Below are 55,405 nucleotides of genomic sequence, written 5' to 3'. Positions count from 1 at the left end.
AGCACCGCGTCCCGCGCCGCGCCATCCGCCGGGCTGCCGGTCAGGTAGGCGGCGACCAGCACGGGCGGCGCACCGCCCGGCGGGCAGAGCAGCCCCGCGTCGTTGCGCGTGCCGTTGGCGCCGGAGCCGGTCTTGTCCTCCACCACCCAGCCCTGCGGCAGCCGGGCGCGCAGGGTGGCGTTCCCGGTCCGGCAGCCGCGCAGCCAGGCCCGGAGCTGCGCCCGCGCGGCGCCGGAAAGCGCCTCGCCCAGCGTCAGCGCCCGGATGTCCGCCAGCATGGCGGCGGGCGTGGTGGTGTCGCGCGGGTCGCCCGGGCGCGCCTCGTTCAGCTCGGTTTCCCGCCGGTCCAGCCGGCTCACGCCGTCGCCCAGCCCGCGCAGCCAGCGCGTCAGCCCCGCCGGGCCGCCCAGGCTGTCCAGCATCAGGTTGCCGGCGCCGTTGTCGCTGAGGGTGATCGCCGCCTCGCACAGTTCCGCCATCGTCATGCCCTCGCTCCCGGCGTGCTTCTCGGTCACCGGGGAATAGGTCACCAGCTCCTCCTTGCCGTAGCGGACGCGCCGGTCCAGCCGCTCCTGCCCGGCATCCGCCCGCGCCAGCACGGCGCCCGCCGCCAGCAGCTTGAAGGTGCTGCACATCGGGAAGCGCTCGTCCTGCCGGTGCCCGGCCTGCCGCCCGCTGCCGGTGTCGAGCACCGCGACGCCCAGCCGCCCGCCATGCGCCGCCTCGATCCGCGCGAAGGTCCTCGCCAGTTCCGCGAAGCCCTCGGCCGCGCCGGCGCGCATCGCCCGGCCGCCCAGCGCCACCGCCGCGGCCCCGCCCATCCATCCCCGCCTGCCGATCATGCCCTGCCTCCGTTCCGTTGCTGGCCGGCGGAACCTGCGCGGTGGACGGCGCCGGGACAAACGATCATCCTTCGCAAGAGTCCCCAGAAAAACTAATGCTGCGCGGCATGAGCCTCAGCCATCTCCCGCTCAACGCCCTGCGCGCCTTCGAGGCGGCGGCCCGCCAGCTCAGCTTCACCCGCGCCGGGCTGGAGCTGCGCGTCACCCAGGCGGCGGTCAGCCACCAGGTGAAGGCGCTTGAGGAAATCTTGGGCGTGCCGCTGTTCCGCCGCCTGCCGCGCGGCCTCGCCCTGACCGAGGAGGGCGAGGCCCTGCTGCCGGTGCTGACCGAGGCCTTCCGCCAGATCGCCGGCACGCTGGAGCGCTTCGAGGGCGGCCGCCTGCGCGAGGTGCTGACGCTCGGCGCGGTCGGCACCTTCGTCACCGGCTGGCTGCTGCCGCGCCTGCCCGCCTTCCGCGCCGCGCATCCCTTCGTGGACCTGCGCCTGATGACCAACAACAACCGCGTGGACCTCGCCGGCGAGGGGCTGGACGCGGCCATCCGCTTCGGCGACGGCGCCTGGCACGGCACCGAGGCGACGCGCCTCCTGGCCGCGCCGCTTTCCCCGCTCTGCGCCCCCGCCCTGGCCGGGCGCCTGCGCCAGCCGGCCGACCTGCTGCGCGAAACGCTGCTGCGCACCTACCGGCTCGACGAATGGGAGCGCTGGTTCGCCGCCGTGGACCTGCCCGCCCCCGCCATCCGCGGCTTCGTCTTCGATTCCTCGCTCACCATGGCCGAGGCGGCGGCGCAGGGCACCGGCGTCGCGCTGCTGCCGGCGCGGATGTTCGAGCACGACCTGCGCCAGGGCCGCCTGGTCCGCCCCTTCGCCGCCGAGGTCACGCTGGGCGCCTACTGGCTCACCCGCCTGAAGTCCCGCCGGGAGACCGCCGCCCTGGCCGCCTTCCGCGCCTGGCTGCTGGCCGGGGCCGGGGCCGCCGCGCCCACGGCTTGACACCGCCCCGCGCCGGCGCAACGAAACGGCAAACCGCAGGAAACGCCCCGCCCATGCTTCGCCGCCCGCTGCTCGCCTCCGCCCTCGCCGCCCCCCTGGCCCTGCCCTGGCTCGGCCGCGCCGCCCGCGCGGACAATGCCCCGCTGCGCATCATCGTTCCCGCCCCGCCCGGCGGCCCGACCGACATGCTGGCCCGCGTGCTCGGCGAGAAGGCGCAAACCGCGCTCGACCGTGCCGTGGTGGTGGACAACCGCGCCGGCGGCGGCGGCGTCATCGGCACCGAGGCCGCCGCCCTCGCCGCGCCGGACGGCAACACGCTGGTGCTCGGCCACAACCAGACCCATGCCAGCAACCAGGCGCTGATGCCCCGCCTGCCCTACGACGTGGTGAAAAGCTTCACCCCCGTCGCCAAGCTGGCCACCGTGCACCATGCCCTGGTGGTGCCCGCCAACTCCCCCTCCAGGACCCTGCGCGACCTGATCGAGCGCGGCCGGCGCGAGCACCTGAACTACGCCTCCTCGCAGGCCGGCTCCGCCAGCCACGTCATCTCCGAGACGCTGGTGCGGCGCGAGAAGCTGGACGCCACCCACATCCCCTATCGCGGCGCCGCCCCGGCGGCGACCGACACGGTGGCGGGGGTGGTGGACTTCTACACCGCCACCTTCCCCTCGGTGGCCAGCCTGATCCGCGACGGCCGCCTGCGCGCCCTGGAGGTCGGCGCCCCCGCCCGCCTCTCCGACTTCCCGGACATCCCCACCGCCGCCGAGGCCGGCGCCCCCTATCTCGCGGTGGACGCCTGGTTCGGCCTCTTCGCCCCCGCCGGCACCGCGCCCGAGGCGGTGGAGCGCATCGCCAAGGCCATGCTGGCCGGGCTGAACGACCCCAGCGTGGAGGAGCGCCTGACCGCCGCCGGCTTCACCGCCGACCCCATGCTGCCCGGCCCCTTCGCCGCCTTCCAGCAGCAGGAGGTGGGCCGCTGGGCCGAGATGGTCCGCCTCACCGGCGTGCAGATCGAGGGCTGAGGCCCTCGGCTTCCTCCCGCCGCCCGGGCCTCGCGCATGCGTAGAATGCGGGCCTCGGGCGGTGGCGCCTCCCGTTCCGCTTTGCTATAGCGCCCCCGGCACCGCCGGCCCCCGCTTTCGGCGGCGAGAGGGATTCGTGAACCATGGCGCGACGCCGGCAGCTCTATGAAGGTAAGGCAAAGGTCCTGTTCGAGGGACCGGAGCCCGGCACCCTGGTTCAGTACTTCAAGGATGACGCCACCGCCGGCAACGGCGCCAAGAAGGGCGTCATCACCGGCAAGGGCGTGCTCAACAACCGCATCAGCGAATACCTGATGACGCGGCTGAACGAGATCGGCATCCCGACCCACTTCATCCGCCGCCTCAACATGCGCGAGCAGCTGATCCGCGAGGTCGAGATCGTCCCGCTCGAGGTGGTGGTCCGCAACGTCGCCGCCGGCTCCCTCGCCACCCGCCTGGGCCTCAAGGAAGGCACCCGCCTGCCGCGCTCGATCATCGAGTACTACTACAAGAACGACGCCCTGCAGGACCCGATGGTCTCCGAGGAGCACATCACCTGCTTCGGCTGGGCCTCCACCCAGGACCTGGACGACATCGTCTCCCTCACGCTGCGGGTGAACGACTTCCTCTCCGGCCTGTTCCTCGGCGTCGGCATCATCCTCGTGGACTTCAAGCTGGAATTCGGCCGCCTCTACGAGAACGACGAGATGCGCATCGTCCTCGCCGACGAGATCTCGCCCGACAACTGCCGCCTCTGGGACGCCCATACCGGCGAGAAGATGGACAAGGACCGCTTCCGCCGCGACCTCGGCAAGGTCGAGGAAGGCTACCAGGAAGTGGCCCGCCGCCTCGGCATCCTGCCCGAGGCCGGCGCGCGCGACATGAAGGGCCCGGAGGCCATGCAGTGATGTCCCCCTCCGCGGAGCCGAAAATGACCAAGGCGATCGTGACCGTCATGCCCAAGGCCGGCGTGCTGGACCCCCAGGGCAAGGCCATCGGCCATGCCCTCGGCACCCTCGGCTTCGGGGGCGTCGGCGAGGTCCGCACCGGCAAGATCATCGAGCTGGAGCTGGCCGAGACCGACCCCGCCAAGGCCCGCGCCCTGGCCGAGGAGATGGCCCGCAAGCTGCTCGCCAACACCGTCATCGAGAGCTTCCGCGTCGAGCTGGCCTGACCGCCCGCCTCGCGCGGCCCGCCGCTCAGAGGTTCGCCACTCAGAGTTTCGCCACTTAGAGTTTCGCCACTTAGAGTTTCGCCATTCAGGGGTTCGCCACCCAGGGAGCCACGCCGCATGATCAAGCTCTCGCTCCTCATCATGCTGCTGCTCACCGTGGTGATCGGCATGGGCCTCCGCTGGCGGCAGGACCGCCTGCCCCAGGTCGCCGCCGCGCGCCGCCGCCAGGGCCTCGTCGCCCGCGGCAAGGCCCGCATCGACCTCTGGGTCACCGCCGCCGCCATCGCCACCGTCAGCACCATCCTGGTCATCGGTGGCCTGCACTGGCTCCGCGTCTGGTTCGAATGAACCGCCCCGCATCCCTCCACCCCGTCGCCCACCGCACGCCCCCCTGCCCGCCGAGGACGCACCAGCCATGAACGCCGTCATCCTCCTCTTCCCCGGCACCAACCGCGAGCGCGACATGGCCATCGCGCTGGAAAAGGCGACCGGCCGCAAGCCCGCCATCCTCTTCCACCAGGAAACCGCCCTCCCCCCCGGCACCGACCTCGTCGTGCTCCCCGGCGGCTTCTCCCACGGCGACTACCTCCGCTGCGGCGCCATGGCCGCCCGCTCGCCCATCATGCCCGCGGTGCAGGACTTCGCCGCCCGCGGCGGCCACATCCTGGGCGTCTGCAACGGCTTCCAGATCCTGGCCGAGGCCGGCCTCCTCCCCGGCGCCCTGCTGCGCAACGCCTCGCTGCGCTTCCTTTCCATGGACTGCCACCTGCGCGTCGAGCGCACCGACACCCCCTTCACCAGCCGCTGGCAGCAGGGCGAGGTGTTCCGCGCCCCCATGGCCCATGGCGACGGCAACTACTTCGCCGATGACGCCACGCTGGAGCGCCTGGAAAAGGACGGCCGCGTCGCCTTCCGCTACGTCACCCCCGGGGGCGAGGTCACCGAGGCCGCCAACCGCAACGGCGCCCGCAACAACATCGCCGGCATCGTCTCGGAGAACCGCCGCATCCTCGGCATGATGCCCCACCCGGAGGACTTGGTGGACCCGCTGATGGGCGGCACCGATGGCCTGCCCCTCTTCGAGAGCATCGCGGACACTTTCGCCGCCGCCTGAACGCGCCGGAGGGGCGGCGCGCACCGCGCCCCACCTCTTCCGCATTCCCGGCCCGCCGGTGCCCGCATGGCGGGCGGCCTCACCGGAGCGCCGGGCACTCCATCCGCACCAGCGCGAAGCCGTAGTCACCCTTTTCCGGCTCCCCCAAGCCGGAATGGATGAACCGGGCATTCTTTGAATAGACCGGCCGGCAACTCGCCGGACCACCGCTCCTGTCGCCCACGTCCCGTGCCGTGTCCGCCTTGCCCTGGGGCATGTCCCCCAGCGCCCAGGGCGGCGTCTCGGGCCAGATGGCTGGCTTGACCGACGACTGCCCCCACGCCATCCCGGCCACGACCAGCGAGCCGGCGAGCAAGGCAAGCGGGGCTTCCGCGCGATGGAACCTCATGGTGAACCCTCCTGCGCGGGACACAACGCCGGCGGGGCATTCCTTCAGCGAGGGCGCGCTCCGTCGGCGGCCGCGCGGCCGTTATTGGCGCACGATCGCTCCCGCGGTGCCACCCGATGCGGCCAGCTCACGCTACACGTCCACGGGCGCGGCCCGGCGGCGCGGCCCGGCGGCGCGCCCCGCAGAGGGCTCCGAAAGGGGGCTCCGAAAGGGGGCTCCGAAAGGGGGCTCCGAAAGGGGGCTCCGAAAGGGGCTCCGAAGGGGGCTCCGAAAGGGGCTCCGAAGGGGGCTCCGAAAGGGGCTTCGAAGGGGGCTCCGCCCCACGCTCCCGCCGGTCAGGACCCGGCGGCGGGTGGAACGCAGGCAACTGCCCGGGGGGGGGGAACCCTTCCGGCCGGGCAGGGCATGCCCCCCCGCCCCTGCGGCGGCGCGTCGGAACAGGGGCGCGGCCCGGAGCCACCGCGAGGCGCGCCCTCAGAAGCCCGCCTCGTCCTCCAGCTCCACCGGCGCGTCCGCCACCTCGTAGGCGGCGATCACATGCGCCAGGTTCACCGTGGCCCGCGCCCGCCCCGTGGGCGCCACCAGCACCCCGCCCGGCGCCGCGAACCCTTCGGCCTCCTGCTGCATGTCCACGTCCAGCAGCACCAGCCCATGAGGGGAAAGATGCACCGCATCGACGCGCCGGATCAGCATCACCTGCCCCGTCGAAAGCAGCAGCGCGAACCGCCACTCGTCCGCCATCATCCGCCCGGCGAACCACGCGGGCATCACCTCGCCCAGACGAAGGTCGTCCGGGCTGTCCAGGGTTGTCCAGCTCTCGTCCATAAGCAACTTTAGCGCGGGGTTCACCGGGGGTTCAATCACGCAGGCAGCCGTTCCGCCGACCCCGCTTGGCTGTATCTCCTGCGCAACACACGCCTCTCCGCGCCACCGCCCGCCCCTTGCCCACACGATTTCGCGAGGGACATGCCTTGCTCCACCCGACGGGCGCCGCCCGGCGCATATTCATACCGGAGCCAGAACATTTAGCCTCAGCCCTGCCCGCCGGAGGAGCCGCCCCATGCACGCCGAGACCGAGACGGCCCGCGCCTTCTTCACCGCCTGCGAGACCGGCCAGGGCTGGGAGGCCTGCCGCCCCCACTGCACGCCCGACGCCACCTTCGCCGCCCAGTCGGACGCGCTGGCCGAGGTCCGCACCCTGGAGCAGTACACGGAATGGATGCGCGGCATCCTGGCGGTCCTGACCGACGGCACCTACGACCTGCATTTCTTCGCCGCCGACCCCGAGCGCAACGCCGTCTGCGCCTACGCCACCTTCATCGGCACACACCTGGCCAGCGGCCCCTGCCCGCCGACCGGCCGCACCACCCGGACGGACTACGTCTACGTCATGCGGTTCCAGGACGGGCGGATTGCGCATATGACCAAGATCTGGAACTCGGGGTGGGCGCTGAAGGAACTGGGATGGGGGTGAGGGGGCGGGCGCTTTGCTAGTGGGCTGCCATCACTTCCCCGCCGGGAGCAGAACCTGAACTTTCGGTCGTCCATTATCTTCCACCCAGCGAACTGCGCGACCACCGCCTCGCCAGACAGAAATCGTCCGGGCTATCCAATTTGCGCCTTATAAAAGCTGACGCAGGAAGCCGACAGGAATTGGATGGTTGAGAAAGCCACTTTCTGCCTGAGACATCACCTCACGCGCTGGAATATTTAGTCTAGCTTCTCGAATTTTGGTTTTGCAGTAATAATTCTTGGAGCCATTTCCCTAACATGCAGCCAATCAGGCGCGTTAACACCGACCAGCTGGCTATTAACTGCGACCAGCTTCTGCTGAGCGGCCTCGTTGAGAGCTCCTTCAATCTCTAGAACAGTGGCATCTGGGTACTTCTGAAGCTGAAGCTGAACTTTTTCAGCCTTTGCACTAGGTTTTGTGTAGTAAGGTGGGGGCTGTTGTTTTCCCAGATAGCAAATAGCTCGACCTACCGCCATATAAGCATCATTGAAGAGTCCCATGAACCCATTGGGATCCGCCAAACTCACAACCCACAACTTATGGCTGTTGCTATATCGAATACCAGAAAGATTTCCTGAAGAGGACTCCGGAACAATTCCAATTCTGAGACCGCGCCCACCCTCAAGTTGGGCAAAATTCGACTTTACCGTTGCAGCCAAGTACCGTGGATTTCCTGCTCCAGAAAGAAAAAGATCTGTCTTCCAGATTGCTTTAATTCTATCCGGCAGAGTTTTCTCTGCCTCTTTACCCTGCGCTGCTGTCTGGACCCACGGACCAAAGCGGAACGGCCTACCGCTGCCTTCAGGGAGGAGGTAGGCATCAGTACCAGCTTCATCCACAACCGCGTCAAGAAATCCTAGATATCTAGCTCTTTCCTGCCCGAACATGAGCGAGCTAGGTTCAGCATCTCGAAGAAATTGTGAAGATTTTGAGAGGGCAATTGAGAGAGGCTCCATGACCCTTGGCTCTTTCCCAAGCACTGCCTCATGAACAGCCCACTCGAAGCCGTCACCTCGCATTCCAAGATCGCGATCAATGCGGGCAACCTTAGCTAATTGCCTCATCCTTACTTCACGTAAGGGAGTATTGAGGTCGGTAAGATCTTCGTGGGAAAGCGCATCCAGATGAGCTCGAAGGACTGACCGAGCTACAGCGTAAAGTGCGCGGCCATATTCCTCGATCGGCGCATTCTGCTCCAGAAAGGTGACCTTCGGTTTGCCACGCGGAACTGTGCCGCTCATTTTTGCCCTCAAAGCGTCAACGCTCTCACCCGCGTGATAACATCATTTAGCCAAGCTCGCCTACCGAGTTGAAGATCACCGCAGGGTATAAAATAGGAAAACTTGCCTAATCCCTCCAACCCTGCTACACTCCCCCCATGCCCCACCTCCCCCATTCCCCCCGTCTGACGCCGCCCCGCCCCTGGACCCGGCTCTCCGACTCGGAATGGGCCGCCCTCCTGCCTTATCTGTTGCACCGTTCCCCCCAGGGCCGCCCCATCCCCGAGCTGCGCGCGCGGATGGATGCCATCTTCCACATCGCCTGCACCCAGGCCCCCTGGCGGGAGGTCCCGGGCGCCTATGGCAAGCCCGACACCATCGCGCGGTATTTCCGCCGCCTCACCCATGCCGGCCTCTGGCCGCGCCTGCTGGAGGCCCTGGCCGAGGCTGGCCCCGCCCATCCCCTGCGCGCCATCGAGTATTTCATCCTCCGCGCCGCCCGCCGCGCCCACCGCATCCTCGGCCACCGCTTCCTGCTGCTCATCCGCCGCATCGGCCTGCGCACGGCCCTGCCCGGCCCGCCCTGGCTGCTGCCCGATCCCCTTTTGTCCGAAACCCTCGCCCGCCTGCCCTTCCCGGTGCGCCTGCTCGCCGGCCGCGCCCCGAAGTCCCGCTGCAAGGCCTGGTTTTCCAGCCTCTCCCGCCTCTTGCGGGATGCCGGCGGCCGCGCCCGCATCCCCCGTTCCGTGCGCCTGGCCTGGGCATGACCAATCCACCACTGGACAAGCGCGCGCCGGGTGCCGAAAAGCCCGGCATGTCCGCCCCCGCACGCCCCGCCCCCGCCCCGCTGGCCCCGGAACGCGCCGCCCAGCTCGCCGCCGAGTTCGGCCTGAAGCCGGATGAGTTCGAGCGCGTGCTCGCCATCCTCGGCCGCGCGCCCTCCCTCACCGAGCTCGGCATCTTCTCGGTGATGTGGTCCGAGCACTGCTCCTACAAGTCGAGCCGCGTCTGGCTCCGCCAGCTCCCCACCAAGGCCCCCTGGGTCATCCACGGCCCGGGCGAGAATGCCGGCGTGATCGACATCGGCGACGGCCTGGCCGCCATCTTCAAGATGGAGAGCCACAACCACCCGAGCTTCATCGAGCCCTACCAGGGCGCCGCCACCGGGGTGGGGGGCATCCTGCGCGACGTCTTCACCATGGGCGCCCGCCCCATCGCCAACCTGAACGCGCTCCGCTTCGGCGCCCCCGACCATCCGCGCACGAAGCACATCCTGGATGGCGTGGTGCGCGGCATCGGCGGCTACGGCAACTGCGTGGGCGTCCCCACCGTGGGCGGCGAGGTCAACTTCCACCCGAGCTACAACGGCAACCCGCTGGTCAACGCCATGACCGTCGGCATCGCGCCGCGGGACCGCATCTTCCTCAGCGCGGCCGCCGGCATCGGCAACCCCGTGGTCTATGTCGGCTCGAAAACCGGGCGGGACGGCATTCACGGCGCCACCATGGCCTCCACCGAGTTCACCGCGGATTCGGAGGAGAAGCGCCCCACCGTCCAGGTCGGCGACCCCTACGCCGAGAAGCTCCTCATCGAGGCCTGCCTGGAGCTGATGGCGACGGACGCCATCGTCGCCATCCAGGACATGGGCGCCGCCGGCCTGACCTCCTCCAGCGTCGAGATGGCCGGCAAGGGCGGCGTCGGCATCGAGCTGGACCTGGACGCCGTCCCCCAGCGCGAAACCGGCATGACCGCCTATGAGATGATGCTCTCCGAGAGCCAGGAGCGCATGCTGCTCATCCTGAAGCCCGGCCGGGAGGGCGTGGCCGAGGCCATTTTCCGCAAGTGGGAGCTGGATTTCGCCGTCATCGGCCACCTGACCGACACCGGCCACATCGTCATCCGCCACCAGGGCGCCGTCGAGGCCGACATCCCCCTCGCCCCGCTGGAATCCGAGGCCCCGCTCTACCACCGCCCCACCGCCGAGACCCCGAAGCAGCCCCTCCTCCCGCCGGACTCCGTCCCGAGCCCGATGGGTCTCGCCGAGGCCCTCCAGGTCCTGATCGGCTCCCCCGACCTGTGTTCCCGCCGCTGGATCTGGGACCAGTACGACAGCACGGTCGGCGGCCAGACCGTGCAGCGCCCCGGCGCGGCGGACGCCGCCATCGTCAAGCTGGAGGACAGCCCCCGCGCGCTCGCCATGACCACCGACGTCACCCCCCGCTATTGCGCGGCGGACCCGGAGGAAGGCGGCCGCCAGGCGGTGGCCGAGGCCTGGCGCAACATCACCGCCACCGGCGCGCGCCCGCTCGCAATCACCGACAACATGAACTTCGGCAACCCGGAGAAGCCCGAGATCATGGGCCAGTTCGCCAGCGCGGTGCGCGGCATGGCGAGCGCCTGCACGGCGCTGGACTTCCCCGTCGTTTCCGGCAACGTCTCGCTCTACAACGAGACCGAGGGCAAGGGCATCCTCCCCACCCCCGCGATCGGCGGCGTCGGCGTCATCGAGGATGCGGCCAAGGCGGTCGGCTACGGCCTTGCCCCCGGCCTGGACCTGGTCCTGGTCGGCGAGACGGCCGGCCATCTCGGCCAGTCCCTCTGGCTGCGCGAGATCGCCGGCCGCGAGGAGGGCGCGCCCCCGCCCGTGGACCTCGCCGCCGAGCGCCGCAACGGCGATTTCGTCCGCGCCCGGATCCTGTCCGGCGCCATCGCCGCCTGCCATGACGTTTCCGATGGCGGCCTCCTGGTCGCCCTGGCCGAGATGGCGATCGCCGGAACCGCCGGCGCCACCCTGGACCCCGCGCCCGCCACCCTTCCCGCCCATGCCTTCTGGTTCGGCGAGGACCAGGGCCGCTATGTCCTGGCGGCACGCGATGCCTCCGCCCTGCTCGCCGCCGCCGAGGCGGCCGGCGTGCCCGCGCGGCGCATCGGCCGGACCGGCGGCGGGGCCTTGGTTCTGCCGGGAGCCGGGTCCATATCGGTGGACGATCTGCGGGCGGCGCACGAGCGCTTCCTGCCGGCGCTGATGGCCCGCTAGGCTGGCGCCGACGGAAACCGGAGCAAGGAGCAAGCGCGCATGGCCATGTCGGCTGCGGAGATCGAGGCCCTCATCAAGGCGGCCTTCCCCGATGCCAAGGTCACCATCGAGGATCTGGCAGGGGACGGCGACCATTATGCCGCGACCGTCGTTTCCGAGGCGTTCCGCGGCCGCTCCCGCGTGCAGCAGCACCAGCTCGTCTATGCCGCCCTGCAGGGGCGCATGGGCGGCGCGCTGCACGCCCTCGCCCTGCAGACTTCCGCTCCCCCGCAATAGCCCTTTCAAGGCTGAGGACAGGCACCCATGAGCAACCCCGTTTTCGAGCGCATCCAGGCCGAGGTCACCGAGAACCCGGTGGTCCTCTACATGAAGGGCACCCCGGTCTTTCCGCAGTGCGGCTTCTCGGCCCGCGTCGTGCAGATCCTCAGCCACGTGGGCGTGCCCTTCAAGGGCGTGAACGTGCTGGAGGACATGGAGCTGCGCGAGGGCATCAAGGCCTACACCAACTGGCCGACCATCCCGCAGCTCTACGTCAAGGGCGAGTTCGTCGGCGGCTGCGACATCATCATGGAGATGTTCCAGAACGGCGAGCTGACCGCCCTGCTCGACGAGAAGGGCATCCCGCACGAGGCGGCGGCCTGAGGCTCAGGGGGCTCCTTCGGGAGCCCCTTTCGCGTTCCGGGGGGACTTTTGCCCCTCCTCTCGCGGCGGGGGAGGTCCTGCCCAACCCTGGCGGCGCTGGCGCGTTGCCCAGCCGGTGCCCCTTCGCCGGGTGCCCGATGCCACGCCTTGCTTCGGGAAGGGCCTGATGACGCGCAACGATCTCCGCACCCTGCTGAACCTCGTGCTGCCGCTGGCGCAGCCGCTGGCAGGGGCCATGGCACCCCTCTTCGGCATTGGCCACACCCAGGCGGAGATGTCCGCCCGGAGCCAGACGGCGGTGGTGCCGCAAGGTTATGCCTTCTCGATCTGGGGGCTGCTCTTCGCCCTTTCGATCGCCTGGGGCATCTGGCAGGTGCTGCCGGATGGCGGCAAGGACAGCGTCGCCGCGCGGCGCCTGGGATGGCCGCTCGCCGCCGCCTTCGCCGCCTCGATCCTGTGGATGATCCTTTCGCAGCTCACCGAGAACGGCTGGCACCTCGTGCTGGTCATCCTGGTGGTGCTGGGCGCCAGCCTCACGGCCTTCTTCATCAACCGCAACCTGGTCCACCGCGGCGCCGCCCGCGGCTGGCCCGAGCGCTGGATCGTGCAGCCGCTGGTGGGCATGCTGGCGGGCTGGGTCTCGGTGGCCACCTTCGCCAACATCGCGGGAGCTGCGCTGGTGAGCGGCGCCATTCAGGCGGAGGGCGCGGCGGGCACGCTCGCGGCGGTGCTGATCCTGCTGGCGGCGGGCGGCTTCACGCTTGGCGTGCTCTGGGCCGCGCACGGCTCACCCTGGTATGCCGCCGCCACCGCCTGGGCGTTGCTGGCCATCCTCTACGCCAATACCCTGGGGCGGGATCTCAACCTGGCTGTGGCCGTGGTCGCGGCGGGGCTGATGGTGGTCGTGGTGGCGATGGCCTGGCAGCGGGCGCGCACCGCCCCGGCCATGCCGCGCACCGCGCCGCCGGTGTAGGCGAGGCTCGCCGCCCTGGCGCGGGCGCTGCTGGAAGGGAGACCAGGCGGCGGCAGTGGTGGAGGGCCGGGAGAACGCCGCCGCGTCGGCCCGCAAGGCAGCGGCCGGCTTCACGCCCGCTGCGGGCGCGGGCCGGACGGCGGCCTGCAGCCGGTCGTGAGGAACCTTCCGGACGCCGGCACCATCCTTCCGCCGCTTGGCGCCTCTCCACAGGCCAGAGGCCGAGTTGGGGCGGGCGGCCTTGCAGGGGATGGAGGAGCGGTCACGACCGCTGCGAAGCGGTGCGCCAGCCGGTGAAGCCAGACTTCCCGCACAGTCTCGGCCGGAGGCGCGGACACACCACCCCCGCTGGCTCGCAGGATCGTATCACAGGAATATAATCCTTGCAATCGCGGAGGTGGCGCGCCTTTCGTCGTGCCGCGTGTCAGGCAGCGGGGCTAAGGACGTGGATAACACGGCTGGCGATCATGTCTCTCGTCTTCGCCGCGTAGGCCGCCATGTGGGGCGCGGCGCCATGGGCCTTCAGCGCCTGGGGGCTTTCCCACTTCTCGACAACCACGAAGGTGTCGGCCCCGCAGGCGGTCTGGATGGCGCCAATGCCTTCGGCATCGACCGCGGGGCCGTATTCGATGCAGCCCTCCTCGGCATGCACCGCCGGCATGTTGGCGCGGAACTCCTTCAGCACGGCCTCACGCATGCCAGGCTTGGCGGTGATGATGGCGATAACGTGGATCACGCGGGACGCTCCTCGGTTCAGGTCCGTTTCTTGAACCAGCAGGCTAGGCGCTTCAGGGAAAGCTGCCAATCGGCGGCGACCACCGAGGCGGCGATGCGCCCTCGCAGTCACCCGCCGTCGGGTGCGGCGTCGGCGGGCCCCCGCCACGCGGCGGGCGGGGCGCGGCTGAGAACCGAAGGCCGCGTCAGGGACGATTCCAGCCACGCCGGCGGATCGTCCTTCCGCCCATCGGCCTGCCTGCCGCCGATGCAAGGAGGCGCGGCATTCGTCACCGGAGCCGGCGTTTGGCGGAACGGCGCGCGGCGCCTAGCCTGCGCCCGCCCGCGGCGATCACAGGGAGGACGACATGCCGGATACACGGAGCCCCGCGACCTTGGCACTGCACGCCGGAGAGGCGCCACGGCAGGCCGGCGCTCCCGTCACGCCCCCGCCGCAGCTCGCCACGAGCTTCTTCACGCATCCCGCTGCGGTCGGCTTCTCCGCCAACGACCTCGCGGCCGACGCGCCGCATTTCTACGCCCGCTGGAGCAACCCGACGGCGGAGAGCCTGGAGCAGCGGCTGGCGGCGCTGGAAGGCGGCGAGGCGGCGGTGAGCTTCGCCAGCGGCATGGCGGCGGTCAGCGCGCTGTTCCTGGACCGGCTCGCCGCCGGCGACCACCTGGTGCTCTCCGACGTCTGCTACGCCGGGGTGGCCGAGCTGGCGCAGGACATCCTGCCGCGGCACGGCATCACGGCGACGCCGGTGGACACCGCCGACCCCGCCGCGGTGGGCGCGGCCATGCGGCCGAACACCCGGCTGGTGCATGTGGAGACGCCGGCCAACCCGATCCTCAAGCTGACCGACATCGCCGCCGTCGCCGCCATCGCACATGCCGGCGGGGCGGAGCTCTCGGTCGACTCCACCATCGCCACGCCGCTCGGCACGCGGCCCCTGGCGCTCGGCGCCGACTACGTCGTGCATTCGCTGACGAAATACATCGGCGGCCATGGCGACGCGCTGGGCGGCGCCGTCATCGGGCGGTCCGAACGGATGGCGGGGCTGCGCCGGCAAGGGCTGATCCATCTCGGCGGCGCGCTGGCGCCCTTCAACGCCTGGCTCATCCTGCGCGGGCTGGAGACGCTGGCGCCGCGCATGGCGCTGCACGAGGCGAACGCGCGCAAGCTGGAGGCCTTCCTGGCGGGGCATCCCAAGGTGCGCTCGGTGCTTTGGCCGGGCTCGCCGCGCCACCCGCAGCACGCGCTGGCGCAGCGGCAGATGCGGAACTTCTCCGGGCTGCTCGCCTTCTCCGTGCGCGGCGGCGGCGCGGCGCTCGCGGCGCGGCTGGCGGAACGGCTCCAGGTGATCTCCTACGCCGTCTCGCTGGGCAAGACGAAGAGCCTGCTCTTCCACATCCCGACCGACGACCTGCTGCGCGCCTCCTTCCGCGTGGAGGGCGCGCAGGCGGCCGCCTATCGCGACTGGGCCGGGGAAGGCGTGTTCCGCTTCTCGGTCGGGCTGGAGGAGGCGGATGACCTGATCGCCGATCTCGGCCAGGCGCTCGGCTGAGCCGCCGGACCAGCGGCCACGCGGGGCCGCATGGAGGAAGGCCGGGGGAACGCCGGGGAGCGGGCCTGCCGCCTTGCAGGGGGCGGCGCCGCCCCCGGCCGCTCAGGTGGTGGCGGCGGCGGCGCGCGGCTGCCAGTTCACCAGCGCGACGCCGAGCCCGGCGGCTAGCACCGCCACCACCGGCAGCAGGGCCGGCGTCTCGCCCAGCAGGGCGAAGCCGAACAGCGCGGCGATGCCCGGGCTGAGCCCGCCAAAGGCCGCCGCCCGCGCCGCGCCGAGCCGCGTCACCGCCAGGGCGAAGGCGACCGGCGCCAGCAACCCGGAGGCGCCGCCCTGGAACAGCGCCTGCAGGGCGAGCATGTCCCAGGGCGCGGCCGGCAGGGCGGGGCCGGCCAGCAGGTAGAGCGGCACCAGCGCCAGGACCGAGCCGGCGCTGACAAAGGCCGCCGCCTCCCAGGCGCCGATGCCGGCGCGGCGCAGCCCGACCGTGTAGAGGGAGGCGAGGAGGGCGGCGGCAAGCAGCAGCATGTGGCCGGTTCCCGCTTCCGCGAAGCCGTCCAGGGCGGAAGGCCCGGCCACCGCCAGAACGGCGGCGGCGATCAGGGCAAGCCCGGCCAGCCGCCGCAGCCCGAGGCGTTCGCCGAACAGGACGGAAACGACCGCGACGCAGAGCGGCACGGTGCCGGGCAGCAGCGCCCCCGCCTCGGCCGCCCCGGCGTGCCGCAGCCCCGCCCCCGCCACAAGCACGAAGGGCGCCCCGCCGCCGGCGAGCAGGGCGGCGAGCAGCCAGGGACTGACCTGGCGCAGGCGCGGCAGGGCGCGCAGCAGCACGGGCAGCAGCAGCAGGGCCGGAGCGGTGAAGCGCAACAGGGCGATGTCGGCCGGGCCCAGCCGACCGGGCCCGGCGACGCCGAGGCGGGTCATCGCCAGCGCCCCGCCCCAGACAACGGCCGCCAGCAGCGCGGCGGCGATGCCGAGGCCCGCGCCGCGCGATGGGCAGGAGGTGGCCGGACGTGAAGCGATGCTCATGCTGGGTTCCTCCCGGGGCGGGCGGGCGGCGGCGGCGCGGCGCATCAGTCCCGCCACCAGGGCTTGGCGGCTTCCATCGCGGCGGCGCCGTGGCTGAGGCCGATGTCGCGCAGCATGTGCGTGTCCATTTCCTGCAACTGGCGCCGTCCCCAGGCGCGCTCGCGCCAGAGGGAGAGCATCGAGAAAAGGGAATTGATGATGGCCATGATGGCGTGTCCTCCGCGTGTGGGTGCTTGGCCACCGTGCTGCGGTGGCGGGAGCTTTGTGCCGCGGGGAGGGCCGCAAGACTTGGAGACGCGCTGGAGCGCAGCCGGTGATTTCCTGGAGATTTCCTGAACCGATGCTTATGTGGAATGAAAGCTTGAGTCGCGCGGCAGGCAGGAGAATATTGCGCCACCGCGCGACGGCGCCCTGCCCGGCGCGGCATGACGGATCACATGCCCCGCCGGAGCCACAGCCGCGGGGCGCCCCCAAGGATTGGGAGGGTGGCGATGTCCATCGCCTTCGCCGGGCACGAGGTGGACCTGCACCGGCATGAGCTGCGCCGTGGCGGACAAAGGGTCCATGTCGAGCCGCAGGTCTTCGACCTGCTCGTCCACCTGGTGCGGCACCGCGACCGGGTGGTGAGCAAGGACGAGCTGTTCGAGGCCATCTGGAACGGCCGCATCGTTTCCGAGGCGGCGCTGAGCAGCCGCATCAACGCCGCCCGCAAGGCGGTTGGTGACGACGGCGACCGCCAGGCGCTGATCAAGACGATCCACAAGCGCGGCTTCCGCTTCGTCGGCACCGTCGAGGAGGCCGCGGAGAAGCCGACGGCCGCCGCGGAGCCGGCGGCGCCGGAGCCGCGGCCGGCGCGCCGCTCGCGGCGGCCTTCCATCGTGGTGCTGCCCTTCCGCAACATCAGCCCGGAGCCCGACACCGACTACTTCAGCTACGGGCTGACCGAGGACGTGATCCGCATGCTGGCGCGGCATCGCTGGATGGACGTGCTCAGCCGCCATTCCGGCGCCGCCTACCGCGACCGCGACGTGGATGCGCGGGAGATCGGCGCCGCGCTCGGCGTGCGCTACCTCGTGCATGGCAGCGTCGCCAAGCACCGGGAGCGGGTGCGGCTGGTGGCCGACCTGGTCTGCGCCGAAACCGGGCGGCAGCTCTGGTCGGACGCTTACGACCTGCCGCTGGCCGAGGTGCTCGACGTGCAGCGCGCCATGGCGGAGCAGATCGCCGCGGTGATCGAGCCGGAGCTGGCGCGGCTGGAGCGTGAGGCGGCGGTGCGGCGCCCGCCCGTCGATCTCGGCGCCTGGGACTGCTACCAGCGCGGGCTGTTCCATCTCTGGGGCTTCACCACGCCCGGCATGAACGAGGCGGAGGCGATGTTCCGCCAGGCCATCGCGCTTGACCCGGGCTTCGCCCGCGCGCATGGCGGGCTGGGCTACGTGCTGCTGCAGAAGGCCGCCTTCGGCGCCCCCGCCGCGCGCCCGGCGCTGCTCGACGCGGCGCTGCGCTGCGGCCGCGCCGCCGTGGCGCTGGACGACCAGGACTGCATGAACCTTTGCGTGCTCGGCCGCGTGCACTGCTTCCGCCACGACTACGACGAGGCGACCGCGCTGCTGGAGCAGGCCATCGCCATCAACCCGAGCTTCGCGCAGGCCTATTTCGCCCTCGGCTTCACGCTGAACTTCTGCGGCTGCGCGCGCGAGGCGATCGGCTACCTGGAACGGGCGACGGCGCTCAGCCCGCGCGACCCGCACCTCTCCAGCTTCCACGCGATCCATGGGCTGGCGCATTTCGCGCTCGGCGAGCTGGAGGAAGCGGCGGCCTATGCCCGCAAGGGCGCGCGGGTGGCGAATGCGAAGCACTGGCCAAGCCTCATCCTGACCGCCGCGCTTGGCCTGCTCGGCCGCATGGAGGAAGCGGGCCGCGCCCTGCGGGACCTGCTGGAGCGGGCGCCGGGCTATACCCTGGCGGCGGCGCGGTCCGACTTCTTCTTCTGCGCCGATAAGGCCTTGGTGGATCGTTGCATCGAGGGGCTGCGCCGCGCCGGCCTCGCCGAGGGGCCGGTGCCGAATGGCACCATGCCGCACGCCGCGGCATAGGGGAGCGGGCCGGCCCTCGGGGCGGCGTCACGCGCCCGCGCGCGAGCCCGAGGAAGAAAGAAGGGGCTTCGGAGGAATTCCTTCCCCCGAGCTTTTCCGCCGCTCAGGCCGCAAGCTCCGCCGGCGCGGCCAGCGCAAGGAGGTGCTCTACCTCCTGCCGCATCACCTGGTTCAGGGTGCGGTGGAGCGACTTCAGAGTCGTGAGATCCCAGTCATGGCCGGCAACCGCGTCGGTCACCTGGAAGAGCGGGCGCAGGAGCGCGTCGCGCCGGTCGGCGAAGTCGCTGAAGGCGGCCGGCGTGTTCCTGGCCACCGCCCCGGCCAGCAAGGCCGCGTCGCGCAGGGCATCGGTGATGCCATGCGCGGTGCTCGGATCCTTGAAGGAGGCGGCATCGCCGATCAGCGCCCAGCCCGGCCCGCAGGGATGGCGCATGAACCCCCGGCGGCCGGCGAAGGGCAGCAGGTCCCCCTCCGGGCTGGCGGCGGCGACCTCCTCCGCCAGCGCCGGTGCTGCGGCGCGCAGCAGGGCGAGGAAGCCGTTTCGCCGGTCCTCATGCGCCACGCTGCGGAGGCGGGCGGGCGCGGCGGCGACGAAGACGCAGTGATGCCCGGCATTGGTGGGGATGCGGCCGGCGCTCAGGCCGGGCCGGTAATGCCAGTGGGTGCCGTGGTCGGTCAGGCCGGACCAGTAGCCATAGACCACCGGCGCCGCGTTCCGCCCCACCGCCAGCACCGGGGCGCCGGCGAGGCGGGCGACCGTGGAGCCGGCGCCGTCGGCGCCGACGACCAGCCCGGCCTCGACCTTGCTGCGCCGGCCGGCCGGGTCCACGATCCTGGCCCCGGTGACGCGGCCCGCCTCATCCTGCAGCAGGCCGGCCAGGCTGTGGCCGTAGCGCAGCTCGGCGCCCGCCTCCCCGGCGGCGTCGGCCAGGGCGCTGTCCAGCAGGGTGCGGCGCGGGGCGTAGAGCGCATCCACTCCGTCGCCTGGCCGGATCTCCAGCGGGACGGCCTCGTCGCCGTAGTGGAAGGTGGCGTGGCGGATCGGCGGCGTGCCTGCCTCCACGAGGCGCTCCAGCACGCCCCAGCGCCGCAGCAGCAGCACGCCGCCGCGCATCAGCGCATGGGTGGACAGCGTGTCGCGCCCGTAGGCGCCGCGCTCCACCACGAGCACGCGCAGTCCCTGCCGCGCCATCAGCATCGCGGCGGCGGCGCCGGCGCAGCGCGCGCCGGCCACCAGCACATCGAAGCGTTCCAGGCCGGGCATAGAGGGTTCCTCATGGCTCAGGCCGCGTGGCGCGGCAGGTTGCGGCAGCTTGGCGGTCAGTCCTGCACGGTGATGCTGACGGGCACGCCATGGGTCAGGATGTCGAAAACGGCGGAGCGGGCCCTGGACTGCGCGACGATCGCCGCCAGGGCGGGCTGCGTGGCGACGGCACCGATGGTGGCGAGCAGCGCGGGCGTGTTGACGCCGTTCAGCGGCATGGGCTGCCGCTTCGCCTTGGGTGAAAGGGTGGCGGCTTCGGCGGGCATGGTCGTCTTCCGCATTTGGCCGGGCGGCTTCGGGGCCGCGGGCGGCGGGTTGCGCGATGGAGCGCCGCCGGGTGGCCCGCCGAAAGAGGACGCGGCGGCCGCCGGGGCGTGGCGCAATCCTAGGGACGCAGCAGGTCTCCCGGCTTGGAGAAGAGCTTCAGGAAAGCTTGGGAAGTTCCGGATTCGCGCGGCGGAAAGGCGAGCCCGGGCAGACGGGCGCCCATTGGCCCCGGGGCGCCGGCGCGCCCCCCCCATGCCGGCAGCGGAGGAACCATCTTCCGCACCGATGAGAACGATCATTTTTTCCGTAATTCCGTGGACGGGTTGCAGAGCTCATATTGCTGCCACCGACCTGCGCATCGTTCGGTCCATTCCCTTTCGCAGGGAGATACGACCATGAACGCTTCCCGCATTCTGCTGGGTGCCGCCGCCCTGCTGGGGCTTGCCGGCACCCTCCCCGCCCAGGCCCGCCTGGAAGCAGTGACCCAGGGCGAGAGCTTCGCCAACCCGTATGCGCCGGAATTTCGCGGCAACGTCGTCGGCGGCGGCTATACCCGGGAAGTCTCGCTCGGCCAGGACAGCGCCATCGTCTATTCCGACCCGAGCATCGGCCGCAGGGCATCCGGCATTCCGTTCTTCGTCGGCGGGCACAGCGAGGATGTGGTCTACCGGCCGAGCCCGGCGATGATGCCGACGAGCTTCGCCACTCGCCAGCGCTGACCGGATGAATGGCCGCCGCGCCCCCGCAAGGCGTGGCGGCGCCTGCGGCCGGACGCCCGGCCGCAGGCCTTGCGCGGCGGGTCAGCTCGTCGGCGAGCCCGCCGCCGGGGCCTGGGTGCCGGCGCGGACGCGGATGCGCTCCTCAGGCAAGGGAATGAACTCCTTGTCGTCGCCGGGCACCGGGGCGAAGCGGCCGGCCTTCCAGTCCGCCTTGGCCTGCTCGATGCGCTCGCGCGAGGAGGCGACGAAGTTCCAGAACAGGTAGCGCGGCCCGTCCATCGCCGCGCCACCGAGCAGCAGCACGCGCGCGCCCCGGGGGCCGGCCCGCAGCGCCAGCGCGTCGCCGGCGCGGAAGACGAGCATGCGGCCGGGGGCGAAGCGCTCGCCGGCGACTTCCACCTCGCCGTCCAGCACATAGGCCGCGCGCTCCTCGTGGTGGTCCGGCAGCGGCAGCGCGGCGCCGGGGGCGAGGGCGGCGTCGGCGTAGAAGAGGTCGGAGGAGACGGTGACCGGCGCGCGGGCACCCCAGCCCTCGCCGGCGATGAGCCGCAGCCGGGTGCCGCCATCCTCCAGCACCGGCAGCCTGGCGGCCGCGTGGTGGGCGAAGGCGGGGGCGGTCTCCTCGGCATGTTTCGGCAGCGCCACCCAGGACTGGATGCCGAACAGGCGGCTGCCGCTCTGGCGCAGTTCGGCGCCGGTGCGCTCGGAATGCGCGATGCCGCGCCCGGCCGTCATCCAGTTGACGTCGCCGGGCACGATCGGCTGGTCGGAGCCGAGGCTGTCGCGGTGCTGGATGGCACCCTCGAACAGGTAGGTGACGGTGGAGAGGCCGATATGCGGGTGCGGCCGCACGTCCAGCCCCTTGCCGGCCAGGAACTCGCCCGGCCCCATCTGGTCGAAGAAGATGAAGGGGCCGACCATCTGCCGCTCCCTGGCCGGCAGGGCCCGGCGCACCTCGAAGCCGCCGACATCGTGGGCACGGGGCAGGATCACCTGCTCCAGGCCCTCCGGCATGGGTGCCAGCGCAGCCGCGGGATCGTTCTCGACGCTCATGCCGACCTCCTCCGATGATGGCCGGCACTCTCGGGGATGGTGCCGGGCAGCGGCAAGCGGGCGAGCGGCCGCCCTTCTCACTTTGGCGGGACACGCCAGGCAGGCAGCGGCTTGGCCAGGGCTTTTGTTCTTGATTTGTTCGTATCGTCTCGCCATCGTCGGCCGCATGAGCCTCGCCGATTCATCCGCTCCCCGACCTCCGGCCCACCATCCCGCCACCCGGCCACTCCCTGCGCCGCTGCCCTAGCCCTTTCGACGGGCGCCCCCCCCGCCCGCCCCCCAGGCGATGCCCGACAGCCCAGCAGAGGGGTTCCCCCATGCCCCGGCCCATCCCCGCCCCCGACGACGAGCCGCCCCCCGGCCTCGCCACGCTGCGCGCCCGCCTGGCCCGGCTGGAGGGAGGCGGAAGGCCCGCGCAGGCGCAGGCGGCGATTCCGCTCTGCGAAGGGCTTGGCCTGCCGGGCGGCGGGCTGGCGCGGGCCGCGTTGCACGAGGTGCTGGCCGCCACGCCGGGCTGTGGCGCCGCCTTCTGCGCCCTGCTGCTGGCGCGCAGCGGCGGCACGGTGCTCTGGATCACCGCCGGCGAGGCGCCGCTGCGGCCCTGGCCGCCGGGACTCGCCGGCTGCGGCCTCACGCCGGAACGGTTGGTGCTGGCGCGGGCGAAGGCCCGGGTGGACGCGCTCTGGGCCATGGAGGAGGCGCTGCGCTGCCCGGCCGTCAGCGGCGCGCTGCTGGCGGGGGACGGGGCGGCGCCCGACCTGACGGCGACGCGGCGGCTGCAGCTGGCCGCCGAGGCGGGGGGCGCGCTCGGCCTGCTGCTGCGGCCCGATGAGGGCGGGGCCGGCCCGCTCGCCCCCAGCGCGGCCGTCACGCGCTGGCGGGTCGCCGCCCTGCCGGGGGACGGGGCGCCGCGCTGGCGGCTGGAGCTGCTGCGGGCGCGCGGCGGGGCGCCGGGCGGCCCCTGGGCGGTGCGCTGGCATGCCGCCGAGGGGCGGCTGGCGCTCGACGGGCCATGACGGCCGCGCCGCGCCGTTTCCTGGCGCTGCACCTGCCGACCTTCGCCACCGACCGGCTGCGCCGCGCCGAGCCGGGCCTGCCGGCGGGCCGGCCGCTGGCCACCTGGGCACAGGCCGGCAGCCGCCGCCTGCTGGTGGCGGTGGACAGGACGGCCGCCGCGGCGGGGCTGCGCGCGGGGCAGGCGCTGGCCGACGCGCAGGCCATCCGGCCCGACCTGCTGCTCCGCCCCGCCGCGCCGGAGGCCGAGGCCGCGCTGCTGCACGCCCTCGCCCTGCGGGGGCGGCGCTACACCCCCCTCGCCGCCACCGATCCGCCGGACGGGCTGCTGTTCGACGTCACGGGCTGCGCCCACCTGTTCGGCGGCGAGAGGGCCTTGCTGGACAATGCCGTGGCCTGGCTGCGGGCGGCCGGGATCGCCGCGCGCGGGGCGGTGGCCGGCGGCGGCGCCGCCGCCGCCGCCCTGGCGCGCGCCCGGCGGGACGATCCGGTGGTGGTCTCCGGCGCCGAGGAGCAGGTGGCCAGGCCCTTGCCCATCGGCCCGGCGCTGCGGCTGCCGGAGGCGGTGCTGTCCGACCTCGCGCGGCTTGGCCTGCGCCGGGTGGACGACCTGCTGCGCCAGCCACGCGCGGCGCTGGCCCGGCGCTTCGGCGCCCCGCTGCTGGAACGGCTGGACGCGGTGACGGGGCGGCAAGGCGTGCCCCTGCGCCCTGTTCTGCCACCGCCCGACCTGCGCGCCAGCCGCGCGCTGCTGGAGCCGGTCGTCACCCGTGGCGGCATCGAGGCGGTGCTGGACCGGCTGCTCGACGAGCTTTGCGAGCGGTTGCGGGCGGCGAGGCTCGGCGCGCGGCGGCTGGTGCTGACGGCGGAGCGGGTGGACGGGGCGGTGCAGGAGGTGACGGTGGGCACCGGGCTGCCGGTGCGGGCGCCGGCGCATCTGCGGCGGCTTTTCGCGGAGAAGCTGGGCGGGCTGGAGCCCGATCTCGGCTTTGAGCGCATGGCGCTGGCGGCCTGGGCCAGCGACCCGCTGCCGATGGGGCGGCAGACCGGCTTCGCCCCCGGCGCGGAGGCGGTGGCGGAGGAGGCGCTGGCGCAACTGCTCGACCGGCTGGCGCAGCGGCTGCGGGTGCATCGCGTGGCGCCGCTGGCCAGCCACTGGCCGGAGCACATGCTCGCGGCGCTGGGGCCGCATGCGGAGGTGCCGCGCCCGCCGCCGGGCTGGCCCCTCTATCCGGCGCCGGTGCTGCGCCTGCAACGGCCGGTGTCGCTGGTGGCGAAGGAGGCGCTGAAGCGGGTGCAATGGCGGGGGGCGGAGTGGCATGTGCTGCGCGCCGAGGGGCCGCTGCGGCTGGCACCGGAATGGTGGCGCAGCCCTGCCGGGGCGCCGGAGCGCGACTATCACCGGGTGGAGCTGGCCTCCGGGGAGCGGCTCTGGCTCTGCCGCGCGGCGGGGGGCTGGTGGCTGCACGGCCACCTGCCATGAGTGACATCCCCGCCTTCGCCGAACTGGGCGCGCGCTCCAACTTCTCCTTTCTCGACGGCGCCTCGCATCCGGAGGAGCTGGTGGAGACCGCCGCGGCGCTGGGATATGCCGGCTTCGGGCTCTGCGACAGCAACGGGCTTGCCGGGGTGATCCGCGGGCATCTGGCGGCGCGGGAGAAAGGGCTGCCCTTCGCCGTCGGCTGCCGGCTGCGGCTGGCGGATGGCAGCGAATGGCTCGCCTGGCCGGTGGACCGCGCCGGCTACGGGCGGCTGACCGTCCTGCTCTCGCGCGGGCGAAGGGAGGCGCCCAAGGGGACCTTTCCGCTGGGCACCGAGGACATGCTGGCCGCCGCCGAGGGCTGGGTGCTGGCCGCCGTGCCGCCCCGGGCACCCCCCCGGGCCTTTGATGCAGGTTTTGCCGACCGGCTGCGGCGGGTGGCGGCGGCGCTGCGGCCCAGGCTGGCGCTGCCGCTGCTGGTGGCGGCCGCCTGCCCGCTGCTCGGCGACGACCAGCGGCGGCTGGACCGGCTGGCCGGCATGGCGGAGGCCGCCGGGGCCTGGCTGCTCGCCACCAACGACCCGCGCTTCCACCACCCGGCGCGGCGGCGGCTGGCCGACGTGCTCACCGCCATCCGGCTCGGGCGCGGCGTGGAGGCGCTGGGCTTTGCCGCCGAGCCGAATGCCGAGCGGCATTTGAAATCGCCCGGGGCGATGGCGCGGCTCTTCGCGCGGCATCCGCAGGCGCTCCGCAACACGCTGCATGTGCTGGATGCGGCGCGCGGCTTCTCGCTGGAGCAGCTCCGCTACGAATATCCGGAGGAGGCGCTGGAGGAAGGCCGCACGGCGCAGGAAACATTGGAAGCGCGGGTGGCGCAGGCGGCGGCGGCGCGCTGGCCCGGCGGCACGCCGGCGGCAATCGCGGCGCGCATCGCGCACGAGCTGCGCCTGATCGGCGATCTGGGCTACGCGCCCTATTTCCTGACGGTGCACGAGATCGTCCGCTTCGCCAGGGAAAAGGACATCCTCTGCCAGGGGCGCGGCTCGGCGGCGAATTCGGCGGTCTGCTTCGTGCTCGGCATCACCGCCGTGGACCCGGCGAAGCATGACCTGCTGTTCGAGCGCTTCGTCTCCGCCTCGCGCGGCGAGCCGCCGGATATCGACATCGACTTCGAGCACGAGCGGCGCGAAGAGGTGATCCAGCATCTCTACGAACGCTACGGGCGCGAGCGCGCGGCGATCTGCGCCACCGTGATCCGCTACCGGCCGCGCAGCGCGCTGCGCGAGGTGGGCAAGGCGATGGGGCTTTCGGAGGACGTCACCGCGCGGCTGGCGAAGATGAGCTGGGGCCCGGGCGGCAGCATGGATTTTCGCGAGTTGGCGCGCGGCGAGGGGCTGGACACGGAGGATCCGCGCCTGGCCCTGGCGCTGGAGCTGGCGGAGGAGCTGGTCGGCTTTCCCCGCCACACGGCGACGCATGTGGGCGGCTTCGTCATCACCCGCGGGCCGCTGGTCGAGCTGGCGGTGGTGACCAGGGCGGCGATGGAAGGCCGCACCGTGCTGGAATGGGACAAGGACGACATCGACGCGCTCGGCATCCTGAAGGTGGATGTGCTGGGGCTCGGGATGCTCTCCTGCCTCCGGCGCGCCTTCCACCTGTTGCGCGGCCATGCGCGGCTTGACGTGAAGCTCGACACGCTGCCGGGCGAATGCGCGGCGACCTATGCCATGCTGCGCCGCGCCGACAGCCTCGGCGTGTTCCAGGTGGAAAGCCGGGCGCAGATGAACATGCTGCCGCGGCTGCAGCCGAAGGAATTCTACGACCTCGTCATCCAGGTGGCGATCGTGCGGCCGGGGCCGATCCAGGGCGACATGGTGCATCCCTATCTGCGCCGGCGGCAGGGCGTGGAGCAGGCGGTCTATCCGGCGCCGGCGGATGGCAACCCGGACGAGTTGCGCGGCGTGCTGGAGAAGACGCTCGGCGTGCCGCTGTTCCAGGAGCAGGCGATGCGCATCGCCATCGTCGCCGCCGGCTTCACGCCGGAGGAGGCAGACCAGCTCCGCCGCGCCATGGCGACCTTCAAGCTGAATGGCGGCATCGAGCGTTACCAGGAGAAGCTGGTGGGCGGCATGGTGCGGCGTGGCTACGTGCGCGAGTTCGCGGAACGGGTCTTCGCGCAGATCCAGGGCTTCAGCTCCTACGGCTTCCCGGAGAGCCACGCGGCGAGCTTCGCGCATCTCGTCTATGCCTCGGCCTGGGTGAAGTGCCACCACCCCGCGGTCTTCGCCGCGGCGCTGCTGAACAGCCAGCCGATGGGCTTCTACGCCCCGGCGCAGATCGTGCGCGACGCGCGCGAGCATGGGGTGGAGGTGCGGCCGGTCTCGGTCAATGCCAGCGACTGGGACTGCACGCTGGAGGCGGCGGCCACCAGCGCCGGCGGGCTGGCGCTGCGGCTCGGGCTGCGGCTGGCGCGCGGGCTGGCCGAGGTGGAGGGGCAGGCGATCGTCGCGGCGCGGCAGGCGCGCAACGGCGCCCCTTTCGAGGGGGTGGAGGAGATGGCCTGGCGCAGCGGCGTCGGCCGCCGGGCGCTGCGGGCGCTGGCGGCGGCGGATGGCTTCGCCGAGGCCGGCAGCCCGCGCCGGCACGCCGCATGGGAGGCGCATGCCGCGGCGGACGGGTTCCGCGACCTGCCGCTCTTCGCCGCCGCGCAGGAGGGGGCGGCGGCGGCGCTGGCCGGCGAGGCGCCGCTGCTGGCCGAGCCCGCCCCCGCCCTGCCGGCGGAGCGCGAGGGCGAGCGGGTGGTGGAGGACTACCTCGCCACCGGCCTGACGCTCGGGCGGCACCCGATGGCCCTGCTGCGGCCGGAGCTGGAGGCGATGGGCTGGGTGGACACGCGCCGCCTCGCCACCGCGCGGCCGGGCAGCGCCATCCGCCTGGCGGGGATGGTGCTGATGCGGCAGCGGCCGGGCTCGGCGCAGGGCATCGTCTTCCTGACCGTGGAGGACGAGCACGGCACGGCCAACCTGGTGGTCTATGCCGATGTGGCGGCGCGCGACCGGGCGGCGCTGATCGCCGGGCGGCTGCTGCTGGCCGAGGGGGTGGTGGAGCGGGAGGCGCAGCATGTCGCGGTGCCCGTCATCCACCTGATCGTGCGGCGGCTGACCGACCGCTCGGACCTGCTGGACAGCCTGCCGCATGGCGGCTCCGCCTGGGCCGAGCGCAGCCTCGGCCGCGCCGACGAGGTGCGGCGGCCGGAGCCGGGATCGCGCCGGCCGAACCGCGTGAAGATGCCGGGAAGCCGGGACTTCCGGTAGGGACACCCCCCCCGCTCGCACCTTGGCAGGGTCACCGGGTCAGGGTCGGAAGGCAGGGCGGCTGCAAACCTTCCCACGTGACAAGGTTGTGGCCCGATGCTACCCAGGCGCCCTCATGCCGCGATCAGCCCGCGCCCGCCTGGTGCTCCGCCTGCTGGCCATGCTGTTGCTGGCGCAGTGGAGCGGCGGGCTGTTGCCGCATCTGCGCGCCATGGTGCCGGTGGGCGAGGCGGTGGTGATCTGCTCGCCCGAGGGTCTCCACACCATCACGCTGGGGCCGGATGGCAAGCCGGTGAAGCCGCCGCCAGCGCTGGCCGGATGCTGCCTGCTCTGGCTGGGACCGATTGCCGGAGGCGACCTCGCTCCGCCGCCCGCCCTGCCGCCGCCGCGCGTCGTCGCGGCGCCGGACAGGGGCTTGGCGGCGACTGCGCGGCAACTCTCGTTTCTTCCGCCACCCAGCACGCGCCATCCCCGCGCGCCGCCGGTCTCCTGAGGCTTTTCAACCGTCCCGGCCAGCCATGGCCGAACCGTTGTCCTTCCTCGGGAGTTCCTCCATGCCTGACCTGCCCGCCGGGCGGATCGGCGCGGCCATGTGCCTGCGCGCCATCCCGCCTGCCGCAGCTTCGCTGCCGCGTCCCTTCCACGGGGGTGCCGCATGAGCACCGCCACCCCGCCCGTCGTCTCAGCGGCGTCGGACCTCAAGGCCTTCATCGCACGGCTGCATTTCTATGCCGGCCTGCTGGTTGGCCCCTTCCTGCTGATCGCCGCCGTTACCGGCGTGCTGTACGTCCTGACGCCGCAGATCGAGGAGGTGCTGTATCGCCAGGAGTTGCGCAGCAGTTCCACCGGCCCGGCGCAAAGCCTGGCGGCGCAGGCCGAGGCCGCCCGCGCAGCCGTGGGCCCCGAAGCCCGGCTCTTCGCCATCCGCCCGGCGCCGGCGGCAGGCGCGACCACGCGCGTGATGTACGCCGAGCCGGGGCTGGGCGGCTCCGAGAACCGCGCCATCTTCATCGATCCGGTGACGCTTGCGGTGAAGGGGGAGCTGACCGTCTATGGCACCAGCGGCATCCTGCCGTTCCGCACCACGCTCGACTACCTGCACCGCAACCTCCTGCTGGGCGAGGCGGGCCGCTTCTACAGCGAGTTGGCCGCCTCCTGGCTCTGGCTGGTGACGCTGGGCGGCGTGCTGCTCTGGCTGTGGCGTCGCACCGGCCGCCTGTCCCGCCAAAGCCCGCGGAACACGCGGCTCCGCACGCGCCGGCTGCACGGGCTGATCGGCGTTTCCGTGTCGCTCGGCCTGCTGTTTCTTTCCGCCACCGGCCTCACCTGGTCGCAATGGGCCGGCGGCCGGATCGACGGCCTGCGCGGTGCGCTGGGTTGGGTTACCCCATCCGTTTCGCTGGCGCTGGACGGCGGAAGCGACACCGCCGGCGGTGCGCACGCGCACCACGGCTCAGCGAGCATGGCCGCGGCGGCGCAGCCCGAGGCCGCCACCCGGCTGGACGAGGTGATGGCCGCCGCACGGGCAGCCGGGATCGACTCACCCATGGTCGAGATCCGGCTGCCGACTCCGGAAAAGGCCTAGCTGGTGCGGGAATACGACCGCTCCTGGCCCACCCAGGTGGATACGATCGCCATCGATCCCCGCTCGATGCAGGTCACGAGCCGGGCTGACTTCGCCGGTTTCCCCCTGATCGCCAAGCTGATCCGCTGGGGCATCGACATGCATATGGGCATCCTGTTCGGCGTGGCGAACCAGATCCTGATGGCGGCGGTCGGCCTGGGGCTGGTGGGGGCGGTCGTCTATGGCTACCGCATCTGGTGGCAGAACCGGCCCGCGCCCGGCGCCCTGCCACGGACGCTGGTGCAGAGCTGGCTGCGTCTTTCGGTTCCGCTCCGGATCGTCGTGGCGCTGGTGGCGGCGGGACTGGGATGGGCCTTGCCGGTGGCCGGGGTTAGCCTGGCGGCCTTCCTGGCCGTCGATATCCTGCGCTGGCGCCTCGCCCGGTCGGCACCACGGCCACTTCCGGCGGAATGAGCCTGCGGCGCCGCTGCCCTGCCAAGGGCGCAGGCGCCGCTCCGCCGCCTCAGGACGGCGCGGCGGTCCCCGCCAGCTGCGGCAGGATCTCGTCCCGCGCGCGGGCGACGTCCTCGGGGAAGTCGATCTCGGTCCAGGGCAGCGCGCTGATGTCCACCGCGCGGAAACTCGCCGGCGCGGCCAGGATCAGGTCGCGGATGGCTTCCTCGTACTCCACCTGGCGGCGGCCGGCGGCGAGATAGGCCTCGCAGCGATCCGCCAGGGCGGCGGCCGTCCCGGCGGTGAAGCGGAAGAAGCCGACCGACTCGCCATGCCGGTCATGCGCGTGCTCGGGCCGCTTGCGGAAATCCACGATGGTGTCGCCGCGCAGGCAGATCTTCACCGGCTCGTCGCCCGGCTCGATGTCGCGGTCGAGCAGCAGGAGATTTTCGTCCGGCGCTTCCACCAGTGGCGCGAGGATGCGCGGGTCGTAGAGCACGTCGCCATCCATCAGCAGCAGGGGCTGCCCGGCGCGCAGCGCCTCCGCCTGCACGGCAAGGGAGACCAGGCTGCCCTCGCGGTAGTGCGAGTTCCCGACGAAGCGCACGCAGCCGGGCCAGGCGAGCCGCGCCACCTCGGCCTCGATCAGCGCCCGCTGGTGGCCGACGGTGATGCTCACCTCGGTGACGCCGTGCTCGCCGAGCGCGGCGAGGTGGCGCGCGAGCAGGCTCCGCCCGCCGAATTCCAGCAGGATCTTGGGCCGGTCGTCGGCGCCGAGGCGGCGGCCGACGCCGGCCGCCAGGATGATCGCGGAAGCGGGGCGCGGTGCCGTCAAGCCGGGCATTTCCTGATGCTGGTCTCCGTGTTCCGTGAAGCTAGGGTGACAGTTCCGGGCTTGGCAAGGGCGGCCAGCCTGCTAGCTCTGCACACGGTGTGTTCAGCATGGAGGAACCGCCTTGAGCAGTGCAGGGCCTCTGGCGGCGCGCACCGGCGCGCCGGTTCCCGCGCGCCGCACGCGCTTCGCCGCCCTCCGGCAGGAGATCACGTCGCCTTCGCTCTCCTTCCTGATGGAGGCGCATGACGGGATGTCGGCGAAGATCGTGCAGGAGGCGGGGTTCCGCGGCGTCTGGGCCTCGGGGCTCACCACCTCGGCGGCGCTCGGCCTGCGCGACAGCAACGAGGCCTCCTGGACGCAGGTGCTCGACGTGCTGGAATACATGGCCGACGCCACCACCCTGCCGATCCTGGTGGACGGCGACACCGGCCATGGCAACTTCAACAACGTGCGACGCTTCGTGCGCAAGCTCGGCGAGCGCGGCATCGCCGGCGTCTGCATCGAGGACAAGCTCTTCCCGAAGACCAACTCCTTTCTCGGCGAGGCGCAGCCGCTGGCCGACGTGGCGGAGTTCTGCGGGCGCATCAAGGCGGGCAAGGACAGCCAGACCGACGACGACTTCGTGCTGGTCGCGCGCGTCGAGGCGCTGATCTCCGGGCACAGCATGGAGGAGGCGCTGCGCCGCGCCGAGGCCTATCACGCGGCCGGGGCGGATGCGATCCTGATCCACTCGAAGAAGTCCACGGCCGAGGAGATCTTCGCCTTCACCGAGCGCTGGGGCAACCGCGCGCCGGTGGTGATCGTGCCGACCATGTATTATTCGACGCCGACGGAGCTGTTCCGCCAGGCCGGGATCTCCACCATCATCTGGGCCAACCACCTGATGCGGTCCTCCATCGCGGCGATGCGCGAGACGGCGCAGCGCATCCATGAGGACGAGTCGCTGGTGCGCGTCGAGGGCAGCGTGGCGACGGTGAAGGACATCTTCCGCATCACCGGGAATGCGGAGCTGGAGGAGGCCGAGCGCCGCTACCTGCCGGCGAAGCCCGCCGCCGCCGCGGTGGTGCTGGCGGCCGCCGGCGGATCGCTCGGCGGGCAGGCGCCGGACCAGCCGAAATGCATGGTGGACATCCGCGGCCAGTCGCTGCTGAAGCGGCTCGCCGGCACGCTGCGCGAGAGCGGCGTGCGCGACATCACCGTGGTGCGCGGCGACCGCAAGGAGGCCGTGGCGCTGCAGGGCGCGCGGATGCTGGACAACGACCGCCACGCCGAGACCGGCGAGGCCTGGTCGCTGGCCTGCGCGCGGGAGACGATCCGCGGCGAGACCGTCGTGGTCTATGGCGACGTGCTGTTCCGCCGCTACATCCTGGACAGCCTGCTGACCAGCAGCGCCGAGGTGGTGATCGCGGTGGACACGCTGGGCACGAACGAGGCCTCCTCCGGCCCGCGCGACCTCGTCGCGGCGGACCACCGCTTCTCCGGCGACTACCTGGACGACGCGCCGGCGCATCTGCGGCAGATGGGCGCCGGGCTCGTACCCGAAGAAGTCTGCGGCGAGTGGATGGGCCTCGCCCGCTTCAGCGCGCGGGGGGCCGAGTGGCTGCGGGAGGAGATCGCCGCGCTGGAGGCGGAGGGGCTGCTGGAGCAGGCCGACATGCCGCTGCTGCTGACGCGGCTTGCGGCGCGGCACCCGGTGCGGGTCAAATACTTCACCGGCCACTGGCTCGACGTGGACACGCTGACCGACCTGGCCGAGGCCCGCAACTTCACCTGAGCGAGCGAGCATGATCACGGCCGATGAGTTCATCCGCGAGACGGTCGGCGCCGGCTTCGACTTCTACGCCGGCGTCCCCTGCAGCTTCCTGACGCCGCTGATCAACGGCGTGCTCTCCGACCCCGCCCTCGCCTATGTGGGCGCGGCGAGCGAGGGCGAGGCGGTGGCGATCGCCTCCGGCGCCTGGCTGGCCGGGCGGCGGACGGTGGTGCTGTGCCAGAACTCCGGCCTCGGCAACGCGGTGAACCCGCTGACCTCGCTGAACGCGCCCTTCCGCATCCCGACCCTGCTGCTGACCACCTGGCGCGGCGAGCCCGGCATCCCGGACGAGCCGCAGCATGTGGTGATGGGGCAGATCACCCAGAACCTGATCGCGCTGATGGGGCTGGAGCAGGCCCCCTTCCCCGCCGAGCCCGGCGCCCTGGCCCCCGCGCTGCGGCAGGCCGTGGCGCGGATGGAGGCGACGCAGCTTCCCTATGCCTTCGTGGTGCGCAAGGACGACGTGGCGGAGACCAGGCTGGCGCCGCGCGCCCTTCCGCTGCCCGGCCCCGGCCGGCGCGCCGACTTCCCCGCCGAGGGGCCGCGGCCGAGCCGGGCGGCGGTGCTGGAACGGTTCCTGCAGATCGTGCCGGAGGAGGCGGCGGTGATCGCCACCACCGGCAAGTGCGGGCGCGAGTTGTTCACCCTGGCCGACCGGGCGCAGCACCTTTATCAGGTCGGCTCGATGGGCGGGGCCAGCGGCATGGGGCTCGGCGTCGCGCTGCACACGGCGCGGCCGGTGGTGGTGCTGGACGGTGACGGCGCGGCGCTGATGAAGCTCGGCACCCTCGCCACCATCGGCGCCCAGGGGCCGCGCAACCTCGTCCATGTGGTGCTGGACAACGGCGTGCACGACTCCACCGGGGGGCAGGCGACGGTCTCGGCCTCGGTGGACTTCGCCGCCATCGCGCTGGCCTGCGGCTACCAGTATGCCGCCGGCTGCGCCTCGCTGGACGGCTTCGCCGCCGCCTTCCGGGCGGCGCTGGCGCATGGCGGGCCGGCCTTGATCCACCTGCGCATCGCGCCGGGCTCCATGGGCAAGCTCGGCCGCCCGACGGTGACGCCGGAGGAGGTGGCGCGGCGCTTCCGCGATTTCCTGGCGCGCCCGCTCGCCGCTCCTCTCTCCCCCAATGGGGAGCCGGCGGCCGCGTGATCTGGTCCGCATGATCTGGTCCACGGGGCTCAGCCTGCTGGTCGGGCTTTCCATCGCGGTGGCGCTGATCGCCGCCAACGATCCGGGCGAGATCCTGCGCCTGCTGCTGGAAACCGGCTGGGGGCTGCTGGGCGTGCTCGCCCTGAACGGCGCGCAGATCGTCGCCTCGGCGCTCGGCTGGGCGCCGCTGATCGACGATCCGCGCCGGCCCGGCACGCTCGCCCTGGTGCGGATGCGCTGGATCCGCAACGCCACCAACGCCCTGCTGCCGGTGGTGCAGGCGGCGGGCGAGCTGGTGCGGGCGCAGCTGCTGCTGCGCACCGGCGTGGCGCAGGTGAAGGTGATCGCCAGCCTCGCCGCCGACCTCGGCGCCGAGATGGCGACGCAGATCGTGTTCTCCCTGCTCGGGCTGGCCGTGCTGCTGCTGATCCCGCATGGCGGCGGCGGCTCCACGCTGCAATGGGCCGTCATCGGCACGGCGCTGGGGGCGGCGGTGACGGGGGTGTTCATCGCGGCGCAGCGCTGGGGGCTGTTCCGGCTGGTCGAGCGGCTGCTGCCGGGGCTGGCGGCGCGGGTCGGCTGGCATTCGATGGGCGCGCTGACCGGGCTGCACGAGGCGGTGGTCGGCCTCTACCGCCAGCCGCGCCGCCTTTGGAAAAGCGGCGCCTGGCACCTCGCCTCCTGGCTGCTCGGCGTGCTGGAGACCTGGGCGGCGCTGCGCATCCTGGGCGTGGAGACGGGGCTCGCCGAGGCGCTGGTGATCGAGAGCCTGGGCCAGGCGGTGCGCAGCGCCGGCTTCTTCATCCCCGGCGCGCTGGGTGTGCAGGAGGGCGGCTATGTGCTGATCTGCGCCCTGTTCGGCATTCCGCCGGAGCGCGCCATCGCGCTGGTGCTGGTGCGGCGGCTGCGCGACGTGCTGCTGGGCGTCCCCGGGGTGATCGCCTGGCGCTGGGAGGTGGCCACGCGCCGCCCGGCGAGTTCCGCCTCCCCGCCCGCATCCCCAAGGAGGGAGCCGCTGCATGAGCGATGAGCCGATCCTGCTGACCCCGGGGCCGCTGACCACCCACCCCGACACCCGCCGCGCCATGCTGCGCGACTGGGGCTCGCGCGACCCGGCCTTCATCGCGCTCACCGCCGAAATGCGGCAGCGGCTGCTGGCGGTCGCCAACGGCGCGGCGAGCCATGTGGCGGTGCCCGTGCAGGGCTCGGGCACCTTCATCGTGGAGGCGGCGATCGCCACGCTGGTCGCGCCGGGGCAGAAGCTGCTGGTGCTGGCCAACGGCGCCTATGGCGAGCGGATGGTCGCCATCGCCCGCCGCATGGGGCGCGAGGTGGCGGCGCTGCGCTGGCCGGAGGACCGCCCCGTGGAGCCGGCGCGGGTGGCCGCGGCGCTGCGGGCCGATCCCGCCGTCACCCACGTCGCGCTGGTGCATTGCGAGACCACCACGGGCATCCTGAACCCGCTGGCGGAGACCGCCGCCGTGGTGGCGGAGGCCGGGCGGCGCTTCCTGCTCGATGCCATGAGCAGCTTCGGCGCGCTGGCGCTCGACCTCGGCGCCGTGCCCGTCACGGCGGTGCTGGCCTCCTCCAACAAGTGCCTGGAGGGGGTGCCGGGGATCGGCTTCGCGCTGGTGGCGAAGGACGCGCTGGAGGGGGCGGAGGGCAACAGCCCCTCGACCAGCCTGGACCTGCACGCGCAGTGGCGCGGCTTCGAAAAGGACGGGCAGTGGCGCTTCACGCCGCCCGTGCAGGTGGTGGCGGCGCTGGTGGAGGCGCTGCGCCGGCTGGAGGCGGAGGGCGGGCCGGCGGCGCGGCGCGCGCGCTACCAGGCGAATTTCGACACGCTCCAGGCGGGGATGCGGCGGCTCGGCTTCGCGCTCTACCTGGACGAGGCGGTGCAGGCGCCGATCATCGCCACCTTCCGCATGCCCGCCGACGGCAGCCTGGCGTTCCGGCCCTTCTACGAGGCGCTGGCGGCGCGGGGCTTCCTGATCTATCCGGGCAAGCTGACCCAGGGGGAAAGCTTCCGGATCGGCTGCATCGGGGCGATCGGGCCGGAAGTGTTCGAGCGGCTGCTGCGGGCGGTGGAAGCGGTGCTCGCGGCCGGTTGAGCGGTTCCGGCTGGCCCGGCGCCGCCGGATGCGGTCATGATGGCGCTGGTGCGGCGGCTCTTGCGCGCCGCACCGGCAGGGCAAGATGGGGCCGATGCATGCGAAAGCCGTCCAACACTCCGGTGGCGCTGGATCGATGAGGCCGGGTGCATGAGCCAGCCAGTCCAGGGACCGCTCCCTGAACGGGTGGTCAGCCTCAGCCGGGCACGGGACGACAAGCTCTGGGCGGTGATCGTCGCACTCGGCCGAAAGCGGCGCATCGCCAACATCTATCCGAGCCGCGCGGCGGCCGATGCGGACTGCCACTGGCGGGAGCAGCAGGTGCGGGCCTATGCGGGCTTCCTGCTCAGTTCCAACATGCCGCTGCCCAATTACAGCGTCTCGCCGGTGCGCCGCGCCGACCTGCCGCGTGGCTGGCGGCCACTGCCGGCGCTGGGCTTCCTGCGCGGACAGTTCGTCTGAGGCGGGTGCCGCCGTTCAGCCCTGACCGGCGCGCGCCTTGCGCCGGCCGGTGACGCCGAGCAGGACCGCAAGCGCCGGCGTGATGAGCGCGGCGGCGAAGAGCATCGGCACCGTGGCACCCACCCAGAGCAGCAGGGGAACGAAGACCATCAGGTCGTCCGGGTCCACCAGGATGCCGGGGGCGAGGTCCCAGCCGCGCACCTCGCCGAGCTTCAGGACATGGAGCTGCCAGAACAGCGCGGCGATGCCGAGCCCGGCCAGCAGGCCCAGGAACGGCCCCCAGGCGCCGAGCGCCGCCACCTGCCCGACGCCGAGGCCAAGAAAGGCGATGGCGTTGGAGGTGCAGTCGGCGAGCAGGTCGTAGACATGGCCGTCCGGGCTGGACTGGCCGGTCTGCCGCGCCAGCTCGCCATCGGCGCGGTCGAGCAGCATGGAGAGCAGGAAGATCGCGCCGCCGATGGCCGGCCAGGGCGGCGCCGCGGCGAAGGCCAGCGCGGCGGCGAGGCCGGTCACGAGCCGCGCGGAGGTGATCTGGTTGGGGGTGACGCCGCTGGGCGCGACGCGCCGCACGGCGGGGCGGACGATGCGGTGGATGACGGTGTTGGCGCTCAAGTCGGGCTCACGCTTTCGGCTCGGGGTTCTTCATGAAGCGGCGGGCGATGCGGATGAAGAAGGGCACGGTGGTCGGCCGCAGCAGGCGGGGATCGTAGCCGGCGAGGCGGCGGTCGTTCTCGGCCAGGCAGATGTCGATCAGCGCCGCGGCGCTCATCTCCACGCCGATCGAATCGGAGGAGGCGGTGAAGTTGGTGTTCTTCGACTCGCCGCCGAGGCTGCGGGCCAGCACCAGCCGGTCCCAGATCAGCACCGCCCAGACGGCGGCCGTCTTCGCCAGGAACCAGGGCTTGCGCCACCAGGGCTGGCGCGCCCGCTGCCAGGCGGCCCAGTTGGCGAAGAACAGGATGTGGCGCGCCTCCTCCTGGATCACCGGCTCGAAGGTGCCGACCAGGTCGGGCGGGAAGAAGCCGGAGCGGCGCGCCGCCTCGAACAGGCCGAAGGCGAAGAAGCTGTCGATGCATTCGCTGTAGCCGGTGCGCATCCAGCCCCATTCGACGTCCCGGTAGCCGGTGTATTCGGGCTCCGGCTCCAGGATGACGCCATAGGCCTCGACGAGGTTGGAGAGCACCTTCTTGTGGCGCGCCTCCTCGTTGCCGTCCATCACCATGGCGTCGCGCAGCAGCGGGTCATGGATGGTGGCGGCATAGTCCAGCACGCGCAGCGAGGCGCGGCCCTCGGTCTGCACCGCGATGTCCCAGATCGGCAGGCTGGTGAGGCGGGTGTGCGCCTCGGGGTCCAGCTTCGGCCAGTCCAGCACGCGCGGCTTGTAGGGGTTGTGCGTCTCCAGCAGCATCCGAGCGAACATTTCCATGTGCGCCTCGCTGCCGGTGCGCACCGGCCCCGGCCGGCCGAAGCTCCAGTGGCGCGCGGTATGGTCGGCCTTGGCGACCGTGGGGCTGTCGAGGGCGACAGACTCCGGGGGAGGGCTTGACGACATGCGGGAACCCGATGATCAGGCGCGGGGGCCATTTGCGAGACCCTATTAAGCGACCCTCCTTCCGGGAAGCGCAACCCGGCCGCCGCCGGGACAGCTTGCATCCCGCCTCTTCCCCGACGCCCCCTCCCCAGCCCGCAGGTGCCGATGTGACCACCAGGACGCCCCTGACCGCCCGCGTCGTCGGCGCCAGCGCCCGCCATCCCTGGGTCACGATCCTGCTGGCGCTGCTGCTGGCGGCGGCGGCCGGCTTCCACGCCAGCCGCAACTTCGCCATGACCACCGACACGGCGGAGCTGATCTCCCCCGACCTGGACTGGCGGCGCGGCGAGCTGGACTTCGACGCCGCCTTCCCGCAGCAGCAGGACCTGACGGTGGTGGTGGTGGATGGCGCGACGCCGGAACTGGCGGAGCAGGCGGCGGCGCGCCTCGGGGCGCACCTGCGGGCGGCAGCGGGCCTGTTCCACAGCGTCCGGCGGCCGGAGGGAGGCCCCTTTTTCGCGCGCAACGGCCTGATGCTGCTGCCGCTGGAGGACGTGCAGTCCACGCTCGATCAGTTGATCGCCGCGCAGCCCTTCCTGGGGCCGCTGGCGGCCGATCCGAGCCTGCGCGGCATCATGGGCGCGCTGGATACCGTGCTGGACGGCGTGCGGCGCGGCCAGGCGAGCCTGGCGCAGGTCGAGCGCCCGGTTGCGCGGCTGGGCGAGGCTTTCGGCGCGGTGGCGGCAGGCAGGCCGGCCTTCTTCTCCTGGCAGGCGCTGTTCAGCGACGCGCCGCCGGGAACGCGGCAGACGCGACGCTTCCTGCTGGTGCAGCCGGTGATGGACTATTCCGCCCTGCAGCCGGGCAAGGCGGCCGGCGACGCCATCCGGGCGGCGGCGCGCGCGCTGGCGCTGGACCCGGCGCATGGCGTGACGGTGCGGCTGACCGGCCCCGTGCCGATGGCGGACGAGGAATTCGCCTCGCTCTCGGAGAACGCGGGGATCATGGGCGCCGCCATGCTGCTGGCGCTGGTGGCGATGCTCTGGCTGGCCGTGCGCTCCGCCCGGCTGGTGGCGGCGATCCTGGCGACCGCGCTGCTCGGCCTGGTGATGACGGCGGGGCTGGGGCTGCTCGTCGCCGGCCGCTTCAACCTGATCTCGGTGGCCTTTATCCCGCTGTTCCTTGGCCTGGGGGTGGATTTCGGCATCCAGCTCTGCGTGCGCTTCCGCGCCGAGCGGCTGCGGCATTCCGGGCCGCGGGAGGCACTGGGGGCCGCCGGGGGCGCGGTGGGCGGCTCGCTGGCGCTGGCGGCGGTGGCGACGGCGGTGGGCTTCCTCGCCTTCCTGCCGACCAGCTATCTCGGCGTCTCGGAACTGGGCGCCATCGCCGGTGCGGGCATGATCGTCGCCTTCCTGCTCAGCATCACGCTGCTGCCCGCGCTGGTGGCGGTGCTGCGTCCGGAAGGCCGGCACAGGGGGGGCGGGCATGGGGGGGGCGGGCACGAGGGGAGCGAGCATGGGGGGGGCGGGCGCGCGGAGATGGGCTGGCCGGCGCTGGCGCCGCTCGACGCCTGGCTGCGCCGGCGCCGCCGCGCGGTGATCGGCGCCTGGGCCGCGGCAGGGCTTGTCGCGCTGGCGCTGATGCCGTTGCTGCGCTTCGACTTCAACCCGCTGCACCTGCGCAACGCCGAGGCGGAGTCGATGGCCACCCTGTACGACCTGATGCGGGACCCGGACCGGACGCCGAACACGATCGACGTGCTGGCCCCTTCCCTCGCCGAGGCCGACGCGCTGGCGGCGCGGCTGGCGCGCCTGCCCGAGGTGTCGCAGACGGTGACGCTGAGCAGCTTCATCCCGGCGGACCAGGAGCCGAAGCTGGCCGCCATCCATGATGCGGCCGACCTGCTCTCGCTGACGCTCGACCCCGTCACCGTGCGGCCGCCGCCCTCCGACGCGGAGGTTGCGCGGAGCATGGCGGAAACCGCGGCCGCGCTGCGCCAGGCGGCGGGCGAGGCGACGGAGGGACCGGCCCAGGCGGCGCGCCGCCTGGCGGAGGCGCTGGAGCGGCTGGCGGAAGGGACCGCCGGCCGGCGGGCGGCGGCGCAGGCGGCGCTGGTGCCGCCCTTGCGCACCCTGCTCGACCAGGTCCGCGCGTTGCTGCGGGCCGCGCCGGTGACGCGCGCGGCCCTGCCCGATTCGCTGGCGGAAGACTGGGCGGCGGCCGACGGGCGGGCGCGCATCCAGGTCTTTCCGCGCGGCGACTCCAACGACAACGCGGTGCTGCGCCGCTTCTCGGCGGCGGTGCAGGCGGTGGCGCCGCAGGCGACGGGTGCGCCGATCTCCATCCAGGGGGCGGCGGACAGCGTCGTCACCGCCTTCCTGGAGGCTGGACTGCTCTCCGGCATCGCCATCGCCGCGTTGCTGGCCCTGGTGCTGCGCCGGACGCGGGACGTGCTGCTGACGGTGGCGCCGGTGCTGCTCAGCGGGCTGCTCACCCTCGGCTCCTGCGTGCTGCTGGGGCTGCCGCTGAACTTCGCCAACATCATCGCCCTGCCGCTGCTGTTCGGCATCGGCGTGGCCTTCAACATCTACTTCGTCATGGCCGGGCGGCAGGGCGAGACGGGACTGCTGCCCTCCAGCCTGACGCGCGCCATCCTGTTCAGCGCGCTGACCACCGCGACGGCCTTCGGCAGCCTCTGGCTCTCGCACCACCCCGGCACGGCCAGCATGGGGCAGTTGCTGGGCCTTTCCCTGGCTTGGGTGCTGGCGGCGACGCTGCTGCTGCAGCCGGCGCTGCTGGCGCAGCCGCCAGAGCGGAACTGAACGCTCAGCCCTGCATCAGGCGCTCGGAAAGCTCGTTCAGGCGCTGCACCAGCAGGGCGGCGCCGCCCTGCCGCACCGAGCCGGCGAACTCGGAGCGGCGCATCGCCAGCTCGCTGATGGAGTCGTGCAGCACGTCGATGACCTTCCAGCCGGCGCCGGCATCGCGCATGCGGTAGGTGAGATCGACCGGTGACTCGCCCGGGTTGATCAGCCGGGTCACCACCACTTTCTCCTCGCCATGCGCCTCGACGCGGTCGGTGGCGAAGCTCTGCCCGCCGAAGCCGCTGAAGTTGCGCGCGTAGCTGGCGACGCTCATGCGGGTGAAGGCCTCCGTCACCGCCGCCTGCTCCGCCGCCGAGAAGCCCGACCACCGCGCGCCGACCGCCAGCCTGGCCATGGCCGGCAGGTCGAAGGCCTGGCGCACGGCGGGTTCGAGCGCGCGGTAGCGTCCCTCGATGCCCAGGGATTTCGCCTGCCGCATCACCTCCAGCAACTTGCGGTGGAACTGCTCGATCTGCGCGGCGGCGGGATCCGCCGGCTGCGCGATGGCCGGAGCGGCGGCCAGCCACAGGCCGAAGGCGAGGCAAGAACGGCGCGGGATGCTCATCGGCACATGCTTAGCACAGGCCTGCGAAAGAACGGAGCGGGATGCGGGGCTTCGGCCGGGCGCGGCGGGCTGGACGCGGCCGAAGCAGGAAAATCCCGCCTGGGTTGGCGGGACCGGGAGGCACGCGAAACTGTGAAGGCGCACGGCATCGCGGCGCGCGGCGTGGTAGTCCAGTGTGCGCGGCTCGGCGGCGTCTCGGTCGGGTTTTCCTCGCCTCCCGCTCCCGGCGATGCTTGGATGAGCGATGTTCCATGGCGGCACGCCAAGACGGAGGAATGGCCTGCATGCGGGTTCTTCTAGCTCAGCCTCGCGGCTTCTGTGCCGGCGTCGTGCGGGCGATCGAAATCGTTGAACGTTCCCTGGAGAAGTTCGGCGCACCGGTTTATGTCCGCCATGAGATCGTGCACAACCGGCATGTGGTGGAAAAGCTGAAGCAGAAGGGCGCCATCTTCGTCGAGGAGCTGACGGAGATCCCGGATGGCGCGGTAACGATCTTCAGCGCCCATGGCGTCGCGCAGGGGGTGGTGGACGAGGCCCGGCAGCGCGGCCTGCCGGTGCTGGACGCCACCTGCCCGCTGGTCTCCAAGGTGCATGCCCAGGGCAAGCAGTATGTGGCGCGTGGCCGCACCCTGGTGCTGATCGGCCATGCCGGGCACCCGGAGGTGGAGGGCACCATCGGGCAGGTGGGCGCGCCGGTACACCTTGTCTCCACGGCCGAGGAGGTGGCGCGGCTCGACCTGCCGGTGGACGCGCCCGTGGCCTATGTGACGCAGACGACGCTGAGCGTGGACGACACGCGCGGCGTCATCGCGGCGCTGCAGGCGCGCTTCCCCGACCTGCAGGGACCGAACGTTTCCGACATCTGCTATGCCACGCAGCACCGGCAATCCGCGGTGCGGGAGCTGTGCGGCGCGGTGGAGCTGCTGCTGGTGGTGGGCAGCCGGAAGAGTTCCAACTCCAACCGCCTGCGCGAGATCGGGCTGGAACAGGGGCTGCCGAGCTATCTGATCGCCGATGGCAGCGAACTGGACCCGGCCTGGCTGGAGGGGGTACAGACGGTCGGCCTGACCGCCGGCGCCTCGGCGCCCGAGGAGCTGATCCTTGACGTCATCGCCGCGCTGCGCCGGCTTGGCGAGGTGGAGGTGGCGCAGATGAGCGGCGTGCAGGAAGAGATCGAGTTCCGCCTGCCGGGCGAACTCCGCACAGGCGACGCGCGGCCGGGCGAGATCAGCGCTCCCGCCGCCTTGGCCATGCGGCCGGATTGAGAGAGGAAAGGCAGCCTTGGGAATTCCGCTGCTGCAGGCGGCCCGGATCGGGGCCTATGTCGTTGGGCAGCACCTGCGGGGGCGCAGGCGCTACCCGCTGGTGCTCATGCTGGAGCCGCTGTTTCGCTGCAACCTTGCCTGCGCGGGGTGCGGGAAGATCGACTATCCCGCCCCCATCCTGAACCAGCGCCTCTCCTACGAGGACTGCATGGAGGCGATCGACGAGTGCGGCGCGCCCGTGGTCTCGATCGCCGGCGGCGAGCCGCTGCTGCACAAGGAGATGCCGCAGATCGTCCAGGGCTACCTGGCGCGGGGAAAGTTCGTCATCCTCTGCACCAACGCCCTGCTGCTGTCGAAGAAGATCGACGAGTACAAGCCGCACCCGGCCTTCACCTGGTCCATCCACCTGGATGGCAACCAGGCGATGCACGACAAGTCCGTCTGCCAGCGCGGCGTCTATGACAAGGCGGTGGAGGCGATCCGGCTGGCGAAGTCCAGGGGCTTCCGCGTCAGCATCAACTGCACGCTGTTCAACGACGCCGACCCGGCGCAGACGGCGGCCTTCCTGGACGACATGAAGGCGCTGGGGCTGGACGGCATCACCGTCTCGCCCGGCTACGCCTACGAGCGCGCGCCGGACCAGCAGCATTTCCTGAACCGCACCAAGACCAAGGAGCTGTTCCGCGACATCCTGTCGCGCGGACGGGGCGGCAGGAACTGGCCGTTCAGCCAGTCCACCATGTTCCTGAACTTCCTGGCCGGCAACGAGGCCTATCACTGCACGCCATGGGGCAACCCGACGCGCACCGTGTTCGGCTGGCAGAAGCCCTGCTACCTGCTCGGCGAAGGCTATGCGAAGACCTTCAGGGAGCTGATGGACGACACGGAGTGGGACAAGTACGGCGTCGGCAACTACGAGAAGTGCGCCGACTGCATGGTGCATTCCGGCTTCGAGGCGACCGCCGTGCAGGAGACGCTGAAGCATCCGCTGAAGGCGCTCGGCGTGGCGGTTCGCGGCGTGCGCACCGAGGGGCCGATGGCGGAGGACATCCCGCTCGATAAGCAGCGGCCGGCGGAATACGTCTTCTCAGGGCATGTCGAGCGGAAGCTCGCCGAGATCCGGCGCACCAAGTCCGAACCCAAGGACACGATGGCCGCGGAGTAGCGCGCGGAAGGCACGCTCCGCCTCCCAGCCGGTGCGGACCAGGGCGGGAAGCTGCCCGGGCCGCGCGGCGAGGGCGCGCAGCACGGCGAAAAGGTCCATTCGCCCGTCGGGGCGCATGCCCACCCGCGCGGCGGGCGGCAGGCTGCGCTCCGCCGCGTCCGAGATGACGCGCGCGGCGGCTAAGGGCAGGCCGTGGCGGCGCGCCACCCGGGCGGCGACGTGCGATTCCATGTCCACCGCCGCCGCGCCGGTGCGGAGGTGCAGCGCGGCCTTCTCCGCCGCTTCGGCCACCATCGTGCCGCTGCCGAGGAAGACGGCCCGCCGCGCGGACAGGCGCGCGGCGAGGCGGGCGGTCCAGGGGGGATCGGCCAGGAGGGTTTCGGCACCATCCAGTATGGCCTCGGCCACCAGCCAGTCACCGGGATGCAGGCCGGGCGCCAGCGCGCCGGCGATGCCGAGGCTGATCAGGCCGCGCGCGCCCTGCCCCGCCAGTTCGTCGAGCGCTGTTTCCAGCCGGGCCGCGTCACCGCCGCCGGCCACCACCTGAACCCCCGGCCCGGCAAGCAGGCGCGCCTCCCGCCGCAGGCCGGTCGCGACGAGGACCCTCACATCCCGTGGGCCGGGCGCGTGTGGTTGGCCTGCCGCAGGTTGCGGTAGCGCGCCAGCGCCCACAGCGGGAAGAACTTGGGGTAGCCGTGGTAGCGCAGGTAGAAGACGCGCGGGAAGCCGCCGCCGGTAAAGGCCTCCTGCGGCCAGAGCCCTGTTTCGTCCTGATTGTGCAGCAGCCAGGCGATGCCGCGCGCCACCGCCGGATGGTCCACCTCGCCCGCCGCCATCAGGCCGAGCAGCGCCCAGGCGGTCTGCGAGGCGGTGGAGGGGGCGGGCTCATGGCCGCTGTGGTCGAGGCGGTAGCTCTCGCAGCCCTCGCCCCAGCCGCCGTCCGGGTTCTGGATGGCGAGCAGCCAGTCGGCGGCCTTGCGCACCATGGGCGTCGCGCCGTCGAGGCCGGCGGCGTTCAGCGCGCAGAGGGCGGACCAGGTGCCGTAGATGTAGTTCACGCCCCAGCGGCCGAACCAGCTCCCGTCCGCCGCCTGCTCGCGCTCCAGGTAGTCGAGCGCCGCGCGCATGCGCGGGCTGTCCTGCGCCTCGCCGAGCTGCGCCAGCATGCTGACGCAGCGGGCGCTGACATCGGCCGTCGGCGGGTCGAGCAGCGCGCCGTGATCGGCGAAGGGGATGTTGTTGAGGTAGTGGTGGATGTTGTCGGCGTCGAAGGCGCCCCAGCCGCCGTCGCGGCTCTGCAGCCCGGCGGTCCATTCGGCGCCGCGCGCGATGGCTTCGTCATAGTTGCGGCCGAGGCGGAGCTGGTCGCGCGCGCGGTCCATCGCCATGACGACGACGGCGGTGTCGTCGAGGTCGGGGTAATGGGGGTTGCGGTACTGGAAGGCCCAGCCGCCCGGACGCACATCGGGGCGCCACGCGGCCCAGTCGCCCTTCAGCTCCAGCTCCTGCAAGGGCTTCAGCCAGGCGAGGCCGCGCGTGGCGGCGGCGGTGGCCGGCTCGCCGCCGGCCTCCAGCAGCGCGTGGCAGACCAGCGCCGTGTCCCAGACCGGCGAGACGCAGGGCTGGCAGTAGGCCTCCTCCTCGCGCAGGACGAGCAGCTTCTCCACCGCGCGGCGGGCGATGGCGCGGTCCGGGTGTTCCGGCGGATAGCCGAGCGCGTCGTACATCATCACGGCATTGGCCATGGCGGGGTAGATGGCGCCGAGCCCGTCCTCGCCGTTCAGCCGCTCGGTGACGAAGTCCACGCAGCGGGCGATGGCACGGCGGCGCAGGGGCTCGGGCCAGAGGGGCTCGGCCAGCTTCAGCCCGGCATCCACCGTGTTGAAGAAGGCGGCCCAGCCGGGCTTGCGGTGGGTCCGCATCCTGCGGCGGCGCGCGCGGCGCGCGGCGAAAAGCTCAGGGATGCGCACGCCGCGCGGGTTGCGGGCGCGGACGCGCAGCGCCTGCAGCACCAGCAGCGGCACCAGCACCGTGCGCGCCCAGTAGGACATCTTGGAGAGGTGGACAGGGAACCAGCGCGGCAGCAGCACCATCTCGACGGGGATGGTGGGCACGCGGTGCCAGGGCATCTCGCCATAGAGCGCCAGCAGGATGCGGGTGAAGACGTTGGCGCGCCCGGCCCCGCCGGCCGCCAGGATGGCCGCGCGGGCCCGGCGCATGTGCGGCGCCTCCGGGTCGTCGCCGATCATCTTCAGGCAGAAATAGGCCTTCACCGAGGCGCTGATGTCGAAGGCGCCGCCATGGAACAGCGGCCAGCCGCCATGCGCGGCCTGGATGCGGCGGAGATAGGCGCCGATGCGGCGCTCCAGCTCCGGGTCGTCCGGCTCGGCGAGGTGGTGGCGCAGCAGCACGTATTCGGCGGGAATGGTGGCGTCGGCTTCCAGCTCGAAGACCCAGTGGCCGTCCTCCCGCTGCAGGCCGAGCAGCGCCTCGGTGGCGCGGCGCAGACCAGCCTCGGCCTCGTCCAGCGGGACGCCGGCCGCGGCCGCGGCGTGGAGCAGGGTCTCGGTCATGCCGCCACCGCCTCCCACGCCGGCTGCGGCAGGGACAGGGCGAGCGCCGCCGCCGTCTCGCCCGAGCGCAGCGCGCCCTCGATGGTGGCGGGCAGGCCGGTGGCGGTCCAGTCGCCGGCGAGGAAGAGGTTGCGCCAGCGCGTGCGCGCGGGCGGGCGGCGGGCCTCCTGCGCCGGGGTGGCGGCGAAGGTGGCGCGCTTCTCCTTGACGACGCGGCAGGGTGGCGGCGGGCCGGGCAGCCGGTGGGCGGCGGCGATGTCGGCCCAGAGGCGGGCGATGAGGGTGTCTGTCTCCATGTCCAGCAGGGAGTCGGCGGCGCTGATGGTGACCGAGAGCCGGTCGGGAAAGGCGAAGATCCATTCCGCGGTGCCGCCGATCAGGCCGAGCATGGGCGGCAGGCCGGGCGGCGGGGCCAGGCGGAAATGGGCGTTGAGGATGGCGCGGTGGGCGTCCGGCGCGGCGAGGCCGGGCAGCAGGTCCTGCGCCACCCAGGGCGGCACGGCCAGCACCAGGGCCTCGTCGGGCGCGAGGGGGACGGTGCCGTCGGCGAAGGCGAGCGCCGCCACCCGCTCGCCCTCCAGTTCCAGAGCGCGCAGGCGGCGGCCGAGGCGGAGGGTGGCGCCGGCCAGCCGCAGCCGGTCCAGCGCGGGATCGACGAAGGCGGCGGCGAGGCTCGGGGTGGCGATGCGCGGCAGGCTGGCCTGGCCACCGCGCGCCAGGGTCTCGCGGATCACGGCGCCGGCGAGGTCGGCGGTCCCCTCCTCCGGCGCGGTGTTGAGCGCGGCGAGCAGGAAGGGATGCAGCAGCCGCTCCCAGAGTGGACCCTGGCAGGGCAGCACCTCGCCGATGCGCTTGCCGGGGTGCCGCCGGGCCAGGGCGGCGAGGGCGAGATAGTCGCGCGGCTGGGTGCCGGGCACGCGGCGGCCGGGATGCAGCACCCACCAGGGCAGCGGCCCGGCATTGGGGCGGACCGTCCAGCCTTTCCCGCTGCGCAGGTCGTGGAAGGGGAATTCGGGGCGGGCGGGGCCGGTCAGCCGGTCCCCGGCGCCAATGGCGCGCAGGTAGCGGCCGACGGCGGCATTGCCGGACAGGACGAGGTGGTTGCCGTTGTCGATCATCATGCCCAGGCGGGCGTCGTGGTAGGAGCGGCAGCGGCCGCCGGCCTGCGCCGCCGCCTCGGAGAGTTCCACCGGGATGCCGCGCGTGGCCAGCGCGACGGCGGCCGAAAGCCCGGCGAGGCCGGCACCGATGACATGCACCCGCATGGTCAGCCCAGCACGCCGCGCCGCGCGACGATCCAGAGCAGGCGCCGCTTGCCGAGCCGCACCCGCCGGCGCGGCGGCGCCCAGCCCCGCGCCTCCATGTCCCGCAGCAGGGCCTGGTAGACGGCGGCCATCAGCCGAGGCGCCAGGAGGCGGCCACGCGGCCGGCTGCGCAGCAGGCGCTCGGCGGCGGCGAAATGCGCGCGGGCCCGCGCGGCCAGCGGGCGGCAGGCACGGTCCACGCGCGGGTCGGCGATCACCGCCTGCGGCTCGGTGGTGGCGATGCCGGCCCCGGCCAGCAGCTCGCGCGGCAGGTAGAGGCGGCCGATGGCGGCGTCCTCGTCGAGGTCGCGCAGGATGTTGGTCAGTTGCAGCGCACGGCCGAGCTCGTAGGCCAGTTCCTCGCCCGGCACGGGGTCCATGCCGAAGATGCGGGTGGAGAGGCGGCCGACGGCGCTGGCCACGCGGTCGCAATAGAGGTCGAGCGTCGCGAGCTCCGGGGCGCGGATGTCGGCGGCGACGTCCATCGCCATGCCGTCGATCACCGCCAGGAAATCCGCCCGCCGCAGCCCGAAGCGGTGCACGGCCTCCGCCAGGAAGGCGGCGCGGCCAGGGGGAGCATCGGCGGGGTGGCCGGCATAGAGGGCGGCGAGGTCGGTGCGCCAGGCGTCCAGCGCCGCGGCGCGCTCGGGGCGCGGGCGGGTGCCGTCGTCGGCGATGTCGTCCACCTGGCGGCAGAAGGCATAGACGGCGAACATGGCCGCGCGCTCGGCCTTCGGCATCAGCCGCATCGCCGTGTAGAAGGAGCTGCCGGACTGGCGGGCCTGGAGGGCGGCGGCCTCGGCTGCGGAGGGTGCGGCGGGGGCGGCGGCGAGGCTCATGCGCGGCCCGCCATGGCCTGCGCGCGGCCCTTCCACTGGCCGCCGCGCCCGCGCCAGACCTGCAGCGCCGATTGCAGGGTGAACAGCGCATAGGCCGCGCCGATCACCGGCAGCGCGGGACCCCAGAGCGGCGAGACGCGGTAGAAGCGCAGCATCGGCTGGAAGGCCAGCGCCATCAGCGCCCAGGCGGCGAGGCCGAGGGCACGCGCCGGTCCGGTGCCGGCCAGGGCCAGGGCGGGAGGAACGAGATAGGTCAGCGCCATGCCGGCCAGGGTACCCGCCAGCAGCAGCGGCGAATAGCCGAGCTGGGCATAGGCCGAGCGCGACACCATCCGGCCGATCTCCGCGACGCTCGCATAGGGCCGCAGGCTCACCGCGCGGCGGGTCAGGCCGAGCCAGACCGGGCCCTGCGCCTTCATGCGGCGGCCGAGGGCGCAGTCGTCGATGATCTCGGCGCGGATGGCGGCGATGCCGCCCGCCGCCTCCAGCGCCGCGCGGCGCGCCAGCATGCAGCCGCCCGCCGCGGCGGCGGTGGCGCGGTCGCGGCGCGCCACCCAGGCGAAGGGATAGAGCATCTGGAAGAAGAAGACGAAGGCGGGGACCAGGAAGCGCTCGGCGCGCGTCGTGCAGCACAGCTCGGCCATCAGCGAGACCAGCGCGCAGCCGCCCTGCTCCGCGCGCGCCACCAGGGCGCGCAGGTTGTCCGGCGCGTGGCCGATATCGGCATCGGTGAGCAGGAGGTATTCGGGCGGGGCGGCGCAGCCGCTCGCGTGGCGGACGCCCTGCTGCAGGGCCCAGAGCTTGCCGGTCCAGCCCTTCGGCAAGGGGGCGCCGGGGAGGATGTCGAGCCGGCCGGCGGCGCCGAGGGCTGCGGCGGCGGCGCGGGCGGTCTCGGCGGTGCCGTCGGTGCTGCCGTCATCCACCAGCACCACGCGGAAGGCGCCGGGATAGTCCTGCCGCAGCAGGCTGCCGACCGAGCGGGCGATCACCGCCGCCTCGTCGCGCGCCGGAACGACGGCGGTGACGGCGGGCCAGCGCCCCGGCTCCGGCGGGGCATCGCGGTCGTCGCGCTGGCGCGCCCGCCAGAAGCCGCCCCGCGCGAGCAGCAGGTAGAGCCAGATGGCCAGCGCCAGCAGGCCGAGAAGGATGGACGGCATCACGCCAGGTAGCCCGCGCTGCGGAACCAGGCCAGGGCGTCGGCCACGCCCTCCTCATAGGGCCGGGCACAGTAGCCGAGCTCACGCTCCGCCTTGGCCGAGGTGAAGAACATGCGGTAGCGCGCCATGCGCAGCCCGTCGCGCGTCAGCAGCGGCTCCTTGCCGGTCAGGCGCGCCACGGCCTCGGCGCCGAGCGCCAGCGGGAAGAGCGGCGCGCGCGGCAGGCGGATGCGCGGCGGCCGGCGGCCGGTGCGCCGGGCGATCTCGGCCAGCAGGTCGCGCAGCAGCAGGTTCTGGCCGCCGAGGATGTAGCGCTCGCCGACGCGGCCGCGCTCCAGCGCCAGCAGGTGGCCCTGCGCGATGTCGTCCACATGGGCGAAGTTCAAACCGGTGTCCACGAAGGCGGGAATCTTGCCGCGCGCGGCGTCCAGGATCATGCGGCCGGTGGGCGTCGGGCGGATGTCGCGCGGGCCGACCGGGGTGGAGGGGTTGACGATGACGGCGGGCAGGCCGTCGCGCGCCACCATCTCCTCCACCACGCGCTCGGCGAGCGTCTTGCTGCGCTTGTAGGTGCCGATCGCCTCCTCCGGCCGCTGGGCGGCGGTCTCGTCCACCGGGGCGGTGGCGCCGGCGACCCGCAGGGTGGCGACGCTGCTGGTGTGGACGACGCGCGCCACGCCGGCCTCCAGCGCCGCGCGCATCAGCGCCCGCGTGCCATCGACGTTGACGCGCAGGATCGCCGCCGGGTCGGGCGCCCAGAGGCGGTAGTCGGCCGCGACATGCACCAGGCAACGGACGCCGCGCAACGCGGCGCGCAACGAGGCCGGGCTCTCCAGGTCGCCCTGGACCGTTTCGCAGGGCAGGCCGGTCAGGTTGGCGGCAGGGCTGGTGGGGCGGACGAGCGCGCGCACGCGCAGCCCGCGCAGGATCAGCACGCGCATAACGGCCGAGCCGAGAAAGCCCGAACCGCCCGTGACCAGCACGGGATCGCCCGGTCGAAGGGCGAATGACGGCCCCGGCGCGCGGTGCTCGCCCGGAAAACTCTGCTCGTTGTCCGTCGCTGATCCCCTCATTTCGGCGTCGGGCGCGCATTCTGGCCTCCAGCGACGCAACCCGCCAGCGTAGGGAGCGGCGGACTCCCGCACCTGTGAAGCGCAGCAGGCCGCTCAGCGCTCCGGGACCTTTCGCCGGAGAGCGGCGGCCATGCGGCTCGCGGCACAGCTCCCGGGCGGCGTGGGGAGCGGGAAGCCCCCCGGCCGCCTTCCCTTCTTCAAGCCGCCAGCGCATGCGAGGCATGCAGCGCCAGACAACCCGAAGAAGACGCGCGGCCGGGGGAGGCCCCTCCCCCGGCCTTGTCAGTCCAGCAGCTTGTCGAGGGTGATCGGCAGCTCGCGGATGCGCTTTCCGGTGGCATGGAACACCGCGTTGGCGATCGCCGCCGCCGTGCCGACGATGCCGATCTCGCCCAGCCCTTTCACGCCGATGGGGTTGGCCTTGCTTTCCTCCTCGTCAACGAACAGGACGTCGATCTCGCGGATGTCGGCATTCACCGGCAGGTGGTACTCGGCGATATTGTGGTTCATGAAGCGGCCGAGGCGATGGTCGAGCATGCTTTCCTCGGTCAGCGCCATGCCGATGCCGAACACCACGCCGCCGATGATCTGGGAACGCGCCGTCTTGGGGTTGATGATCCGTCCGGCCGCGATGGCATCCACCACGCGCGTCACACGCACGGCGCCAAGCTCCTCATCCACCCGCACCTCGGCGAAAACAGCGGCATGGGTGTAGGGGGAGAACTTGGCCATGTTCCCCTTGTCCGGCGCGGTGGTCTCCTCCTGTTCGATGCGATCCACGCCGCCGGCGCGCATGGCATCGGCGAAGCTCACGGAGCGGGAAGGGTCGCTCCGCAGGGCGATGTGGCCCGCGGTGAAGACAACATGGTCAAGGCCGGCATTGGCCAGCGGCGAGTTCTCCATCCGGCGGGCGTAGTTCAGCAGCGTCTCGCGCACGGCGTAGCAGGCGGCCTGCACCGCCGAGCCGGCCGAGGCGGCGGTCCAGGAACCGCCCTCGATGGGCGAGGTCGGCAGGGCGGAGTCGCCGATCCGCGCGGTGACGTCCTCCATGCGCAGGCCCAGGGCGTCGGCGGCGATCTGCGTCAGGATCGTGTAGGTGCCAGTGCCGATGTCGGCCGTGGCGATAGCCACCTCGAGCTTGCCGCCGGCGGTCAGGGTGGCGCGGGCGCTGGCCTGCTGCATCCCCGCTTCCCACACGCCGGTGGCCATGCCCCAGCCGATCAGCTCCCTTCCCTCCCGCATCGAGCGGGGCTCGTGGCTGCGCCTGGCCCAGCCGAAGCGCTCGGCGCCCAGGCGGTAGGCGGCGCGCAGCTCCTTGCTGCTGAACTGCCTGCCGGTGTTCTGGTCCATCTCGGCGTAGTTGCGCAGGCGCAACTCCAGCGGATCGATCTTCAAGGCATGGGCCAACTCGTCCATGCCGGATTCCAGCGCGAACATGCCGAGCGGCGCGCCAGGCGCGCGCATGTCGAGCGGCGTATAGGTGTCGATCTTGGCGAGCTTGTACTTCAGATCGACGTTGTCGCAGTGGTAGGCGAGGCCCGACCAGTTCACCACGACCTCCTGGAAGTCCTCGAAGGGCGAGGTTCCGGCGATGGCCTCATGCATCACCGCCTGGAGGCGGCCTTCCCGGTCCGCGCCGAGCGCCAGGGTCTGGATCGTGTCGGGCCGGTAGCCGAAGGTGAACATCTGGTCGCGGGTCAGCACCACTCGGACCGAGCGCTTCAGCTCAAGACTCGCCATCACGGCCAGGAAGAGCTGGTACTGCGGGCGCAGCCCCGAGCCGAAGGCGCCGCCCACGAAGGGGGCAATGACGCGCACGTCCTTCTTCGGCAGGCTGAACACGCTGGTGACGTAGCTCTGGGTGTTCTGCGCGCCCTGGATCTTGTCATGGATGGTGAGCTTGCCGCCGGCTTCCCAGACCACGGTGGTGGCGTGCGGCTCCATCGGATTGTGGTGCTCCGGAGCGACGTGATAGCCATTCTCCACCTTGATCGGCGCGGCGGCATAGGCGGCCGCGGCATCGCCGCGCGGGTTGGGCGGCGGATCAATGCCCGGCCGCTCCTTCGGCGGCACATAGGCCTCGGCGAGCACGTTGCGCAGGTTGGTCTCGTGCGGCGCGTGCTCATAGGTGACGCGCACCAGCGCCGCCGCGTCGCGCGCGGCCTCGAAGCTCTCGGCCACCACCAGCGCGACGGGCTGGCCGCTATAGACAACCTCCGCGTCGTAGAGCGGCCGGAAGGGCTTTCCCGGAGGCGCCACCTCGTCGCGGTAGCTGCTGTTGAGCCATGCGGTCGTGGGCCGGTTCTCATGCGTGAAGACGCGCAGCACGCCGGGCGCCGCCTCGGCCGCGGCCGTGTCGATGGCCGTGATGCGGCCCTTGGCGATGGCGCTGGAGACGACGTAGCCATGGGCGAGGTCCGGGGCGGTGAACTCGCCGGCATACTTCGCGGCGCCGGTGACCTTCAGCCGTCCGTCCACGCGGCTGCGCGGCGCGCCGAAATGGGTTTCGCTGTTCGGCATGACGGCCCCCCTCAGGCGATATGCTTGTCGGCGATGGGCTGCGGCGTGCCGGCGGCCGCCTGCGACAGCGCGCGGATGATGGCGCGCCGCGCCAGCTCGATCTTGAAGGTGTTGCCGCCGTAGCCGCGGGCGTCCTTCAGGACCAGCGCGGCGGCTTCCGCGAAGGCTTCGCGCGTGGCGGGCCTGCCGCGCAGCAGCGCCTCCGCCTGCGGATCGCGCCATGGCTTGTGCGCCACGCCGCCGAGGGCAAGCCGGGCCTCGCGGATGCTGCCGCCGTCCATTTCCAGCGCCGCGGCCACCGAAACCAGGGCGAAGGCATAGGACTGCCGGTCGCGCAGCTTGAGATAGGTGTAGTTCGCCGGGAAGCCTTTCGGCGGGAGTTGCACGGCGGTGACGATCTCGTCGGCGCCCAGCGTGCTGTCGCGTTCGGGCTGGTCGCCGGGCAGGCGGTGGAAGTCGGCCAAGGCGATCCTGCGGTCGCCGCCCGGCCCGGTCACCTCCACGCTGGCCTCCAGCGCCGCCAGCGCGACGCACATGTCGGAAGGATGGGTCGCGATGCAGTGCTCGCTGGTGCCGAGAATGGCATGGATGCGGTTGACGCCGTTGACGGCCGGACATCCGGTGCCGGGCTCGCGCTTGTTGCAGGGTGTTCCGGTGTCATAGAAATAGTAGCAACGGGTGCGCTGGAGCAGGTTGCCGCCCGTGGTCGCGGCGTTGCGCAACTGCGGCGAGGCCCCGGAGAGCACAGCGCGCGACAGCAGGGGATAGCGCTCCTGGATGCGCGGGTCGTAGGCCAGGGCGGAGTTGGTGACCAGCGCGCCGATGCGCAGCCCGCCCGCCTGCTCCTCGATGCGGTCGAGGCCGGGAAGCGCGCCGACATCGACCAGGCGCCGCGGCCGTTCCACGTCGTACTTCATCAGGTCGACCAGGTTGGTGCCGCCGGCGATGAACTTGGCGCCCGCCTCGGCCTGCACCGCCCGAACGGCCTCCGACACGGCGCCGGGCCGGGAATAGGAGAAGCGGTTCATCGTGCCGCCACTCCCGCCTGCTGCATGGCCTGTTCGATGGCCGCGACGATGTTCGGATAGGCGCCGCAACGGCATAGGTTGCCGCTCATCAGTTCGCGGATTTCCTCGGCGCTGCGCGCATGCCCTTCCTTGAGCAACCCAACGGCCGAACAGATCTGCCCCGGCGTGCAGTAGCCGCACTGGAAGGCGTCATGCTCGACAAAGGCGGCCTGCATCGGATGCAGCGTGCCGTCGGCAGCGGCCAAGCCCTCCACCGTCAGCACCTCGGCACCATCCTTGGTGACGGCGAGCGCCAGGCAGGAGTTGATGCGCTGCCCGTTGAGCAGCACGGTGCAGGCGCCGCACTGCCCGTGGTCGCAGCCCTTCTTTGTGCCGGTGAGCTCCATCTCCTCACGCAACAGGTCGAGGAGAGTGGTCCAGGGTGCCACCTCCATCTGGCGCCGGGTGCCGTTGATGGTCAGTGTGATGCGATGCTGCATGGCGGGCGCGCGCCCCGCCGGAGATGCGGCGGCCGCGCCGGTGGCGGCGGGATCGACGGGCATGGTGACGTCCTAGCTGCAGGGGATGCGGGGGATCGTGCGACAGGGAAAACCTGTTCGCCTTCCCCGGTTGCAGACGCCACGCTTTTTGGGCGGCGGCGCGCCCGTGCTGGAACCCGCGGGCGGACGGATCGTTCAAGGCGATGTTCCGCTCGCAGGCACGAAGGACAGCACCCGATGGCAGCCCGGCAAAGCAAGGCCCAGAAGGAGACCGTTTCGCGCGTGATGCATGAGTTCAAGCATGGCGAACTGGAACGCGGCCACGGCGGCAAGGTGAAGAACCCGAAGCAGGCCATCGCCATCGCCCTCAGCGAAGCCGGCGCGTCGAATCAGCAGTCGCCGAAGAAGAACCGCGAGAAGCTGAAGGAAACCAAGCGCAAGGAGCGAACGGGCCGGACGGCGCAGGCGCGAAAGGAGGGAGGTGGCGGGAGCACGCGGGAGGAACTCTACCGTCAGGCTCAGAAAGCGCAGATTCCCGGACGCTCACGCATGGACAAAGCAGCTCTGCAAAAGGCGCTTCGCGAGCATCACAGCTGAGAAACCACAACTTCCAGATGCGTCTTCCCGGCGAAATTCACCCGGACCGAAAAAGTCATGACGAAGAATTCGCCAATCTGGCTTAGATCTTCGAAAGATCTGGCGATTTCCTGTGTTCTTTTCACACGTGCTCACTGCATCATGCGGAACAGGGGGAAGGGATTGCTGATCTACCACAACATCCCGTAAACCTTTCGGGAGGGGTGGCCGTCTCCCCCGACAGGCCACGTTTCCCACGTCTCTCAGGCGCGGGCCCTCCCAGAGGGATGGGGGCAGAGACCCCCTGCTCTCATCCCTCTGGCACTTCGCGTCATCTCCGCCGGCCTGTTTCTTGCCCCGTCTGTTGAAGCAAGAAGGCGGAAGGCCGGGCCGGACGGCGTCGCGTCACTTGAAAAAGGCACCCCGGAACCGGGTTCCGGGGCAGGTTGTCCACCCGCGATGCGGTGGCGGTGGTCAGGCGAAGAGGTAATCGCCCTGGACGAGGCTGGTGACGCCTTGGAGGGTGACGTGCTCGGTCGAGCCGTCGGCGGCGTGGATGGCGAAGAGGTTGCCCTGCTCATGGGTGATGGTGGCGCTGGCGCCGAAGCCCTTGAGCAGCAGGGTGTCGCCGCCGCTGCGG

The 55,405-nt window shown here is 72.3% G+C and carries 53 protein-coding genes (1 of these 53 cut by a window edge); 30 read left to right on the top strand and 23 right to left on the bottom strand.

What is annotated here, in order from left to right; all coding sequences use genetic code 11:
- Positions 1–842, bottom strand: partial view of a class A beta-lactamase gene (gene bla, locus E0493_RS12015; protein ID WP_160937195.1) — the 5' portion only. The gene continues 64 nt to the left of window position 1, outside the view; only the first 842 of its 906 coding nucleotides appear in the window; the start codon lies at positions 840–842; its stop codon lies beyond the left edge, outside the window.
- Positions 843–949: 107 nt separating this feature from the next.
- Between bla and E0493_RS12010 the strand changes: the two genes are divergently transcribed.
- The 6 genes from E0493_RS12010 (at position 950) to purQ (ending at position 5,144) form a co-directional block, all read left to right on the top strand.
- Positions 950–1,834, top strand: coding sequence for a LysR family transcriptional regulator (locus tag E0493_RS12010; RefSeq protein ID WP_160937194.1), 885 nt, complete (start codon positions 950–952; stop codon positions 1,832–1,834).
- Positions 1,835–1,887: 53 nt separating this feature from the next.
- Positions 1,888–2,856 (top strand): Bug family tripartite tricarboxylate transporter substrate binding protein, encoded by a 969-nt coding sequence (locus E0493_RS12005; RefSeq protein WP_160937193.1) that lies wholly within the window; start codon positions 1,888–1,890, stop codon positions 2,854–2,856.
- Positions 2,857–2,999: 143 nt separating this feature from the next.
- Positions 3,000–3,764, top strand: a complete 765-nt coding sequence (gene purC / locus E0493_RS12000; RefSeq protein WP_160937192.1) for a phosphoribosylaminoimidazolesuccinocarboxamide synthase — start codon at positions 3,000–3,002, stop codon at positions 3,762–3,764.
- 23 nt (positions 3,765–3,787) lie between these two features.
- Positions 3,788–4,030, top strand: a complete 243-nt coding sequence (gene purS / locus E0493_RS11995; protein ID WP_160937191.1) for a phosphoribosylformylglycinamidine synthase subunit PurS — start codon at positions 3,788–3,790, stop codon at positions 4,028–4,030.
- A gap of 117 nt (positions 4,031–4,147) precedes the next feature.
- Positions 4,148–4,378 (top strand): hypothetical protein, encoded by a 231-nt coding sequence (locus E0493_RS11990; protein WP_160937190.1) that lies wholly within the window; start codon positions 4,148–4,150, stop codon positions 4,376–4,378.
- A gap of 67 nt (positions 4,379–4,445) precedes the next feature.
- Positions 4,446–5,144: a phosphoribosylformylglycinamidine synthase subunit PurQ gene (gene purQ, locus E0493_RS11985; protein ID WP_160937189.1), complete on the top strand. Its 699-nt coding sequence runs from the start codon at positions 4,446–4,448 to the stop codon at positions 5,142–5,144.
- A gap of 79 nt (positions 5,145–5,223) precedes the next feature.
- Here the strand turns inward: purQ and E0493_RS11980 are convergent, their stop codons facing one another.
- On the bottom strand, positions 5,224–5,532 hold the full coding sequence (locus E0493_RS11980) for a hypothetical protein (protein ID WP_160937188.1): 309 nt from the start codon (positions 5,530–5,532) through the stop codon (positions 5,224–5,226).
- Positions 5,533–6,006: 474 nt separating this feature from the next.
- Entirely contained in the window at positions 6,007–6,396 is a 390-nt protein-coding gene (locus tag E0493_RS11975; protein ID WP_160937187.1) for a hypothetical protein, read from the bottom strand.
- Between the two features lie 196 nt (positions 6,397–6,592).
- On the opposite strand from E0493_RS11975, the gene E0493_RS11970 reads away from it, so the two are divergent.
- Positions 6,593–7,006: an ester cyclase gene (locus E0493_RS11970; RefSeq protein WP_160937186.1), complete on the top strand. Its 414-nt coding sequence runs from the start codon at positions 6,593–6,595 to the stop codon at positions 7,004–7,006.
- Between the two features lie 236 nt (positions 7,007–7,242).
- Here E0493_RS11970 and E0493_RS11965 read toward each other — a convergent pair whose 3' ends face one another.
- Positions 7,243–8,286 (bottom strand): hypothetical protein, encoded by a 1,044-nt coding sequence (locus E0493_RS11965; RefSeq protein WP_160937185.1) that lies wholly within the window; start codon positions 8,284–8,286, stop codon positions 7,243–7,245.
- A gap of 137 nt (positions 8,287–8,423) precedes the next feature.
- Here E0493_RS11965 and E0493_RS11960 point away from each other — a divergent pair, with 137 nt between their 5' ends.
- From E0493_RS11960 to E0493_RS11940, 5 genes are all read left to right on the top strand, one after another.
- Positions 8,424–9,032 carry a transposase gene (locus E0493_RS11960; RefSeq protein ID WP_160937184.1) on the top strand — a complete coding sequence of 203 codons (609 nt, stop codon included), beginning with the start codon at positions 8,424–8,426 and terminating at the stop codon, positions 9,030–9,032.
- A gap of 47 nt (positions 9,033–9,079) precedes the next feature.
- A complete protein-coding gene (gene purL / locus E0493_RS11955) occupies positions 9,080–11,302 on the top strand; it encodes a phosphoribosylformylglycinamidine synthase subunit PurL (RefSeq protein ID WP_160937183.1) in 2,223 nt (740 codons plus the stop codon).
- A 39-nt stretch (positions 11,303–11,341) separates the two neighbouring features.
- Positions 11,342–11,578, top strand: coding sequence for a BolA family protein (locus E0493_RS11950; protein WP_160937182.1), 237 nt, complete (start codon positions 11,342–11,344; stop codon positions 11,576–11,578).
- A 27-nt stretch (positions 11,579–11,605) separates the two neighbouring features.
- Positions 11,606–11,944, top strand: coding sequence for a Grx4 family monothiol glutaredoxin (gene grxD / locus E0493_RS11945; RefSeq protein WP_160937181.1), 339 nt, complete (start codon positions 11,606–11,608; stop codon positions 11,942–11,944).
- Between the two features lie 166 nt (positions 11,945–12,110).
- Positions 12,111–12,917: a hypothetical protein gene (locus E0493_RS11940; protein WP_160937180.1), complete on the top strand. Its 807-nt coding sequence runs from the start codon at positions 12,111–12,113 to the stop codon at positions 12,915–12,917.
- A 424-nt stretch (positions 12,918–13,341) separates the two neighbouring features.
- On the opposite strand, the gene E0493_RS11935 is transcribed toward E0493_RS11940, so the two are convergent.
- A complete protein-coding gene (locus E0493_RS11935) occupies positions 13,342–13,653 on the bottom strand; it encodes a putative quinol monooxygenase (RefSeq protein ID WP_160937179.1) in 312 nt (103 codons plus the stop codon).
- 346 nt (positions 13,654–13,999) lie between these two features.
- Between E0493_RS11935 and E0493_RS11930 the strand changes: the two genes are divergently transcribed.
- Positions 14,000–15,199: a trans-sulfuration enzyme family protein gene (locus tag E0493_RS11930; RefSeq protein ID WP_160937178.1), complete on the top strand. Its 1,200-nt coding sequence runs from the start codon at positions 14,000–14,002 to the stop codon at positions 15,197–15,199.
- Between the two features lie 102 nt (positions 15,200–15,301).
- Here the strand turns inward: E0493_RS11930 and E0493_RS11925 are convergent, their stop codons facing one another.
- Both E0493_RS11925 and E0493_RS11920 read right to left on the bottom strand, forming a co-directional pair.
- Entirely contained in the window at positions 15,302–16,228 is a 927-nt protein-coding gene (locus tag E0493_RS11925; RefSeq protein ID WP_160937177.1) for an EamA family transporter, read from the bottom strand.
- A 44-nt stretch (positions 16,229–16,272) separates the two neighbouring features.
- Positions 16,273–16,434: a DUF1127 domain-containing protein gene (locus E0493_RS11920; protein ID WP_160937176.1), complete on the bottom strand. Its 162-nt coding sequence runs from the start codon at positions 16,432–16,434 to the stop codon at positions 16,273–16,275.
- A gap of 285 nt (positions 16,435–16,719) precedes the next feature.
- On the opposite strand from E0493_RS11920, the gene E0493_RS11915 reads away from it, so the two are divergent.
- Complete coding sequence (locus tag E0493_RS11915; protein ID WP_160937175.1) at positions 16,720–18,324, top strand: winged helix-turn-helix domain-containing tetratricopeptide repeat protein; 1,605 nt, start codon at positions 16,720–16,722, stop codon at positions 18,322–18,324.
- Between the two features lie 103 nt (positions 18,325–18,427).
- Here E0493_RS11915 and E0493_RS11910 read toward each other — a convergent pair whose 3' ends face one another.
- Positions 18,428–19,588, bottom strand: coding sequence for an NAD(P)/FAD-dependent oxidoreductase (locus E0493_RS11910; RefSeq protein ID WP_160937174.1), 1,161 nt, complete (start codon positions 19,586–19,588; stop codon positions 18,428–18,430).
- A 56-nt stretch (positions 19,589–19,644) separates the two neighbouring features.
- Positions 19,645–19,854, bottom strand: coding sequence for a hypothetical protein (locus tag E0493_RS11905; protein WP_160937173.1), 210 nt, complete (start codon positions 19,852–19,854; stop codon positions 19,645–19,647).
- Positions 19,855–20,250: 396 nt separating this feature from the next.
- On the opposite strand from E0493_RS11905, the gene E0493_RS11900 reads away from it, so the two are divergent.
- Entirely contained in the window at positions 20,251–20,574 is a 324-nt protein-coding gene (locus tag E0493_RS11900) for a hypothetical protein (RefSeq protein ID WP_160937172.1), read from the top strand.
- Positions 20,575–20,655: 81 nt separating this feature from the next.
- On the opposite strand, the gene E0493_RS11895 is transcribed toward E0493_RS11900, so the two are convergent.
- A complete protein-coding gene (locus E0493_RS11895; protein ID WP_160937171.1) occupies positions 20,656–21,627 on the bottom strand; it encodes a pirin family protein in 972 nt (323 codons plus the stop codon).
- A gap of 317 nt (positions 21,628–21,944) precedes the next feature.
- On the opposite strand from E0493_RS11895, the gene E0493_RS11890 reads away from it, so the two are divergent.
- The 6 genes from E0493_RS11890 to E0493_RS23100 all read left to right on the top strand — a co-directional run bounded on the left by E0493_RS11890 (position 21,945) and on the right by E0493_RS23100 (position 29,473).
- The gene (locus E0493_RS11890) at positions 21,945–22,643 is read left to right on the top strand and encodes an ImuA family protein (protein ID WP_160937170.1); all 699 of its coding nucleotides are present in this window, start codon (positions 21,945–21,947) and stop codon (positions 22,641–22,643) included.
- Positions 22,640–24,124: a Y-family DNA polymerase gene (locus tag E0493_RS11885; protein WP_160937169.1), complete on the top strand. Its 1,485-nt coding sequence runs from the start codon at positions 22,640–22,642 to the stop codon at positions 24,122–24,124. The genes E0493_RS11890 and E0493_RS11885 overlap by 4 nt, the downstream gene beginning before the upstream one ends.
- Complete coding sequence (locus E0493_RS11880; protein ID WP_160937168.1) at positions 24,121–27,435, top strand: error-prone DNA polymerase; 3,315 nt, start codon at positions 24,121–24,123, stop codon at positions 27,433–27,435. Before E0493_RS11885 ends, E0493_RS11880 begins: the two co-directional genes overlap by 4 nt.
- Before the next feature lie 115 nt (positions 27,436–27,550).
- Positions 27,551–27,928 (top strand): hypothetical protein, encoded by a 378-nt coding sequence (locus E0493_RS11875; protein ID WP_160937167.1) that lies wholly within the window; start codon positions 27,551–27,553, stop codon positions 27,926–27,928.
- Positions 27,929–28,090: 162 nt separating this feature from the next.
- Entirely contained in the window at positions 28,091–29,020 is a 930-nt protein-coding gene (locus E0493_RS11870) for a PepSY-associated TM helix domain-containing protein (RefSeq protein WP_202397090.1), read from the top strand.
- A 3-nt stretch (positions 29,021–29,023) separates the two neighbouring features.
- Entirely contained in the window at positions 29,024–29,473 is a 450-nt protein-coding gene (locus tag E0493_RS23100; RefSeq protein ID WP_202397089.1) for a PepSY domain-containing protein, read from the top strand.
- Positions 29,474–29,522: 49 nt separating this feature from the next.
- Here E0493_RS23100 and E0493_RS11865 read toward each other — a convergent pair whose 3' ends face one another.
- Positions 29,523–30,287, bottom strand: coding sequence for a phosphocholine cytidylyltransferase family protein (locus E0493_RS11865; RefSeq protein WP_408888819.1), 765 nt, complete (start codon positions 30,285–30,287; stop codon positions 29,523–29,525).
- Between the two features lie 121 nt (positions 30,288–30,408).
- Here E0493_RS11865 and aepX point away from each other — a divergent pair, with 121 nt between their 5' ends.
- The 5 genes from aepX (at position 30,409) to E0493_RS11840 (ending at position 35,826) form a co-directional block, all read left to right on the top strand.
- Complete coding sequence (gene aepX, locus E0493_RS11860) at positions 30,409–32,061, top strand: phosphoenolpyruvate mutase (protein ID WP_235913733.1); 1,653 nt, start codon at positions 30,409–30,411, stop codon at positions 32,059–32,061.
- Positions 32,062–32,071: 10 nt separating this feature from the next.
- Positions 32,072–33,253 carry a phosphonopyruvate decarboxylase gene (aepY, locus tag E0493_RS11855; protein WP_160937165.1) on the top strand — a complete coding sequence of 394 codons (1,182 nt, stop codon included), beginning with the start codon at positions 32,072–32,074 and terminating at the stop codon, positions 33,251–33,253.
- A gap of 10 nt (positions 33,254–33,263) precedes the next feature.
- Positions 33,264–34,283: a lysylphosphatidylglycerol synthase domain-containing protein gene (locus tag E0493_RS11850; RefSeq protein WP_160937164.1), complete on the top strand. Its 1,020-nt coding sequence runs from the start codon at positions 33,264–33,266 to the stop codon at positions 34,281–34,283.
- Entirely contained in the window at positions 34,273–35,364 is a 1,092-nt protein-coding gene (locus tag E0493_RS11845; RefSeq protein ID WP_160937163.1) for a 2-aminoethylphosphonate--pyruvate transaminase, read from the top strand. Before E0493_RS11850 ends, E0493_RS11845 begins: the two co-directional genes overlap by 11 nt.
- A 150-nt stretch (positions 35,365–35,514) precedes the next feature.
- Positions 35,515–35,826, top strand: coding sequence for a hypothetical protein (locus tag E0493_RS11840; protein WP_160937162.1), 312 nt, complete (start codon positions 35,515–35,517; stop codon positions 35,824–35,826).
- A gap of 15 nt (positions 35,827–35,841) precedes the next feature.
- On the opposite strand, the gene E0493_RS11835 is transcribed toward E0493_RS11840, so the two are convergent.
- Both E0493_RS11835 and E0493_RS11830 read right to left on the bottom strand, forming a co-directional pair.
- Positions 35,842–36,438 carry a CDP-alcohol phosphatidyltransferase family protein gene (locus E0493_RS11835; protein ID WP_160937161.1) on the bottom strand — a complete coding sequence of 199 codons (597 nt, stop codon included), beginning with the start codon at positions 36,436–36,438 and terminating at the stop codon, positions 35,842–35,844.
- A 7-nt stretch (positions 36,439–36,445) separates the two neighbouring features.
- Positions 36,446–37,378, bottom strand: coding sequence for a ferritin-like domain-containing protein (locus E0493_RS11830; protein ID WP_160937160.1), 933 nt, complete (start codon positions 37,376–37,378; stop codon positions 36,446–36,448).
- 146 nt (positions 37,379–37,524) lie between these two features.
- Here E0493_RS11830 and E0493_RS11825 point away from each other — a divergent pair, with 146 nt between their 5' ends.
- Positions 37,525–40,179: an MMPL family transporter gene (locus E0493_RS11825; RefSeq protein WP_367614505.1), complete on the top strand. Its 2,655-nt coding sequence runs from the start codon at positions 37,525–37,527 to the stop codon at positions 40,177–40,179.
- A gap of 4 nt (positions 40,180–40,183) precedes the next feature.
- Here the strand turns inward: E0493_RS11825 and E0493_RS11820 are convergent, their stop codons facing one another.
- On the bottom strand, positions 40,184–40,786 hold the full coding sequence (locus tag E0493_RS11820) for an ABC transporter substrate-binding protein (RefSeq protein ID WP_160937158.1): 603 nt from the start codon (positions 40,784–40,786) through the stop codon (positions 40,184–40,186).
- Positions 40,787–41,070: 284 nt separating this feature from the next.
- On the opposite strand from E0493_RS11820, the gene ispH reads away from it, so the two are divergent.
- On the top strand, positions 41,071–42,051 hold the full coding sequence (ispH, locus tag E0493_RS11815) for a 4-hydroxy-3-methylbut-2-enyl diphosphate reductase (protein ID WP_160937157.1): 981 nt from the start codon (positions 41,071–41,073) through the stop codon (positions 42,049–42,051).
- A 16-nt stretch (positions 42,052–42,067) separates the two neighbouring features.
- Positions 42,068–43,216, top strand: a complete 1,149-nt coding sequence (gene hpnH, locus E0493_RS11810) for an adenosyl-hopene transferase HpnH (protein WP_160937156.1) — start codon at positions 42,068–42,070, stop codon at positions 43,214–43,216.
- On the opposite strand, the gene E0493_RS11805 is transcribed toward hpnH, so the two are convergent.
- From E0493_RS11805 to E0493_RS11765, 9 genes are all read right to left on the bottom strand, one after another.
- The gene (locus E0493_RS11805; RefSeq protein ID WP_160937155.1) at positions 43,139–43,825 is read right to left on the bottom strand and encodes a phosphorylase family protein; all 687 of its coding nucleotides are present in this window, start codon (positions 43,823–43,825) and stop codon (positions 43,139–43,141) included. The two genes, hpnH and E0493_RS11805, sit on opposite strands and share 78 nt — an antisense overlap.
- A complete protein-coding gene (shc, locus tag E0493_RS11800) occupies positions 43,822–45,789 on the bottom strand; it encodes a squalene--hopene cyclase (RefSeq protein ID WP_160937154.1) in 1,968 nt (655 codons plus the stop codon). Before shc ends, E0493_RS11805 begins: the two co-directional genes overlap by 4 nt.
- A complete protein-coding gene (gene hpnE, locus E0493_RS11795; protein WP_202397088.1) occupies positions 45,786–47,054 on the bottom strand; it encodes a hydroxysqualene dehydroxylase HpnE in 1,269 nt (422 codons plus the stop codon). Before hpnE ends, shc begins: the two co-directional genes overlap by 4 nt.
- Positions 47,055–47,056: 2 nt before the next feature.
- Positions 47,057–47,932, bottom strand: a complete 876-nt coding sequence (gene hpnD / locus E0493_RS11790) for a presqualene diphosphate synthase HpnD (RefSeq protein ID WP_160937153.1) — start codon at positions 47,930–47,932, stop codon at positions 47,057–47,059.
- Positions 47,929–49,089, bottom strand: coding sequence for a glycosyltransferase (locus E0493_RS11785; RefSeq protein WP_160937152.1), 1,161 nt, complete (start codon positions 49,087–49,089; stop codon positions 47,929–47,931). The genes hpnD and E0493_RS11785 overlap by 4 nt, the downstream gene beginning before the upstream one ends.
- Positions 49,089–50,072 carry a hopanoid-associated sugar epimerase gene (gene hpnA / locus E0493_RS11780; protein ID WP_367614504.1) on the bottom strand — a complete coding sequence of 328 codons (984 nt, stop codon included), beginning with the start codon at positions 50,070–50,072 and terminating at the stop codon, positions 49,089–49,091. The genes E0493_RS11785 and hpnA overlap by 1 nt, the downstream gene beginning before the upstream one ends.
- A 372-nt stretch (positions 50,073–50,444) precedes the next feature.
- Positions 50,445–52,682, bottom strand: coding sequence for a xanthine dehydrogenase family protein molybdopterin-binding subunit (locus E0493_RS11775; protein WP_160937150.1), 2,238 nt, complete (start codon positions 52,680–52,682; stop codon positions 50,445–50,447).
- Positions 52,683–52,693: 11 nt separating this feature from the next.
- Positions 52,694–53,710, bottom strand: coding sequence for an FAD binding domain-containing protein (locus tag E0493_RS11770; protein WP_160937149.1), 1,017 nt, complete (start codon positions 53,708–53,710; stop codon positions 52,694–52,696).
- The gene (locus E0493_RS11765; protein WP_202397094.1) at positions 53,707–54,189 is read right to left on the bottom strand and encodes a (2Fe-2S)-binding protein; all 483 of its coding nucleotides are present in this window, start codon (positions 54,187–54,189) and stop codon (positions 53,707–53,709) included. The genes E0493_RS11770 and E0493_RS11765 overlap by 4 nt, the downstream gene beginning before the upstream one ends.
- Positions 54,190–54,426: 237 nt before the next feature.
- On the opposite strand from E0493_RS11765, the gene E0493_RS11760 reads away from it, so the two are divergent.
- Positions 54,427–54,786, top strand: coding sequence for a DUF6496 domain-containing protein (locus E0493_RS11760; protein WP_160937147.1), 360 nt, complete (start codon positions 54,427–54,429; stop codon positions 54,784–54,786).
- Positions 54,787–55,405: the final 619 nt, after the last annotated feature.

This window comes from Teichococcus coralli (assembly GCF_009829925.1).
GTDB lineage: Bacteria > Pseudomonadota > Alphaproteobacteria > Acetobacterales > Acetobacteraceae > Pseudoroseomonas > Pseudoroseomonas coralli.
This window is presented reverse-complemented; position numbering and strand designations above follow the sequence as displayed.

Coding starts and splice junctions, on each gene's coding strand:
- E0493_RS12010 (WP_160937194.1), top strand. CDS start 950: ATGAGCCTCAGCCATCTCCCGCTCAACGCCCTGCGCGCCTTCGAGGCG.
- E0493_RS12005 (WP_160937193.1), top strand. CDS start 1,888: ATGCTTCGCCGCCCGCTGCTCGCCTCCGCCCTCGCCGCCCCCCTGGCC.
- purC (WP_160937192.1), top strand. CDS start 3,000: ATGGCGCGACGCCGGCAGCTCTATGAAGGTAAGGCAAAGGTCCTGTTC.
- purS (WP_160937191.1), top strand. CDS start 3,788: ATGACCAAGGCGATCGTGACCGTCATGCCCAAGGCCGGCGTGCTGGAC.
- E0493_RS11990 (WP_160937190.1), top strand. CDS start 4,148: ATGATCAAGCTCTCGCTCCTCATCATGCTGCTGCTCACCGTGGTGATC.
- purQ (WP_160937189.1), top strand. CDS start 4,446: ATGAACGCCGTCATCCTCCTCTTCCCCGGCACCAACCGCGAGCGCGAC.
- E0493_RS11980 (WP_160937188.1), bottom strand. CDS start 5,532: ATGAGGTTCCATCGCGCGGAAGCCCCGCTTGCCTTGCTCGCCGGCTCG.
- E0493_RS11970 (WP_160937186.1), top strand. CDS start 6,593: ATGCACGCCGAGACCGAGACGGCCCGCGCCTTCTTCACCGCCTGCGAG.
- E0493_RS11965 (WP_160937185.1), bottom strand. CDS start 8,286: ATGAGCGGCACAGTTCCGCGTGGCAAACCGAAGGTCACCTTTCTGGAG.
- E0493_RS11960 (WP_160937184.1), top strand. CDS start 8,424: ATGCCCCACCTCCCCCATTCCCCCCGTCTGACGCCGCCCCGCCCCTGG.
- purL (WP_160937183.1), top strand. CDS start 9,080: ATGTCCGCCCCCGCACGCCCCGCCCCCGCCCCGCTGGCCCCGGAACGC.
- E0493_RS11950 (WP_160937182.1), top strand. CDS start 11,342: ATGGCCATGTCGGCTGCGGAGATCGAGGCCCTCATCAAGGCGGCCTTC.
- grxD (WP_160937181.1), top strand. CDS start 11,606: ATGAGCAACCCCGTTTTCGAGCGCATCCAGGCCGAGGTCACCGAGAAC.
- E0493_RS11940 (WP_160937180.1), top strand. CDS start 12,111: ATGACGCGCAACGATCTCCGCACCCTGCTGAACCTCGTGCTGCCGCTG.
- E0493_RS11930 (WP_160937178.1), top strand. CDS start 14,000: ATGCCGGATACACGGAGCCCCGCGACCTTGGCACTGCACGCCGGAGAG.
- E0493_RS11925 (WP_160937177.1), bottom strand. CDS start 16,228: ATGAGCATCGCTTCACGTCCGGCCACCTCCTGCCCATCGCGCGGCGCG.
- E0493_RS11920 (WP_160937176.1), bottom strand. CDS start 16,434: ATGGCCATCATCAATTCCCTTTTCTCGATGCTCTCCCTCTGGCGCGAG.
- E0493_RS11915 (WP_160937175.1), top strand. CDS start 16,720: ATGTCCATCGCCTTCGCCGGGCACGAGGTGGACCTGCACCGGCATGAG.
- E0493_RS11910 (WP_160937174.1), bottom strand. CDS start 19,588: ATGCCCGGCCTGGAACGCTTCGATGTGCTGGTGGCCGGCGCGCGCTGC.
- E0493_RS11905 (WP_160937173.1), bottom strand. CDS start 19,854: ATGCCCGCCGAAGCCGCCACCCTTTCACCCAAGGCGAAGCGGCAGCCC.
- E0493_RS11900 (WP_160937172.1), top strand. CDS start 20,251: ATGAACGCTTCCCGCATTCTGCTGGGTGCCGCCGCCCTGCTGGGGCTT.
- E0493_RS11895 (WP_160937171.1), bottom strand. CDS start 21,627: ATGAGCGTCGAGAACGATCCCGCGGCTGCGCTGGCACCCATGCCGGAG.
- E0493_RS11890 (WP_160937170.1), top strand. CDS start 21,945: ATGCCCCGGCCCATCCCCGCCCCCGACGACGAGCCGCCCCCCGGCCTC.
- E0493_RS11885 (WP_160937169.1), top strand. CDS start 22,640: ATGACGGCCGCGCCGCGCCGTTTCCTGGCGCTGCACCTGCCGACCTTC.
- E0493_RS11880 (WP_160937168.1), top strand. CDS start 24,121: ATGAGTGACATCCCCGCCTTCGCCGAACTGGGCGCGCGCTCCAACTTC.
- E0493_RS11875 (WP_160937167.1), top strand. CDS start 27,551: ATGCCGCGATCAGCCCGCGCCCGCCTGGTGCTCCGCCTGCTGGCCATG.
- E0493_RS11870 (WP_202397090.1), top strand. CDS start 28,091: ATGAGCACCGCCACCCCGCCCGTCGTCTCAGCGGCGTCGGACCTCAAG.
- aepY (WP_160937165.1), top strand. CDS start 32,072: ATGATCACGGCCGATGAGTTCATCCGCGAGACGGTCGGCGCCGGCTTC.
- E0493_RS11850 (WP_160937164.1), top strand. CDS start 33,264: ATGATCTGGTCCACGGGGCTCAGCCTGCTGGTCGGGCTTTCCATCGCG.
- E0493_RS11845 (WP_160937163.1), top strand. CDS start 34,273: ATGAGCGATGAGCCGATCCTGCTGACCCCGGGGCCGCTGACCACCCAC.
- E0493_RS11840 (WP_160937162.1), top strand. CDS start 35,515: ATGAGCCAGCCAGTCCAGGGACCGCTCCCTGAACGGGTGGTCAGCCTC.
- E0493_RS11830 (WP_160937160.1), bottom strand. CDS start 37,378: ATGTCGTCAAGCCCTCCCCCGGAGTCTGTCGCCCTCGACAGCCCCACG.
- E0493_RS11820 (WP_160937158.1), bottom strand. CDS start 40,786: ATGAGCATCCCGCGCCGTTCTTGCCTCGCCTTCGGCCTGTGGCTGGCC.
- ispH (WP_160937157.1), top strand. CDS start 41,071: ATGCGGGTTCTTCTAGCTCAGCCTCGCGGCTTCTGTGCCGGCGTCGTG.
- shc (WP_160937154.1), bottom strand. CDS start 45,789: ATGACCGAGACCCTGCTCCACGCCGCGGCCGCGGCCGGCGTCCCGCTG.
- hpnE (WP_202397088.1), bottom strand. CDS start 47,054: ATGCGGGTGCATGTCATCGGTGCCGGCCTCGCCGGGCTTTCGGCCGCC.
- hpnD (WP_160937153.1), bottom strand. CDS start 47,932: ATGAGCCTCGCCGCCGCCCCCGCCGCACCCTCCGCAGCCGAGGCCGCC.
- E0493_RS11785 (WP_160937152.1), bottom strand. CDS start 49,089: ATGCCGTCCATCCTTCTCGGCCTGCTGGCGCTGGCCATCTGGCTCTAC.
- E0493_RS11775 (WP_160937150.1), bottom strand. CDS start 52,682: ATGCCGAACAGCGAAACCCATTTCGGCGCGCCGCGCAGCCGCGTGGAC.
- E0493_RS11770 (WP_160937149.1), bottom strand. CDS start 53,710: ATGAACCGCTTCTCCTATTCCCGGCCCGGCGCCGTGTCGGAGGCCGTT.
- E0493_RS11765 (WP_202397094.1), bottom strand. CDS start 54,189: ATGCAGCATCGCATCACACTGACCATCAACGGCACCCGGCGCCAGATG.
- E0493_RS11760 (WP_160937147.1), top strand. CDS start 54,427: ATGGCAGCCCGGCAAAGCAAGGCCCAGAAGGAGACCGTTTCGCGCGTG.